The organism is Streptomyces sp. CA189 (assembly GCF_056428985.1).
This window is the reverse complement of sequence record NZ_JBWJVM010000007.1, coordinates 169,206-216,718: the sequence shown is the minus strand read 5'-3', so window position 1 is coordinate 216,718 and position 47,513 is coordinate 169,206. Positions and strand designations below refer to the sequence as shown.

General features: G+C 72.2%; 45 protein-coding genes and 1 pseudogene (1 of these 46 only partly in view). 26 read left to right on the top strand and 20 right to left on the bottom strand.

Annotation, left to right across the window (positions count from 1 at the left end; genetic code table 11):
* From AC061S_RS08865 to pdhA (AC061S_RS08840), 6 genes and pseudogenes are all read right to left on the bottom strand, one after another.
* Positions 1-188: pseudogene (locus AC061S_RS08865) on the bottom strand (hypothetical protein); the annotation flags it as partial.
* On the bottom strand, positions 188-589 hold the full coding sequence (locus AC061S_RS08860; protein WP_478685277.1) for an SseB family protein: 402 nt from the start codon (positions 587-589) through the stop codon (positions 188-190). The pseudogene AC061S_RS08865 and the gene AC061S_RS08860, both read right to left, overlap by 1 nt.
* Positions 590-660: 71 nt before the next feature.
* On the bottom strand, positions 661-1,602 hold the full coding sequence (locus AC061S_RS08855) for a GNAT family N-acetyltransferase (RefSeq protein ID WP_478685276.1): 942 nt from the start codon (positions 1,600-1,602) through the stop codon (positions 661-663).
* Between the two features lie 117 nt (positions 1,603-1,719).
* Positions 1,720-3,144 (bottom strand): dihydrolipoamide acetyltransferase family protein, encoded by a 1,425-nt coding sequence (locus tag AC061S_RS08850; RefSeq protein ID WP_478685275.1) that lies wholly within the window; start codon positions 3,142-3,144, stop codon positions 1,720-1,722.
* Between the two features lie 13 nt (positions 3,145-3,157).
* Positions 3,158-4,138: an alpha-ketoacid dehydrogenase subunit beta gene (locus AC061S_RS08845; protein ID WP_385367012.1), complete on the bottom strand. Its 981-nt coding sequence runs from the start codon at positions 4,136-4,138 to the stop codon at positions 3,158-3,160.
* Between the two features lie 5 nt (positions 4,139-4,143).
* Positions 4,144-5,349, bottom strand: coding sequence for a pyruvate dehydrogenase (acetyl-transferring) E1 component subunit alpha (gene pdhA / locus AC061S_RS08840; RefSeq protein ID WP_478685274.1), 1,206 nt, complete (start codon positions 5,347-5,349; stop codon positions 4,144-4,146).
* A gap of 325 nt (positions 5,350-5,674) precedes the next feature.
* Between pdhA (AC061S_RS08840) and AC061S_RS08835 the strand changes: the two genes are divergently transcribed.
* On the top strand, positions 5,675-6,337 hold the full coding sequence (locus AC061S_RS08835; protein ID WP_243330988.1) for a response regulator: 663 nt from the start codon (positions 5,675-5,677) through the stop codon (positions 6,335-6,337).
* A gap of 143 nt (positions 6,338-6,480) precedes the next feature.
* Positions 6,481-6,897, top strand: coding sequence for a pyridoxamine 5'-phosphate oxidase family protein (locus tag AC061S_RS08830; protein ID WP_243330989.1), 417 nt, complete (start codon positions 6,481-6,483; stop codon positions 6,895-6,897).
* 90 nt (positions 6,898-6,987) lie between these two features.
* On the opposite strand, the gene AC061S_RS08825 is transcribed toward AC061S_RS08830, so the two are convergent.
* The gene (locus tag AC061S_RS08825; RefSeq protein WP_478685273.1) at positions 6,988-8,571 is read right to left on the bottom strand and encodes a protein kinase domain-containing protein; all 1,584 of its coding nucleotides are present in this window, start codon (positions 8,569-8,571) and stop codon (positions 6,988-6,990) included.
* Positions 8,572-8,823: 252 nt separating this feature from the next.
* On the opposite strand from AC061S_RS08825, the gene AC061S_RS08820 reads away from it, so the two are divergent.
* From AC061S_RS08820 to AC061S_RS08770, 11 genes are all read left to right on the top strand, one after another.
* A complete protein-coding gene (locus tag AC061S_RS08820) occupies positions 8,824-10,512 on the top strand; it encodes a protein kinase domain-containing protein (protein WP_478685272.1) in 1,689 nt (562 codons plus the stop codon).
* A 126-nt stretch (positions 10,513-10,638) separates the two neighbouring features.
* A complete protein-coding gene (locus AC061S_RS08815) occupies positions 10,639-11,121 on the top strand; it encodes a hypothetical protein (protein WP_478685271.1) in 483 nt (160 codons plus the stop codon).
* 67 nt (positions 11,122-11,188) lie between these two features.
* The gene (locus AC061S_RS08810; RefSeq protein WP_478685270.1) at positions 11,189-11,656 is read left to right on the top strand and encodes a hypothetical protein; all 468 of its coding nucleotides are present in this window, start codon (positions 11,189-11,191) and stop codon (positions 11,654-11,656) included.
* Positions 11,657-11,799: 143 nt separating this feature from the next.
* Positions 11,800-12,483 (top strand): PadR family transcriptional regulator, encoded by a 684-nt coding sequence (locus AC061S_RS08805; RefSeq protein WP_478685269.1) that lies wholly within the window; start codon positions 11,800-11,802, stop codon positions 12,481-12,483.
* A gap of 33 nt (positions 12,484-12,516) precedes the next feature.
* A complete protein-coding gene (locus tag AC061S_RS08800; protein WP_478685268.1) occupies positions 12,517-13,248 on the top strand; it encodes an ABC transporter ATP-binding protein in 732 nt (243 codons plus the stop codon).
* Positions 13,245-16,094, top strand: coding sequence for an FtsX-like permease family protein (locus AC061S_RS08795; RefSeq protein WP_478685267.1), 2,850 nt, complete (start codon positions 13,245-13,247; stop codon positions 16,092-16,094). The genes AC061S_RS08800 and AC061S_RS08795 overlap by 4 nt, the downstream gene beginning before the upstream one ends.
* A gap of 107 nt (positions 16,095-16,201) precedes the next feature.
* Positions 16,202-16,741 carry a bacterial proteasome activator family protein gene (locus AC061S_RS08790; protein WP_243330999.1) on the top strand — a complete coding sequence of 180 codons (540 nt, stop codon included), beginning with the start codon at positions 16,202-16,204 and terminating at the stop codon, positions 16,739-16,741.
* 500 nt (positions 16,742-17,241) lie between these two features.
* Positions 17,242-18,168, top strand: a complete 927-nt coding sequence (locus tag AC061S_RS08785; protein WP_478685266.1) for an NTP transferase domain-containing protein — start codon at positions 17,242-17,244, stop codon at positions 18,166-18,168.
* Positions 18,165-19,478: a molybdopterin molybdotransferase MoeA gene (locus AC061S_RS08780; RefSeq protein ID WP_478685265.1), complete on the top strand. Its 1,314-nt coding sequence runs from the start codon at positions 18,165-18,167 to the stop codon at positions 19,476-19,478. Before AC061S_RS08785 ends, AC061S_RS08780 begins: the two co-directional genes overlap by 4 nt.
* Positions 19,466-20,566, top strand: coding sequence for a potassium channel family protein (locus AC061S_RS08775; RefSeq protein ID WP_478685264.1), 1,101 nt, complete (start codon positions 19,466-19,468; stop codon positions 20,564-20,566). The genes AC061S_RS08780 and AC061S_RS08775 overlap by 13 nt, the downstream gene beginning before the upstream one ends.
* Before the next feature lie 65 nt (positions 20,567-20,631).
* Positions 20,632-21,609 carry an NAD(P)H-quinone oxidoreductase gene (locus AC061S_RS08770; protein ID WP_478685263.1) on the top strand — a complete coding sequence of 326 codons (978 nt, stop codon included), beginning with the start codon at positions 20,632-20,634 and terminating at the stop codon, positions 21,607-21,609.
* A 219-nt stretch (positions 21,610-21,828) separates the two neighbouring features.
* Here AC061S_RS08770 and AC061S_RS08765 read toward each other — a convergent pair whose 3' ends face one another.
* From AC061S_RS08765 to pdhA (AC061S_RS08755), 3 genes are read right to left on the bottom strand one after another with little or no spacing between them, the layout of a single operon-like run.
* Positions 21,829-23,232, bottom strand: coding sequence for a dihydrolipoamide acetyltransferase family protein (locus tag AC061S_RS08765; protein WP_478685262.1), 1,404 nt, complete (start codon positions 23,230-23,232; stop codon positions 21,829-21,831).
* Complete coding sequence (locus tag AC061S_RS08760) at positions 23,232-24,245, bottom strand: alpha-ketoacid dehydrogenase subunit beta (RefSeq protein WP_478685261.1); 1,014 nt, start codon at positions 24,243-24,245, stop codon at positions 23,232-23,234. The genes AC061S_RS08765 and AC061S_RS08760 overlap by 1 nt, the downstream gene beginning before the upstream one ends.
* On the bottom strand, positions 24,242-25,393 hold the full coding sequence (pdhA, locus tag AC061S_RS08755) for a pyruvate dehydrogenase (acetyl-transferring) E1 component subunit alpha (RefSeq protein WP_478685289.1): 1,152 nt from the start codon (positions 25,391-25,393) through the stop codon (positions 24,242-24,244). The genes AC061S_RS08760 and pdhA (AC061S_RS08755) overlap by 4 nt, the downstream gene beginning before the upstream one ends.
* 177 nt (positions 25,394-25,570) lie before the next feature.
* Here pdhA (AC061S_RS08755) and AC061S_RS08750 point away from each other — a divergent pair, with 177 nt between their 5' ends.
* Together AC061S_RS08750 and AC061S_RS08745 are read left to right on the top strand one after the other, a co-directional pair.
* The gene (locus AC061S_RS08750; protein ID WP_478685260.1) at positions 25,571-26,155 is read left to right on the top strand and encodes an Lrp/AsnC family transcriptional regulator; all 585 of its coding nucleotides are present in this window, start codon (positions 25,571-25,573) and stop codon (positions 26,153-26,155) included.
* A gap of 93 nt (positions 26,156-26,248) precedes the next feature.
* A complete protein-coding gene (locus AC061S_RS08745) occupies positions 26,249-26,683 on the top strand; it encodes a hypothetical protein (protein ID WP_478685259.1) in 435 nt (144 codons plus the stop codon).
* 4 nt (positions 26,684-26,687) lie between these two features.
* On the opposite strand, the gene AC061S_RS08740 is transcribed toward AC061S_RS08745, so the two are convergent.
* Positions 26,688-27,275 (bottom strand): TetR/AcrR family transcriptional regulator, encoded by a 588-nt coding sequence (locus tag AC061S_RS08740; protein ID WP_478685258.1) that lies wholly within the window; start codon positions 27,273-27,275, stop codon positions 26,688-26,690.
* Positions 27,272-28,834: a 3-hydroxyacyl-CoA dehydrogenase gene (locus AC061S_RS08735; protein WP_478685257.1), complete on the bottom strand. Its 1,563-nt coding sequence runs from the start codon at positions 28,832-28,834 to the stop codon at positions 27,272-27,274. Before AC061S_RS08735 ends, AC061S_RS08740 begins: the two co-directional genes overlap by 4 nt.
* Before the next feature lie 157 nt (positions 28,835-28,991).
* Here AC061S_RS08735 and paaN point away from each other — a divergent pair, with 157 nt between their 5' ends.
* On the top strand, positions 28,992-30,674 hold the full coding sequence (paaN, locus tag AC061S_RS08730; protein ID WP_478685256.1) for a phenylacetic acid degradation protein PaaN: 1,683 nt from the start codon (positions 28,992-28,994) through the stop codon (positions 30,672-30,674).
* Here the strand turns inward: paaN and AC061S_RS08725 are convergent.
* From AC061S_RS08725 to AC061S_RS08715, 3 genes are all read right to left on the bottom strand, one after another.
* Positions 30,671-31,444, bottom strand: coding sequence for a TrmH family RNA methyltransferase (locus AC061S_RS08725; protein WP_478685255.1), 774 nt, complete (start codon positions 31,442-31,444; stop codon positions 30,671-30,673). The two genes, paaN and AC061S_RS08725, sit on opposite strands and share 4 nt — an antisense overlap.
* A gap of 190 nt (positions 31,445-31,634) precedes the next feature.
* Positions 31,635-32,810, bottom strand: a complete 1,176-nt coding sequence (locus tag AC061S_RS08720; RefSeq protein ID WP_478685288.1) for an HTTM domain-containing protein — start codon at positions 32,808-32,810, stop codon at positions 31,635-31,637.
* A complete protein-coding gene (locus tag AC061S_RS08715; protein ID WP_478685254.1) occupies positions 32,807-33,586 on the bottom strand; it encodes a DUF5819 family protein in 780 nt (259 codons plus the stop codon). The genes AC061S_RS08720 and AC061S_RS08715 overlap by 4 nt, the downstream gene beginning before the upstream one ends.
* 73 nt (positions 33,587-33,659) lie before the next feature.
* Here AC061S_RS08715 and paaA point away from each other — a divergent pair, with 73 nt between their 5' ends.
* The 6 genes from paaA to AC061S_RS08685 all read left to right on the top strand — a co-directional run bounded on the left by paaA (position 33,660) and on the right by AC061S_RS08685 (position 38,657).
* Positions 33,660-34,709 (top strand): 1,2-phenylacetyl-CoA epoxidase subunit PaaA, encoded by a 1,050-nt coding sequence (gene paaA, locus AC061S_RS08710; protein ID WP_478685253.1) that lies wholly within the window; start codon positions 33,660-33,662, stop codon positions 34,707-34,709.
* The gene (gene paaB, locus AC061S_RS08705) at positions 34,706-34,990 is read left to right on the top strand and encodes a 1,2-phenylacetyl-CoA epoxidase subunit PaaB (protein ID WP_243331024.1); all 285 of its coding nucleotides are present in this window, start codon (positions 34,706-34,708) and stop codon (positions 34,988-34,990) included. Before paaA ends, paaB begins: the two co-directional genes overlap by 4 nt.
* Entirely contained in the window at positions 34,987-35,733 is a 747-nt protein-coding gene (gene paaC, locus AC061S_RS08700) for a 1,2-phenylacetyl-CoA epoxidase subunit PaaC (RefSeq protein WP_478685252.1), read from the top strand. The genes paaB and paaC overlap by 4 nt, the downstream gene beginning before the upstream one ends.
* Entirely contained in the window at positions 35,730-36,248 is a 519-nt protein-coding gene (paaD, locus tag AC061S_RS08695; protein WP_478685287.1) for a 1,2-phenylacetyl-CoA epoxidase subunit PaaD, read from the top strand. The genes paaC and paaD overlap by 4 nt, the downstream gene beginning before the upstream one ends.
* Complete coding sequence (locus AC061S_RS08690) at positions 36,249-37,421, top strand: 2Fe-2S iron-sulfur cluster-binding protein (RefSeq protein WP_478685251.1); 1,173 nt, start codon at positions 36,249-36,251, stop codon at positions 37,419-37,421.
* Between the two features lie 93 nt (positions 37,422-37,514).
* Positions 37,515-38,657, top strand: a complete 1,143-nt coding sequence (locus tag AC061S_RS08685; RefSeq protein ID WP_478685250.1) for an acyl-CoA dehydrogenase family protein — start codon at positions 37,515-37,517, stop codon at positions 38,655-38,657.
* 40 nt (positions 38,658-38,697) lie between these two features.
* Here the strand turns inward: AC061S_RS08685 and AC061S_RS08680 are convergent, their stop codons facing one another.
* The 5 genes from AC061S_RS08680 to AC061S_RS08660 form a co-directional block, all read right to left on the bottom strand.
* The gene (locus tag AC061S_RS08680; protein ID WP_478685249.1) at positions 38,698-39,042 is read right to left on the bottom strand and encodes a rhodanese-like domain-containing protein; all 345 of its coding nucleotides are present in this window, start codon (positions 39,040-39,042) and stop codon (positions 38,698-38,700) included.
* 61 nt (positions 39,043-39,103) lie between these two features.
* The gene (locus tag AC061S_RS08675) at positions 39,104-39,943 is read right to left on the bottom strand and encodes a J domain-containing protein (RefSeq protein WP_478685248.1); all 840 of its coding nucleotides are present in this window, start codon (positions 39,941-39,943) and stop codon (positions 39,104-39,106) included.
* 123 nt (positions 39,944-40,066) lie between these two features.
* Positions 40,067-41,548: a DUF2252 domain-containing protein gene (locus AC061S_RS08670; protein WP_478685247.1), complete on the bottom strand. Its 1,482-nt coding sequence runs from the start codon at positions 41,546-41,548 to the stop codon at positions 40,067-40,069.
* 44 nt (positions 41,549-41,592) lie between these two features.
* On the bottom strand, positions 41,593-42,240 hold the full coding sequence (locus AC061S_RS08665) for a response regulator (RefSeq protein WP_478685286.1): 648 nt from the start codon (positions 42,238-42,240) through the stop codon (positions 41,593-41,595).
* A 20-nt stretch (positions 42,241-42,260) separates the two neighbouring features.
* On the bottom strand, positions 42,261-43,970 hold the full coding sequence (locus tag AC061S_RS08660) for a sensor histidine kinase (RefSeq protein ID WP_478685246.1): 1,710 nt from the start codon (positions 43,968-43,970) through the stop codon (positions 42,261-42,263).
* Positions 43,971-44,288: 318 nt separating this feature from the next.
* Between AC061S_RS08660 and AC061S_RS08655 the strand changes: the two genes are divergently transcribed.
* From AC061S_RS08655 to AC061S_RS08640, 4 genes are all read left to right on the top strand, one after another.
* Positions 44,289-44,900 (top strand): MerR family transcriptional regulator, encoded by a 612-nt coding sequence (locus tag AC061S_RS08655; protein WP_478685245.1) that lies wholly within the window; start codon positions 44,289-44,291, stop codon positions 44,898-44,900.
* Between the two features lie 363 nt (positions 44,901-45,263).
* Complete coding sequence (locus AC061S_RS08650; protein ID WP_478685244.1) at positions 45,264-46,169, top strand: sensor histidine kinase; 906 nt, start codon at positions 45,264-45,266, stop codon at positions 46,167-46,169.
* On the top strand, positions 46,153-46,851 hold the full coding sequence (locus tag AC061S_RS08645; protein WP_478685243.1) for a response regulator: 699 nt from the start codon (positions 46,153-46,155) through the stop codon (positions 46,849-46,851). Before AC061S_RS08650 ends, AC061S_RS08645 begins: the two co-directional genes overlap by 17 nt.
* Positions 46,852-47,050: 199 nt before the next feature.
* A protein-coding gene (locus AC061S_RS08640; protein ID WP_478685242.1) for a UbiA family prenyltransferase crosses the window boundary here: on the top strand, positions 47,051-47,513 show its 5' portion. Its footprint extends 413 nt past the window's final position; only the first 463 of its 876 coding nucleotides appear in the window; its start codon is at positions 47,051-47,053; the stop codon falls past the right edge of the window.

Sequence of the window (47,513 nt, the reverse complement as noted above, 5' to 3'; positions counted from 1 at the left end):
TCGAAGTCGGTGGCGAGCCCGGCGTGCCCGGCCTCCATGCCCGTCATCGCCAGGTTCTCGAAGCCCGCACCCATCGACGCACCGGCCGCGTCCCCCGACTCCCGCAACTCCCCGATCGCCGCCCGCAGACCGTCCTGAATGTTCTTGACCGCCGCCGGCGAAACCTCAAGATCTCCGCCACCCGCCATCAGGCAGCCTCCCCGGCCACCAGGTCCACGGCATTCGCATCCGGGACGATCCCCGCCACCGGCGGGAAGAACATCGACCCGTCCCCGTCCGCCACGTTCACGACCACACCCGCCGGACCATCGGCCATCGGAATCAAAGCGTCCGCCAGCCGCGCACCCAGCACCGAGAGGAACTCCCACTCCCGGCCGGACTCCCCGCGCGCCGCGGCGAACCGGGCCAGCGCCTCCTCGTCCGTGAACGCGTAGATCCACCGGATGCCACCCGAAACCGCCGACATCAGACCGCCGTCGGGACCATCAGCGAGCGGAACCAGCAGGGCAGCCCGGCGGAACTCCCCCACCAGACGGTCCGGATCGCCCAGCCCGCCCCGTATCGCGGCGATTTCTTCGGTCAGTTGCATGGGCCGTATCCCCTCCAGCGCCGGTCGGCGTTTGCAGGAGACAACGCTACCGGGGGGCCCGGCGGTTCCGTTCAGGCCCCCTGGGCCGCCTCCAGGACCAGGCGGATCTCCGTGACCTCGTACCCGGCGCGGGTGAAGGCGGCGGCCATCGGGGCGTTCACGGTGTCCGTGGTGGCGGTGATGCGGTCGGCTCCCTCGGAGGCGTGGAAGCGGGTGATCTCGGCGAGGATCTCGTCGATCAGGCCCTGTCCGCGCTGTTCGGGGACCACGCCGAGGTAGCCGACGTTGCGGTGGTACGGGGTCGCGGAGGGGATCGCCATTCCGGCGAGCGTGCCGTCCGGCAGGTGGGCCAGGCGCCACCAGGAGCGCTCGCCCGGGCAGTCGGTGTAGAACTCGATGTCGTCGCGCGCCAGTTCCTCGGCGTCGATCGTGCGGAGCTCGTTCTGGGTGTGCAGGTCCAGGCTGCCGGACGAGAGGCGGACGAAGGCATCGAGGAACTCCTCGTCGGTGCCTTCGCGGAAGACCAGCCGGCCGGTGGGCCCGGCGGTGCCGGCGGCCGGGGTCCATTCGAAGCGGAGCCGCTCGATCTCGCGGACCAGGCCGGAGGAGGCGGCCGCCTTCTGGCGCCAGGCGACCGCGTCGGCCAGGCCGTCGGGGGAGGTGCGCCAGTCGCGCGGGAGCGAGATGTTGTAGTCGGGGAGCTTGCCGAAGGCCTCGTGCCCGGCGGCGAGCAGCCCGGCGGCGACGGCGGCCGGGTCCGGCACGGAGCTCCGTACCTGGAGGCAGTCGAGCGCGATCGGCCGCTCGCTGTCGGCGCGGCCCCACCACAGGGCGCGGGCCAGGACCTCACCGCTCTCGTCCTCGGCGAGCCAGGTCCACTCGGGGCGCATCTGGCCCGCGGCGAGCTCTTCTCGGATCTTCTCGGGGGTGAGGGCGGGGACGGGGCCGTCGGCCGGGTAGGCGAGGGCGCGGTCCAGGTCGGTGGGGTCTGCGGTGGCAGCGCGGAAGTGCATGGGCCGATGATCACACCGGACGGAGACGTTCTCCAAGGAGTTTCTGCACGTCAGAGGCAGTTTGGTACGGAATTCCGGCCTCCGGGTGGAATACCCGGAGGCCGGTCCGCAGGGCCGTCAGGACCAGGTGATCAGACGGCGGGGGTGCTCCAGGACGGCGGCGATGTCCGCGAGGAAGCGGGAGCCGAGTTCGCCGTCGATGAGGCGGTGGTCGAAGGACAGCGCCAGCGTGGTGACCTGGCGGGCCTTGACCTTGCCCTTGTGGACCCACGGCTGGAGCTTGATCGCGCCGACCGCGAGGATCGCGGACTCGCCGGGGTTCAGGATGGGCGTACCGGTGTCGACGCCGAAGACGCCCACGTTGGTGATGGTGATGGTGCCGTTCTGCATGTCGGCCGGGGAGGTCTTGCCCTCGCGGGCCGTGGCGACCAGCCCGGACAGGGCCTGCGACAGCTCGCCGAGCGTCTTGGCGTGGGCGTCCTTGATGTTCGGGACGATCAGCCCGCGGGGGGTGGCCGCCGCGATGCCCAGGTTGACGTAGTGCTTGAGCACGATCTCCTGGGCCGCCTCGTCCCAGGACGCGTTGACGTCCGGGTTGCGGCGGATCGCCACGAGGACGGCCTTGGCGATCAGGAGCAGCGGGTTGATCCGCAGACCGGCGAGGTCCGGGTCCTCCTTGAGCTCCTGGACCAGCTTCATCGTGCGGGTCACGTCGAAGGTGATGAACTCGGTGACGTGCGGCGCGGTGAAGGCGGAGCCGACCATGGCCTGGGCGGTGACCTTGCGGACGCCCTTGACCGGGATACGGGTCTCCCGGGCGGTCGCGGACCCGGCCACGGGCACCTCGGCCGGGGCCTGTACGGGAGCCTGCGCCGGAGCCGGAGCCGTGACGGCGGCCGGAGCCGGAGCCACGGTCTGCGGGGTGATCGCCGCCGCGGCCGCCGCGTGCACGTCCTCGCGGGTCACGACCCCGCCGTCGCCGGTGGGGACCACCGCCGCCAGGTCGATGCCGAGGTCCTTGGCGAGCTTGCGCACCGGCGGCTTCGCCAGCGCCTTGCCCGCGCCGCCCTGGGCGGGGACCGCCACGGGGGCGGCCGGAGCCGCCGCGGCGTGGGCGACGCCCGTGCCGCTCTGCGCGGCGACCGCGGGCTGCGGCGCAGCCTTGCGCGGGCGGCGCTTCGTAGAGGCGGTGGAGACTCCGTAGCCGACCAGGACGGGCTGGCGGGCCGCCGGGGCCTCGGGCTCCGCCGCCGCGGCGGGTGCCTCGACGGCCGGAGCCGCTGCCGGAGCCTCGTCGGCCGGGCCCGTCTGCACCGAGATGATGACCTGGCCGACGTCGACCGTGACGCCCTCCTCGAAGAGGAGCGCGTGCACGACCCCGTCGAAGGGGATCGGCAGCTCGACGGCCGCCTTCGCCGTCTCCACCTCACAGACGACCTGGCCGTCGGTGACGGTGTCACCGGGCTGGACGTACCACTTGAGGATCTCGGCCTCGGTGAGGCCCTCGCCCACATCGGGCATCTTGAATTCGCGGATCGTCATCGCAGGGCTCTCCTCAGTACGCCAGCGAGCGGTCGACTGCGTCGAGCACCCTGTCCAGGCCCGGCAGGTACTCGTCCTCCAGGCGGGCCGGCGGGTACGGGGCGTGGTAGCCGCCCACGCGCAGCACGGGCGCCTCCAGGTGGTAGAAGCACCGCTCCGTGATGCGAGCGGCGATCTCCGAACCCACACCGAGGAAGACCGGCGCCTCGTGGACCACCACGAGCCGGCGGGTCTTCTCCACCGACGCCTGGATCCCGTCGAAGTCGACCGGGGACATCGAGCGCAGGTCCACGACCTCCACCGACTTGCCCTCCTCGGCGGCGGCCGCGGCGGCCTCCAGGCAGACCTTCACCATGGGCCCGTAGGCCGCCAGGGTGATGTCGGTGCCCGTACGGGCCACCCGCGAGCCGTGCAGCGCGTCGGGGATGGCCTCGACGTCGACCTCGCCCTTGTCCCAGTAGCGGCGCTTCGGCTCGAAGAAAATCACCGGGTCGTCGCTGAGGATGGCCTGCTGGAGCATCCAGTAGGCGTCGCTCGCGTTGGACGGGGAGACCACCTTCAGGCCGGGGACGTGCGCGAACAGCGTCTCCGGGGACTCCGAGTGGTGCTCGACCGCGCCGATGCCGCCCGCGTACGGGATGCGGATGACGACGGGCATCTTGATCGTGCCGAGCGAGCGCGCGTGCATCTTGGCGAGCTGCGTGACGATCTGGTCGTACGCCGGGAAGACGAACCCGTCGAACTGGATCTCCACGACCGGCCGGTACCCGCGCAGGGCCAGGCCGATCGCGGTGCCGACGATGCCGGACTCGGCGAGCGGGGTGTCGATGACCCGCTCCTCGCCGAAGTCCTTCTGGAGTCCGTCGGTGATGCGGAAGACGCCGCCGAGCTTGCCGACGTCCTCACCCATGATCAGGACCTTGGGGTCCTCTTCCAGGGCCTTGCGCAGGGAGTCGTTGAGCGCCTTGGCGATGGTGAGCTTCTGTACGGCCATGACGGTCACTCCCCGCCTTCGAAGGACGCGAGGTAGGCGGCGAACTGCGCGCGCTCCTCGTCGACGAGCGCGTGCCCGTCCGCGTAGACGTTCTCGAAGATCGCCATCGTGTCGGGGTCGGGCATCGAGCGCACGACCTCGCGCACCCGCTTGCCGAGTGCCTCGCTCTCCACCTCCAGCTGCTCGAAGTACGCCTCGTCGGCGCCTCCGGTGGCCAGCAGGTGGGCCTTCAGGCGCAGGATCGGGTCCTTGGCCTCCCAGGCCGCCGTCTCCTCGTCGCGCCGGTACTTCGTCGGGTCGTCGGAGGTGGTGTGCGCACCCATCCGGTACGTGAAGGCCTCCACCAGGGTGGGCCCCTCTCCCCGGCGGGCCCGCTCCAGCGCCCAGCGGGTCACCGCGAGGCAGGCCAGTACGTCGTTGCCGTCCACCCGGACGCCCGGGAAGCCGAAGCCCTGCGCGCGCTGGTAGAGCGGCACGCGCATCTGGCGCTCGGTGGGCTCGGAGATGGCCCACTGGTTGTTCTGGCAGAAGAACACCACGGGCGAGTTGTAGACCGCCGCGAAGGTGAAGGCCTCCGCCACGTCGCCCTGGCTGGACGCGCCGTCGCCGAAGTAGGCGATGACGGCCGAGTCGGCGCCGTCCTTGGCCACGCCCATCGCGTACCCGGTCGCGTGCAGCGTCTGGGAGCCGATGACGATCGTGTACAGGTGGAAGTTGTTCGTGGTCGGGTCCCAGCCACCGTGGTTCACCCCGCGGAACATGCCGAGGAGGTTGGTCGGGTCGACCCCGCGGCACCAGGCCACACCGTGTTCGCGGTAGGTCGGGAAGACGTAGTCGTCGTCGCGCAGGGCCCGGCCGGAGCCGATCTGAGCGGCCTCCTGGCCGAGCAGCGAGGCCCACAGGCCCAGCTCTCCCTGGCGCTGGAGGGCGGTCGCCTCGCCGTCGAAGCGGCGGGTCATGACCATGTCGCGGTAGAGACCGCGCAGGTCATCGGTGGTGATGTCGGCGACGAAGGGCGCGAATTCCGCGACGTCGGGATTTTCCGCGACGTCGACGCGCACCCCCTCGGGCGTCAGCAGCTGTACGAGCTGGGGCTCGGCGTCATGCGTCTTCGCGGTGGCAGCGGCGGGCTTGGCGGCGCTTGCCGCGCCGGCCGGCCGCTTGGTGCCGCTGCGGCGCGGCTTGCGCGCGGCAGTGCTCTCCACGGTCACGATTGCTCCTCCGTCGGTCCGGCACCCGGGTTCTCCGGGGACCAGTGCGGCTCACCTGGATCTCTGCCCGCGCACGGGGTGGGTGCGCTTCGGGTCTGGGATTCAGGCGTGACAGGTGCCCCGGCGCGTGCCCTGCGCAATGCACGTTACCCAGTGCGTCGCATAACTGCGAAACCCCGTTTGACCTGCGATTTTGCTTGGATTTCCAAGTAAATCGGCGGAACCGGGAACAACCACTGGTCACAGCCTTGCAGGGGGCCGGAACAACGGCACGTTATCCCGCGCGACTCCGGCAGGGAAGGGGTGAGTGTGTGAAACTGAGTTCGTGCGCGAAAACGGAAAAATCAAGGTATTCCTCCTGGACGACCACGAAGTGGTGCGTAGGGGTGTTCACGAGCTGTTGTCGATGGAATCGGACATCGAGGTCGTGGGTGAGGCCGGTACGGCCGCCGACGCGCTGGTCCGGATCCCCGCCACCCGCCCCGACGTGGCCGTTCTGGACGTCCGGCTGCCCGACGGCAGCGGGGTGGAGGTGTGCCGCGAGGTGCGCTCCCAGAACGAGGACATCAAGTGCCTGATGCTCACCTCGTTCGCCGACGACGAAGCGCTGTTCGACGCGATCATGGCCGGCGCCTCGGGCTACGTGCTCAAGGCGATCCGCGGAAACGAGCTGCTCAACGCGGTGCGTGACGTGGCGGCCGGCAAGTCCCTGCTGGACCCCGTCGCCACGGCCCGGGTGCTGGAGCGGCTGCGCGACGGCAAGAACGGCAAGGGCGACGACCGGCTCTCCAACCTCACCGACCAGGAGCGCAAGATCCTCGACCTGATCGGCGAGGGCCTGACGAACCGCGTGATCGGCGAGCGGCTGCACCTGGCCGAGAAGACGATCAAGAACTACGTCTCCAGCCTCCTGTCCAAGCTGGGCATGGAGCGCCGCTCCCAGGCCGCCGCTTACGTGGCCCGCCTGCAGGCCGAGAAGGGGCGCTAGCCGCCCCGCCTTCGCTACACAGCGTTATGCCCCGTGGTCGCACAATTCCACGGGGCGCACTGTTTAATTCGGGACCAACGTCCCCGATGTGCGGGGCGGGCTCCTCTTTTCCGGCAGGGTGTCGGTACCGGACAGTGGACGACATGTCCCCAGAGGAACTCCACGCCATCGAACTGCTGCGCCGCGTGCCGTACGGCCGAGCCGCCACCAGCATGCGCGCGCTGCCCTTCCTCGCCGTCGCGCGCCACATCGTGGTGAACGGCAAGGTCGTCCTGAGAATGCACGCCGGTTTCGGCTACCACCAAGCCTGCAACGGCAGCGTGGTCTCGTACGGAGCCGACAACTTCAACTCCGGCGAGTCCCAGCTGTGGTCGGTGCAGTTCACCGGCACCGCGAACCTCGTCGAACCCACCACCGCCGAACTCGAGCTGTTCGGACCCGGTCCGCACTTCGTGGACGGCGCGGTCTTCGACCCCGTCTACATGCGGATCGAGCCGCACCTGGTCACCGTCCACACCCTCGCCGGCAATCTGGACCGGCAGTACCAGCACGCGCTCTGAGCGACCCGCGCGGGACTTTGGTCCCACGGAGAACGGCCCGGCGGCCCCTCGCATAGAGAGGGGCCGCCGGGCCGTTCCGATGACGCAGGGCTACTGTCCCTCGTCCCCGATCCCGTTGTCCTCGGGCGACTTCGACGGGCTCGGCGAGGGCGACTTCGACGTGCTCGGCGAGGGTGACTTCGACGTGCTCGGCGAGGTCGACGGCGACGGCGACGGCGAGTAGCTCGGCGACGGGGAGTAACTCTGCGACGGGGACTTGCTGCGGGTCGGGGGCGCCGAGTAGGAGTACGAGCTCTCCGGCGCCGAGTGGGAGACCGAGGTCTCCGGCACCGAACTCTCCGGCGTCGTACCGGCCGAGGAGGACGCGGAACTCGCCGGCGGGGTCACGCCCGTGCCGGGCTCCTTCGTGCCGCCGAAGCCGTTGACCGCGTACGCCACGCCGCCCGCGACCGCGAGGACGGCAAGGACCGCGAACAGCCACAGCTTCCAGTTGCCGCCGGAAGGGCGGTCGCCGTACCCGTCGTAACCGTCGTACCCGCCGGTCCCGCCGTGGCCGTTGCCGCCCCCGCCGGGGTAGGCGGAGCCGTCGTCCGGGTTCAGCGGCGGCACCATCGGCTGCTGGAACTGCGAGGTCGAGGAGTGCGAGCCGTACGGCGGCTGGCCCTGGCCGGGCGTCGCCATCGCCGTGGTCTGCGCCGGGCCGCGGCCGTGCGGCAGCGCCATGGTGACCGGGCCGGTGTTCCAGGTGCCGCTGTTGGGCCCCTGGTCGTGCAGCATCTGCAGGGCGTACTGGACCAGCCCGCGCATCTCCTCGGCGCTCTGGAACCGGTCGTCCGGGTCCTTCGCGAGGGAGCGCATGACGAGCCCGTCGAGCTCCTGCGGGATCTGGCCGCCCTCCGGCAGCTGCGAGGGCGGGATCGGCGCGTCCTGCACGTGCTGGTAGACCACCGAGAGCGGGGTCTCCCCGGTGAACGGGGGACGCAGCGAGAGGAGTTCGTAGAGCAGGCAGCCCGTCGCGTACAGGTCGGAGCGGTGGTCCACGGCCTTGCCGAGGGCCTGTTCGGGCGAGAGGTACTGCGGCGTGCCCATGACCATGCCGGTCTGGGTCATCGTCGACTGCGCGCCGTGCAGGGCGCGCGCGATGCCGAAGTCCATCACCTTGACCGCGCCGGTGTCCGTGATGATCACGTTGGCGGGCTTGATGTCACGGTGCACGATGCCGTGCTGGTGCGAGTACGCGAGCGCTTCGAGCACGCCGGAGGTGATGATCAGCGCCTGGTCGGGGCCCGGGGCCTCGGCGCTGATCAGCAGGTCGCGGATGGTGCGGCCCTCGACCAGTTCCATGACGATGTAGGGGACGACGTTCGGTCCGACCCGGTCCTCGCCCGAGTCGTACACGGCGACCACGGCATGGTGGTTGAGGCCGGCGACCGACTGAGCCTCGCGCGTGAAGCGGGCCTTGGACACCGGGTCCTCGGCGAGGTCGGGGCGCAGCAGTTTGACGGCGACGGTCCGGCCCAGCCGGACGTCCTCCGCGGCGAAGACCTCGGCCATGCCGCCCCGGCCCAGACGGTGGGTCAGCCGGTAACGGCCGTCACCCACCAGGCCGCCCGCGCCCCAGTGCTCAGGACCCTCTGCCATCCCGGCGCCGCTTCCCTCGGGTTCGGGTGCCATCAGTCCTCACCGTCGTCTGTCTCGGCCGCCGCTCAGCGGATGGGTCCTCATCGTGTGCTCCGACGAACGCTACAGCCTCAGAACCGGTCACCGTTCGGACGAGGACCCGCCGTGGGCCGCCTGTGGACCCCCTGTGGCCTTGTGGTCACGGAACGGGAACCTGGCTTGACGTGTGCTTGCCCTCCGGCAGACTGAGGCCGACATGCGCTCAGCCAGAGGCGTAGGGACACATCCCGAGGGGAAGCAACAGTCATGAGCCAGGACGGCACCCAGGGCCAGTACGCGGGCGGCTCTTTGGCCGGTGGCCGTTACCAGCTAAGGGACTTGCTCGGCGAGGGAGGCATGGCCTCCGTATACCTCGCATACGACTCGGCGCTCGACCGCCAGGTCGCCATCAAGACGCTGCACAGCGAGCTCGGGCGCGAACAGTCCTTCCGCGAACGCTTCCGCCGCGAAGCGCAGGCTGTAGCGAAACTGTCGCACACCAACATCGTCTCGGTCTTCGACACCGGTGAGGGAGTCGTCTCCTTCGCGAACCCCTCGACGGCCGACGGCGCGGTCATGCCGTACATCGTCATGGAGTACGTCGAGGGCCAGCCGCTCGGCTCCGTCCTGGACGGCGACATCAGGCAGTACGGGGCCATGCCGGCCGACAAGGCGCTGAAGGTGACGGCCGACGTCCTGGCGGCTCTGGAGAGCAGCCACGAGATGGGGCTGGTCCACCGCGACATCAAGCCGGGCAACGTCATGGTGACGCGGCGCGGAGTGGTCAAGGTCATGGACTTCGGCATCGCGCGGGCCATGCAGTCGGGGGTCACCTCGATGACGCAGACCGGCATGGTCGTCGGCACCCCGCAGTACCTCTCCCCCGAGCAGGCGCTCGGGCGGGCCGTGGACGCCCGCTCCGACCTGTACTCGGTGGGCATCATGCTCTTCGAGCTGCTGACCGGGCGGGTCCCCTTCGTCGCCGACTCGGCCCTGGGCATGGCGTACGCGCACGTGCAGGAGGAGCCGGTCGCGCCCTCCTCCATCAACCGCTCCGTCACCCCGGCGATGGACGCGCTGGTGGCGCGGGCCCTGAAGAAGAACCCGAACGAGCGTTTCCCCACCGCCGCCGCCATGCTCGACGAGGTCGCGCGGGTGGCGGGCTCCGGGCACACCGGGGCCCCGGTCATCGTCCCGGGCGCGCACCCGACGAACAGCGGCGCCGGGCTCGGCTCGGCCGTGTTCCCGCCGGTGGACTCCGGTCTGCAGGCGCCGCCGCACTCGGTGCAGCAGCCGTACCAGGCGCCGCACACCCCAGTGCCGTCCGCGTACGCGCCGACGCCGCCGCCGCAGTCCGGGGCGTACGGGTACCCGCAGCAGCACCAGCAGCAGCACCAGCAGCACCAGCAGGCGCCGACCCCGGCGCCGTACGGGGTCGCGACCCCGCCGCCGTACACGATGTCGCCGCAGGGCGGGCAGACCGGTCAGGCTGCGGCCGCGGGCGGGCGGAAGAAGAACGTCCCGGTCCTGGTGGGGGCCGTCGTGGTGGCGCTGGCGGCCGTCGGCGGGCTGATCGCCGCGCTGGACCTGGGCGGCGACGACAAGGACAAGGCCGGGCCGACGCCCCCGGGCTCCTCCACCTCGGCGTCCGGCCCGGCGAAGGCCGGGCACAAGGGGCCGGACCTCTCGCGGACGATCGAGGAGTCCAAGTGCAAGGAGCCCCAGAAGGCCCGCACCCAGGTCGGCAAGGTGGAGGCGCCGGACTTCCGGTACATGAACCAGGTCTCGGTGAAGGCGTGCATCCGGGCCGGCGGCTGGAAGTACGAGGAGAAGCCCCGGGACGAGGCGGTCTACGGCGAGGGGACCATCGTGCAGCAGACCCCCGAGGGGGGCGACGCGATCGACCCGGCCAACACCACCTTCACCCTGTGGATCTCCACCGGCGACCCGGAGTGATCCGCGCGGTCGTGCCCGAGGGATGCGAAGGGGTGCGACCCGCAGGGGTGAAGCGGAGTTCGCCCGCCGTGCGCCGGTTCTGATACATACGCGCAGGTCACGCCCGCCGCACCTCCGGGAGTCCTGATGCACCGCCCTGCACGCAACCTCGTACCCGACTCCGCACGCGACTCCGCACGCAACCGCGCACGCGGCCTCGTACGCGTCCTCACCGCCGGCGCCGCGGCGCTGGCGGTGGGCGCGCTCGCCGCCGGGCCCGCCTCGGCCGCCGGCGCCTCCTCCAGCTGCGATTCCGTCGGCGCCTACGGCAGCGCCGACTGGACGTGGCTGAACGGCTCCACGATCGTCCGCGTCAAGCTCACTTCCGTGGACACCGCGGACGACGCCCGCGTCGCGGGCGTCCAGCTCTACACGCTGGACCACTCGGGGCGCTCGCACGAGTGGCCCTGGCGCTTCAACAAGGGCGGCGCCGGCAAGAGCCGCACCTGGGAAACCAGCCTGCAGGACAAGCGCGGGATCGACCGGGTCGGCGTACAGGCCGCGGCGTTCGACGACGCCGGCTACCGGACGCTGTGCGGGTCCGGATCCGTGAAGAACCCGACCTTGTAGGTGGGGCCGGCATCCCGAACGGCCTGTACGGAATGCCGGTTTTGTCCGGTTATGCGAATCTGAGTCCGTGACCTACGCCCGCGCGCTGTGCTGGACCGCCGGGGCAGCGATGGCAACCGCCACGCTGCTGATCACGGCGCCCGCGCACGCCGCGGCCGCCGTCTCCGCGCCGGCTTCCGTCTCCGCCGCGGCGGCAGCGGGAGCGGACGCAGCGGACCGGGCCTTCGAGGATCTCGCCGGAAGCTCCGCCGGGGCCGGGCGGGAGCGGCCCGGGCGGCCGGTGGGCGAGCCCGCCAATCCCGAGACCGTGCTCGCCGCGCGCCCCGTCCCGAAGTACCCGCGCACCGAACCGGTACCGCCGGTTCCCGCGGCCCCCTCCGAACCCCCGGTGATCCCGGTGATCGGCGCGCTCGGCACCGAGCCGAACGAGCGGGCCGCCGACCTGGCCGCGCACATACTGCCGCTCGGAACGGGATTCGCCCTGATGGGGCTGGGTCTCGGATTCATGGGAATGCGGCTGCGCCGGGGCATGTAGCCCCCGGCCCCACACCCGCCCCACCCCGGTCCCGCACCCGGTCCCGCACCCGGTCCCGCACCCGGCCCGGTCGCCGGGTCCCCCTTGGGGCGTAGGCCCTAGGATGGTTGCGGAGAGGTGCATACTCGGTATACATACTGAGTATGTCGATCCGCCACGGCCTTCTCGCCCTGCTGGAACGGGGCCCCCGGTACGGCTCCCAGCTGCGCACCGAATTCGAGTCCCGCACCGGTTCCACCTGGCCGCTCAACGTCGGGCAGGTGTACACCACGCTCGCCCGGCTGGAGCGCGACGGCCTCGTCGCCCCCGGCGGCGAGGACCCGGCCGGGCACACCCTGTACGCCATCACCGAGATCGGGCGCCACGAACTGCGCGAGTGGTACGAGCGTCCCGTCGACCGGGCCAACCCGCCCCGGGACGAGCTCGCCATCAAGCTCGCCATGGCCGTCGGCGCGCCCGGCGTGGACATCCGCGCCGTCATCCAGGCACAGCGGCACGCCACTGTCCAGGCCATGCAGGACTACACCCGGCTCAAGGCACAGGCTCTCGCCGCCATCGAGAGCGGGCGCTCCGGCGAACGCGACGACATCGCCTGGCTGCTCGTCCTGGAACAGCTGATCTTCCAGACCGAGGCCGAGGCCCGCTGGCTCGACCACTGCGAGTCCCGGCTCGTACGGCTGGCCGCGCGCGGGGAGCGCGCACCGGCCGAGGCCGAGCCGCCCGAGGGCCCCGGGGCCCCCGCGGGCTCCGAGGCCACCACCGTCCCGACCACACCCACGACCACCGACCGGTCTCTTTCCCGTACCGCCCGCACGCGGCGGGTCTGAACCACCGCTCCACGTCCCAGGGGGGAACCCTTCATGCCCGACCAGCCCGTATTGCAGCTGGACCAGCTCGTCCGCATCCACGGCAGCGGCGCCACCGAGGTGCACGCCCTGCGCGGGATCGACCTCTCCGTGTACCCCGGCGAACTCGTCGCCGTCATGGGCCCCTCCGGGTCCGGCAAGTCCACGCTGCTGACCCTCGCCGGCGGACTCGACACCCCGAGCAGCGGCAAGGTGATCGTCGAGGGCACCGACATCACCACCGCGAGCCGCAAGCAGCTGGCCGCCCTGCGCCGCCGCAGCATCGGGTACGTCTTCCAGGACTACAACCTGATCCCGGCCCTCACCGCGGCCGAGAACGTCTCCCTGCCGCTCGAACTCGACGGGGTCTCCGCCCGCAAGGCCCGCGTCTCGGCGCTCTCGGCCCTGGAGGAGATGAACCTCGGCCAGCTCGCCGACCGCTTCCCCGACGAGATGTCCGGCGGCCAGCAGCAGCGCGTGGCCATCGCCCGCGCGCTGGTCGGCGACCGCCGCCTCGTCCTCGCCGACGAGCCGACCGGCGCCCTGGACTCCGAGACCGGGGAGTCCGTACTCGCCCTGCTGCGCTCGCGCTGCGACGCCGGTGCGGCCGGGATCCTGGTCACCCACGAGCCGCGCTTCGCCGCATGGGCCGACCGCGTGGTCTTCCTGCGCGACGGCAGCGTCGTCGACGAGACCCTGCGCAGCCAGGCCGACTCCCTGCTCTCCGGGCAGGCGGCCGCTCAGTGATCTCCTCGTACCACTCCTGGATCGCGGCGATCCGGATAGCCCGCCGCGACGCCTGGCGCTCCAAGGGCCGCAGCGCCCTCGTCCTGGCCATGATCGCCCTGCCGATCGTCGGCGTGAGCGCCGTCGACCTCACCGTGCGCAGCTCGGAGCTCTCCCCCGAACAGCGCGTCGGACGGGTACTCGGCGCCGCCGACGCCAAGGTGACCGACCCCCACATGGGCGCTCCCCTCTACCAGAGCCCCGACGCGCAGAGTTACGCCCCGGTCGGCGGATACGAAAAGCTCGAAGGGAGCCCCGGCGGCCGGGACGAACCCGCCGCCGCACCCCAGCTCCCGGCCGGGGCCCAGTCCGTCAAGGACAGCAAGTCCTACGCCAAGGTCCGCACCCGGTACGGGATCCTGGAGACCGAGCTCCGCGAGGTGGACCCCGCGAGCCCGCTGGTCAAGGGCCTGTGGACGCTGGAGCGCGGCCGGCTGCCGCAGGCTCCCGGCGAGATCCTCGCCACCGGCGCCTTCCTGGAGGAGTCCGGGTACTTCCTCGGCTCCAGCGTGACCCCGCGCGAGTCGACCGCCTCGTACAAGATCGTCGGCGTCTACGAGATGCCCGACAACCTGCACAGCGCACAGCTCCTGGCCCGGCCCGGCACCCTGCTGGCCCCGCTCGACCGGGACCTGAAGGCCGCCGGCGGCTCGGGAATGAACCCCCAGGACGCGTACCTGGTGAAGGTCGGCGGCGAAGGTTTCACGTGGAACATGGTCAAGGAGACCAACGCCAAGCAGCACCTCATCGTCGAATCGCGCGCCGTGCTGCTCGACCCTCCGGCCGACTCCGACGTGCCGCTCTACCAGCAGGAGCCCGGGAACATGTGGCGGCCCGGAGCCGTCATCGGGGCCACCGAACTCGCCATCGTCTCCACCGTCGTCGGCCTCGCCATGCTGGAGATCTGCCTGCTGGCCGGACCCGCCTTCGCGGTCGGCGCCCGGCGCTCGCGCCGCCAGCTCGGCCTGGTCGGCGCCAACGGCGGTGACCGGCGGCACATCCGGGCCATCGTGCTCTCCGGCGGCCTCGTCATCGGCGCCGCGGCGGCCGTCACCGGCACCGCCCTCGGCATCGCCCTCACCGTGGGGCTGCGCCCGGTGCTGGAGGACACGATCGGCAGGCGGTTCGGCAGCTTCGACGTCCGCCCGCTGGAGCTCCTCGCCATCGGCCTGCTCGCCGTCCTGACCGGGCTGCTGGCCGCCATCGTCCCCGCCGTCAACGCCTCCCGGCAGACCGTGCTGGCCTCCCTCACCGGCCGCCGCGGCGTGCGCCGGGCCAACCGGGTGCTGCCCGTCCTCGGCCTGATCGCCATCGCGGCCGGTGCCGCCATCGCCCTGTTCGGCTCCGTCTCCGAGATGGGCGTCACCGTCGTCGCGGGCGGCAGCGCCATCGCCGAGCTCGGCGTCGTCGCCCTCACCCCCACCCTGGTCGGCCTGTTCGGCCGGGCCGGCCGGTGGCTGCCGCTGTCGCCCCGCCTCGCGCTGCGCGACGCCGTCCGCAACCGGGGGCGCACCGCGCCGGCCGTGGCCGCCGTACTGGCCGCCGTCGCCGGCACCGTCGCCGTGGCCACGTACCAGCACAGCAAGGAGATCCAGGCGCGGCACGAGTACGTCGCCCAGCTCCCCTACGGCGCCGGGCTGATCGAGAGCTACGAGTACACCGCGTACCGGGACGTGCCCGCGATGCGCGAGACCCTGTCGCAGCAACTCCCGGTGGACGTACGGGCCGACGTGGACCGGATCACCGTCGGCAAGCCCGGGTGTGCCCCGTACGGGAAGGACGCGGAATGCGGACGGGCCGAGATCATCATCCCGAAGGAGCAGCGCTGCCCCCTCTACTCGGCCGAGAACGGACCGAGTTCGTTCACCCTGGCCCAGCAGAAGGAGCTGCGCAACGACTGGCGCTGCCAGAACGACCGCTTCGGCATCCAGCACTCCGTGGTCGTCGCCGACGAGAAGCTGCTGTCCGTCCTGGCCGTCGAGGACCCGGGCGCCGCGGCCGCGCTGAAGGCGGGCAAGGCCCTCTCCTTCAAGAAGCAGAACGTGCGCGAGGACAAGGTCACCGTCCGGCTGATCACGGGCCGGGGCGAGCCCGCCCCCGGCTCCGCGCCCGATGAGCCGGCGCCCGGCCAGGACAAGGTCTTCGCCGCGTACCAGGCACCCGAGTCGGTGAACGGCTACGGCCTGGCCCTGGTGCTGCCGCCCTCGGCCGCGAAGAGCGCCGGCATCGCCACCGTCCCCTTCGGCTCGTACTTCACCCTCGACGGGGGCGCGAGCTCCGAGCAGCGCCAGCGGCTCGACGGGGCCCTGGACAAGCTGGGCCTGGACACGAACGTGCGGATCGAGAAGGGCTACGAGGGCAGCGACAGCCTGGTCATGCTCGTCCTGACCGTCTTCGCGGGCCTGGTCACCATCGGCGCGGCCGGCATCGCCACCGGCCTGGCCCAGGCGGACGCCGAGGGCGACCTGAAGACCCTGGCGGCGGTCGGCGCACCGCCGCGGGTGCGGCGCACGCTCAGCGGCTTCCAGTGCGGGGTGGTCGCCCTGATGGGCGTGCTCCTCGGCTCGGCGGCCGGGATCCTGCCGGCGGTCGGGCTCCGGCTCACCGAGCGGCGGGCCGCGGCCGATCTGGTCCGGTCGGGCATCGAGAACGGCTACGCGGCGGCCTCCGAGGCCATCCCCTACGTCCCGATCGCGGTGCCGTGGACCACGCTGGCCGGTCTGCTGATCGTCGTCCCGGTGGGCGCGGCGCTGCTGGCGGCCCTGGTCACCCGTTCGAGCGGAGCACTGGCCCGCCGCGAGGTCTGACGCGTCCGGCGCCGACGAGCGTCCCAGTTGGTGCCCCCGCACAGGGTGGATCACGCCCGTGCGGGGGCACACCGTGTGAATACGAAGGTGTGCGAGAGAATGACGGCATGGAGATGCCGAGGAGTGAACGGTCGCAGGACAGCCCCCCGCACGGCCTGATCGTGGGGCAGGACGGGATGCCGGTCGGCGGCGCCGATGACGAGTCGCGCGAGGTCCCGGTGACGGAGATGGTCGAACAGCCCGCCAAGGTCATGCGGATCGGCAGCATGATCAAGCAACTCCTGGAAGAGGTACGCGCCGCACCTCTGGACGAGGCCAGCCGGGTCCGTCTCAAGGACATTCACGCAGCGTCGGTGAAGGAGCTGGAAGACGGCCTGGCTCCCGAGCTGGTCGAGGAACTGGAGCGGCTCTCCCTTCCCTTCACGGAGGAGGCGATCCCGTCCGAGGCGGAACTGCGGATCGCCCAGGCGCAGTTGGTGGGCTGGCTGGAAGGCCTGTTCCACGGCATCCAGACGGCCCTGTTCGCGCAGCAGATGGCGGCGCGGGCCCAGCTCGAACAGATGCGCCGAGCCCTCCCGCCGGGCTCCTCCCACGAGGACGACGAAGACGGCCCCCACGGCGCCATCCGCTCGGGCCCGTACCTCTAACCCACCCCGCCCACACCCTCCGGGGCCGCCTCCGGGCGGCCCCGGAGCCATGTACCCCACCAAACCAATCCACCCCGCCGCCGTTTGCGGCACGGCGTCCGGGGCGGAGCCCCAGGATCTTCCAACCGTCCGGCGCTCGAGCCCCGGTGTCCGGGGCGGAGCCCCCAGGATCTTCCAGCCGTCCTGCGCTTGAGCACCGGTGTCCGGGGCGGAGCCCCAGGATCTGTCAGCCGTCCGGCGCTTGAGGACCGGTGTCCGGGGCGGAGCCCCAGGGGGTCCGGGCGCAGCCCGGTACCCCCTCCAGCCCGTCCGGCGTTTGAGGACCGGGTCAGGGCCGAGCCCTGGGAACGGAGGAACCGGGGGTCCCCCCGGACGAAGTCTGGGGGAGGGTAGGGGACTCCGCCCCGCGCAGCGGCCCCGCAGCCCACGCCCGGGCGACCGGGTAAGAACCCGGTAACCCCCTCAGCCCATCCGCCCCAACCCCCCCTCATACTGAGGGAATGACCTACGACGCCATCGTCCTGGCAGGCGGCGCCGCAAGCCGACTGGGCGGAGCCGACAAACCCGGCCTCCAGGTCGGCGGCCGCCCCCTCCTCGACCGCGTCCTGGACGCCTGCACGGACGCCCGCACCACCGTCGTCGTAGCCGGCCGCAGGCCAACGGCCCGGCCCGTGCACTGGACCCGGGAGGACCCCCCCGGCGGCGGCCCTCTCGCCGCGCTGGACGCCGGGCTGCGGCACACCACCGCCCCGCTGGTCCTCGTACTCTCCGCCGATCTGCCGTTCCTGGACCGGGAGACGGTCCGCGCCCTGCTCGGGACCCTCGACGCGCCCGAACACCACGCCCGGGACGGAGCCCTGCTCCGGGACCCGGGCGGCCGAGACCAGCCCCTGGTCGCCGCGTACCGCGCGGAGCCCCTGCGCAGGGAAATCGCCCTGCTGGCCACCGAACACGGCTCGGTGAACGGCCTTCCCCTGCGCGCCCTCACCGCCGAACTCGACCTCACCCCGGTCACTGCGGCTGCGCCACTCGCCTCCTTCGACTGCGACACCTGGGACGATCTCGCCGCCGCCCGCGCCCGAATCAGAGAGCATGGAACCGTGCTGGAGCAATGGATCACCGCCGTCAAGAACGAGCTGGGCATCGACGTCGCCGTCGACACCAAGACCCTGCTCGACCTCGCCCGTGACGCCGCCCACGGCGTCGCCCGGCCCGCCGCCCCGCTGACGACCTTCCTCGTCGGCTACGCGGCGGCCCATGCCGAAGCCACCGGCGCCGACCCGGCGCAGGCCGTGGCCGAGGCCTCCCGCAAGGCCGCCGAGCTGGCCCTGCGCTGGGCCGCGGAGGGCGAGGCCGCGGAAGCCGCCGGGGCCCCGGAAGCCACCGGCCGCGAAGCCGCCAGCCCCGAAGCGACCGGTTCCGGATGACCGCCGACCCCGGCACCGACGCCGACCGCGCCCTCGACCAGGCCCTCGCGCTGGTCAGCCGCGACCCCCGTTCCGAAGCCGCCGGCGGTGGCGGCAGTGGCCACCGCGCCGCGACCTGGCTCCGGGCCCGGGAGACCGCCACCCGCGCCGGTGCGGCCGTCCGCGGCCGCACCCACCGGGTCCCGCTGGCCGCCGCCCTCGGCGAGGTGCTGGCCGCGCCCCTCGACGCCCTGAGCGACCTGCCGTCCTTCGACACCTCCGCGATGGACGGCTGGGCCGTCGCCGGGCCCGGCCCCTGGACCATCCGCCCCGGCGAGAGCGCACTGGCCGGGAGCGAACTCCCCGCGCCCCTCGCGGACGGCGAGGCCGTACGGATCGCCACCGGCGCCCGGATCCCCGCGGACACCACCGCCGTGATCCGCAGCGAGCACTCCCGCGAGGCCGGCACCCTGCTGTACGCCGAACGGCCCGTCGCCACCGGCCAGGACATCCGCCCGCGCGGCCAGGAGTGCCGCTCCGGCGACCTGTTGCTGCCGGCCGGCTCCCTGGTGACCCCGGCCGTCCTCGGCCTCGCCGCAGCCGCCGGGTACGACGAGCTCACCACCCGGCCCCGGCCGCGCGTGGAGATCCTGGTGCTCGGCGACGAACTGCTCACCGAGGGCCCCCCGCACGACGGCCTCATCCGCGACGCCCTGAGCCCCATGCTGGGCCCCTGGCTGGGCCGCCTCGGCGCCGAGGTCATCGCCGTCCGGCGGATCGGCGACGACCCGGCGGGCGCCGAAGCACTGCTGGCCGCCGTCACCGGCTCCACCGCCGACGTGGTCATCACCACCGGCGGCACCGCCTCCGGCCCCGTCGACCACGTCCACCCCGTGCTCGCCAAGGCCGGCGCCGAACTGCTCGTCGACGGGGTCGCCGTACGCCCCGGACACCCGATGCTGCTGGCCCGCCTCGGCGACGGCGCCGACAGCCGCTACCTGGTGGGCCTGCCCGGCAACCCGCTGGCCGCCGTCTCCGGACTGCTCACCCTCGCCGAGCCGCTGCTGCGCGCCCTCGCCGGGCGGCGTCCGCGCCCGCGGTACGTGGTGCCCGTGGAGGGCGACGTACCGGGCCCCCCGCACGACACCCGGCTCGTACCGGTCCTGCTGACCGAGGACCACGCCGTACCGCTGCGCTACAACGGACCGGCGATGCTGCGCGGGGTGGCCGCCGCGGACGCGCTGGCCGTCGTACCCCCGAACGGGGCTCGATCCGGACAGGAGTTGGAGATCCTCGATCTCCCGTGGGCCTCCGGGGGATGTTTCACGTGAAACTTCACGGATCCGACGCGATGGCACGCGGCGCCGACGAGAAGCTCGTCTCGCGCCGCATCAAACTGCCCAAGCGCATCGTCGAGAAACCGCTCCGCCAGGTCTCCCGGCGCCTGCTGATGGCGCTGTTCGTGATGTTCCTGACGGTCCTGATCGTGTGGATCGACCGCGAGGGCTACCACGACAACGCCAACGACCAGGTCGACTTCCTCGACTGCGTCTACTACGCGACCGTCACCCTGTCGACGACCGGCTACGGCGACATCGTCCCGTACAGCGACAGCGCGCGGCTGGTCAACATCCTGCTGATCACCCCGCTGCGCGTGCTGTTCCTGATCATCCTGGTCGGCACCACCCTGGAAGTCCTCACCGAGCGCACCAGGGAAGAGTGGCGGCTGAGCCGCTGGAGGAAGAACTTGCGTGAGCACACGGTCGTCGTCGGCTTCGGCACGAAGGGCCGCTCCGCCCTCCAGACCCTGCTGTCCACCGGCCTCAGCAAGGAGCAGGTCGTCATCGTCGACCCCAGCGCCAAGGTGATCGACATCGCCAACGCGGAGGGGTTCACGGGGGTCGTCGGCGATGCCACGCGCTCCGAAGTCCTGCTGCGCGCAGAGATCCAGAAGGCCCGTCAGATCGTCATCGCCACCCAGCGCGACGATACGGCGGTCCTGGTCACCCTGACGGCCCGCCAGCTCAACCGCGGCGCGAAGATCGTGGCGGCCGTCCGGGAAGAGGAGAACGCGCCACTGCTGCGCCAGTCGGGCGCGGACGCGGTCATCACGAGCGCCAGCGCGGCCGGACGGCTGCTCGGGCTCTCGGTGCTCAGCCCGAGCGCGGGCACGGTGATGGAAGACCTCATCCAGCAGGGCAGCGGGCTCGATCTGATCGAGCGTCCGGTGAACCGCGCGGAGGTCGGCAAATCGGTCCGGGACACCGACGACCTGGTCGTCAGCGTCCTGCGCGGCCACCGCCTGCTCCCGTACGACGATCCGCACGCGAGCCCCCTCCAGCTCACGGACCGCGTGATCACCATCGTCCGCGCGGCCCCGTCGGCCACCCCGCCGGTGGTGCTGGGTTCGGCGGACTAGGCCGTCTCTTTCGGATCTTGCGGGTCCGGCACCGGAGGCTACCGCCCGAGCGGTAGCCTCCGGCCATGCATGCGATCACCATCGAACAGCCCGGCGGCCCCGACGCCCTGGTGTGGGCCGACGCACCCGACCCGGTGGCCGGTGACGGCGAGGTCCTCGTCGAGGTGGCGGCGAGCGCCGTAAACCGCGCCGACGTCCTGCAGCGGCAGGGTTTCTACAACCCTCCGCCCGGCGCCTCGCCCCATCCCGGCCTGGAGTGCTCCGGACGGATCTCCGCGATCGGGCCCGGGGTGTCCGGCTGGTCGGTCGGCGACGAGGTGTGCGCGCTGCTCTCCGGCGGCGGGTACGCGCAGCGGGTGGCCGTCCCGGCGGGCCAACTGCTGCCGGTACCGGCGGGCGTGGACCTGGTGACGGCGGCGGCCCTGCCGGAAGTCGTCTCCACGGTCTGGTCGAACGTGTTCATGGTGGCCGGCCTGCGCCCGGGCGAGACCCTGCTGGTGCACGGCGGATCGAGCGGCATCGGGACGATGGCGATCCAGCTCGCGAAGGCCGTGGGCGCGCGCGTCGCGGTCACGGCGGGCGGCAAGGAGAAGCTGGCGCGCTGCGCCGAGCTGGGCGCCGACATCCTGATCGACTACCGCGAGCAGGACTTCGTGGAGGAGCTCCGGGCGGCCACGGACGGTGCCGGGGCGGACGTGATCCTGGACATCATGGGCGCGAAGTACCTGACCCGGAACGTGGACGCACTGGCCGTGAACGGCCGCCTCGCCATCATCGGGCTCCAGGGCGGGGTCAAGGCGGAGCTCAACCTGGCCGCCCTGCTGGCGAAGCGGGCGGCGATCACCGCCACCACGCTCCGGGCGCGGCCCCTGGAGGAGAAGGCCGCGATCGTCGCGGCCGTACGGGAACACGTGTGGCCCCTGGTAGCGGGGGGCCGGATCCACCCGGTGGTCCACGCGACGTACCCGATGAGCGAGGCAGCCGAGGCCCACCGCGTCCTGGAGTCGAGCACCCACGTGGGCAAACTGCTCCTGACCACCTGAGCTGCATCCCACCCGGCGCCGCATCCAGCCCCGCCGGCGTTTGAGGCGCGGGGTCTGGGGCGGAGCCCCAGGGGGTCCGGGCGCAGCCCGGTACCCCTCCTCAGCCCGTCCGGCGCTTGAGGACCGGGGTCCGGGCAGAGCCCGGGGAACGGTGGAAGGGAGGGTAGGGGACTCCGCCCCGCAGGGCAGACCACCCGCACCCGCCCCACACCGGCGGAGCTACAGGCTGCGCAGCAGCATCGAGGGCGACTCGACGCAGTCGGCGACGTACCGCAGGAACCCACCCGCGGTCCCCCCATCGCACACCCGGTGATCGAAGGTCAGCGACAGCTGCACGACCTGACGGACCGCCAACTCCCCCCGGTGCACCCACGGCTTCGGAATAATGCGCCCCACACCGAGCATCGCCGCCTCGGGGTGGTTGATGATCGGCGTGGAGCCGTCAACCCCGAACACCCCGTAGTTGTTCAGGGTGAAGGTGCCGCCCGTGAGATCGGCCGGGGCCAGCTTCCCCGCCCGGGCCAGCTCCGTGAGCCGGGCGAACTCGGCCGACAGCGACTCCGTGCTGCGCGTGTGCGCGTCCCGGACCACCGGGACCATCAGACCCCGCTCCGTCTGCGCGGCGAAGCCCAGGTGCACGGCCGGCAGCCGGACGATCTCGTTCGCCGCCAGGTCCACCGTGGAGTTGAGCTCCGGGTGGCGGGCCAGGGCCGCCGTGCAGATCCGGGCGAGCAGCGCGAGCACCGAGATCTTGGGGCCGCCCGCGGCGTTCATCGCCGCCCGGGCCGCCATCAGCTCGGTGGCGTCCGCGTCGACCCAGCAGGTGGCGTCCGGGATCTCACGCCGGCTGCGCGACAGCTTGTCCGCGACCGCCCCGCGCACCCCCTTGAGGGGGATCCGCGTGGCGCCCTCCGGCACGGTGGAGGCGGCAACGGGGACGGCGGCGGCGGGGGCCGCCGCGGCCGGCGCCTGTGCCGGTGCGCGCAGCGCCGTCTCGACGTCCGCGCGCAGGATCAGGCCCTCGGGGCCCGATCCGCGCAGGGCGCGCAGGTCCACCCCGTGGTCCCGGGCCAGCTTGCGCACCAGCGGGGAGATGACCGGCACCGGCCCGGCGACGACGGCCGGTGCGGCGGCCGCCGGTGCCGTGACCGCCTGTGCCGCGGCACGTGCCATGACGGCAGGTGCCGTGACCGCCGGGACCGCGGCCGGAGCCGGACCTGCGGGAGCGGCCCCCGGCGCTGCGGAGCCGGGTCGCACCCGCCTCCGACGCGCCGGACGTGAGTGGTCCGTGCCGTAGCCGACCAGCACGTTCCCCGAGCCGGAGGAGGACTCCGCGGGCTCGTCCGCGCCATCGGCGAGGTCGGCGAGATCGGCGGCCGTGCCCACGGCCACGGTGATCAACGGGGCGCCGACGGGCAGTTCGGTCCCCTCCTCGCCGAAGCGGGCGGTGACCACGCCCCCGTACGGGCAGGGCACCTCCACCATCGCCTTGGCCGTCTCGACCTCGACGACGGGCTGGTCGATGGCGACGACGTCGCCGACCGCGACCAGCCAGCGGACGATCTCCGCCTCGGTCAGCCCTTCCCCCAGATCCGGCAGCTTGAACTCCATGACCTGCGGCATCAGTTCTCCCACTGCAGACGGGCCACGGTGTCCAGGATCCGGTCCACGCCGGGCAGGTGGTGCTTCTCCAGCATCGGCGGCGGATACGGGATGTCGAAGCCGGTGACGCGCAGCACGGGCGCCTCCAGGTGGTGGAAGCACCGCTCCGTGACCCGGGCGGCGATCTCCGCGCCCGGTCCGCCGAAGCCGCCGGACTCGTGGACCACCACCGCGCGCCCCGTCCGGCGTACGGAGGCCACGACGGTCTCCTCGTCGAAGGGGACCAGCGAGCGCAGGTCCACGACCTCCAGGTCCCAGCCCTCCTCGCGGGCCGCCTCGGCCGCCTCCATGCACACCGGCAGGGAGGGCCCGTAGGTGATCAGCGTCGCGCTCGTGCCGGTCCGCCGGACGAGCGCCTCGCCGATGCCGGGGACCGCCGCGGGGGCGTCGGGCGACCAGTCGGCCTTGGACCAGTACAGCCGCTTCGGCTCCAGGAAGATCACCGGGTCGTCGCTGGCTATCGAGGCGCGCAGCAGTCCGTACGCGTCCTCGACCGTCGCCGGCGTCACGACGGTGAGCCCGGGCGTGGCCACGTAGTACGCCTCGGAGGAGTCGCTGTGGTGCTCCACCCCGCCGATCCCGCCGCCGTACGGCACCCGGATCGTGATCGGGAGCGGCATCGCGCCCCGCGTGCGGTTGCGCATCTTCGCCACGTGCGAGATCAGCTGCTCGAAGGCCGGGTACGCGAACGCGTCGAACTGCATCTCCACGACCGGCCGCAGCCCGTACATGGCCATGCCGACGGCCGCGCCGAGTATGCCGGCCTCGGCAAGCGGAGTGTCCGTGCAGCGGTCCTCGCCGAACTCCTTCGCGAGGCCGTCCGTGATGCGGAAGACCCCGCCGAGCGCCCCGACGTCCTCGCCCATGACGTGGACCGTCGGGTCCTCGGCCATCGCGTCGCGCATGGCCCGGTTCAGGGCCTGGGCCATGGTCGCCGGCTTCGTGGCCGCCGGCTTCACCGCCACCGTGGTCATGATCCGTCCCCCTCTTCCTGCTCGGCCGCGTCCAGCTCGGCACGGAGCATGGCCGCCTGTTCGCGCAGCCGGCCGGTCTGCTCCGCGTAGACGTTTTCGAAGAGGTCCATCGGGTCGAGCACGGGCTCCGCGTTCATCCCGTCGCGGAGCGCCGCCGCCATCTCCTCGGCCGCGTCCTTGGCGGCCTTGATGCCCGCCTCGTCCAGCAGGCCGCGGGAGGTCAGCTCGCGCTCCAGCAGCTCGATCGGGTCGTGCGCCTTCCAGGCCTCGACCTCGGCGTCGCCCCGGTAGCGGGTGGCGTCGTCGGCGTTGGTGTGGGCCTCTATGCGGTACGTGACGGCCTCGATCATGGTCGGTCCGCCGCCGGCCCGGGCCCGCCGGACCGCTTCGGACAGCACCTCGTGCATGGCGGCGATGTCGTTGCCGTCGACGAGGCGGCCCGGCATCCCGTACCCCACGGCCTTGTGGGCCAGGGTCGGGGCGGCGGACTGCTTGGCGAGCGGGACGGAGATCGCGAAGCCGTTGTTCTGGACGAGGAAGACGACCGGCGCCTGCCAGACGGCGGCGAAGTTCATGGCCTCGTGGAAATCGCCCTCGCTGGTGCCGCCGTCGCCGACCATGGCGAGGGCGACCACGTCGTCCCCGCGCAGCCGGGCGGCGTGCGCCAGGCCGACCGCGTGCGGCAGCTGGGTGGCGAGCGGGGTCGAGAGCGGGGCTATCCGGCGCTCGCGCGGGTCGTACCCGGTGTGCCAGTCGCCGCGCAGCAGTGTTAGCGCCTGTACGGGATCCAGTCCGCGCGCGACGGCCGCGAGGGTGTCGCGGTAGCTCGGGAAGAGCCAGTCCCGCTCCTCCAGGACCATCGCGGCGGCGATCTCGCACGCCTCCTGGCCGACGGTGGAGGGATATACGGCCAGACGGCCCTGCCGGGTGAGGGCGGTGGCCTGGGCGTTGTAGCGGCGGCCGCGCACCAGCTCGGCGTAGCACCGGCGCATCAGCTCGGGGTCGAGCCGGTCGGCGGCCGGGGTGCCCAGCACCCGGTACGGCTCGGGGTCCGGGAGCAGCGGGGCGGCATCCGTACGGGGCCTCCAGGCGGGCGGCGGGGTGGAGCGGTGGGACGCACCGGCACCGGGCAGCTCTTGGACCGTCATGGCGGCGTACACCTCCTCGTGGGAAGCGGGCAGGGAGGCCACGGGTGTGAGGCCCCTCACCTACCGATTGTTCGGTTGTCCGGGCAATTTGGCTACAGGCGGCTCCAGGCTGTGGACAAAGTGGCGCCGACGCCCTGGTATGGGTGCAGGACGTCCAGGAGAGGCAGGCATCGGACGATGACGGATGAACAAATGGCCGGACCGGGTTCCGGAGCGGGTTCCGGACCGGGGGGCGCACTCGGGGGCGCGCCCGTACCGCCGGTAGCCCCCGGGCCGGCGGCACCGCCCCGCCCGCTGGACCCGATAGACCGGTCGATCGTGCGTCTGCTCCAGGCGGACGGCCGGGCCTCCATACGTTCTGTCGCCGAGCAGGTCCACGTGTCCCGGGCCAATGCCTATGCCCGGATCAACCGGCTCATCGACGACGGGGTGATCCGGGGGTTCACCGCCCGGGTCAACCACGAACGGGCAGGTCAGGGCGCCTCCGCCTATATCACCCTGAAGATCGTCCAGAACTCCTGGCGCACGGTCCGCGAACAGCTCCGCGAGCTCCCCGGCGCCGCCCACATCGCCCTGGTCAGCGGCGATTTCGACGTCCTGCTCCTGGTCCACACCCCGGATAACCGCACCCTGCGCGAACTGGTCCTGACCCGCCTCCAGGCCATCCCGGAGGTCCTCTCCACGCGCACCCTGCTGGTCTTCGAGGAAACGGATCTCCTGGCCCGCGACCAGACCGCCGGCCCCACGATCACGGAGGACTGAGGTCCGCCCCCGAGGGGCCGTCCAGCCCTTCCGGCCGGGACCCTCCTCCTCGCGTATGACAACCGGAGGTCCCGGGGACGCGTCTGCCCGGACATGAACACGAGCCCCACCTCCGACACCGGTCCCTCACCCTCGCCCGCGCAGCGCCTGCCCGAGCCGCTGCGCTCCCTGTGCTGGGCCTCGTCCATGACCGCCCTCGTCGTGGTCCTGGGCTACGCGGCCCACCGCTGGGCGGGCGCCGGAGCGGGCACGCCCCTGGAACCCCTGCCGGGCTCGCCGTGGCCGTACCTCACCGCCTGGGCCGTGCTCGGCTTCTGGGCGTTCCTGCTCGTGCGCTGGGTGGCGCACCATCTGCAGTGGGACGCCGTGTACGTCGCGGGACCCCTCTTCCTGGGCCTCCGCGTGGGCCTGGCCCACCGCCCGGACCTGACGCTCCTCTACGGGTACGGCGCGCTGACCCTGGCCGTCGCGGCCGGCGCCGTCCTCCTCTGGCGACTGCGGAGCCGCCCCGCGCGCACCCCGGACTGAGGGGTCAGCGGACCGTGCGCAGGCCGTCCAGGGCCATGCTGACCACCGCGTCCGCGAGCTGGTCGGGGGTGGTGCCCGGGTGCGGGCGGTACCACTCGACCAGGGAGTTGACCATGCCGAAGAGCAGCCGGGTGGCGAGCCGGATGTCCACGTCCGCCCGCAGGTCGCCCTCGGCGGCGGCGGCCTTCAGCAGCTCCGCGACCTGGTGGTCGAACTCGCGGCGGCGCTCCAGGGCCCAGCGCTCGGTGCGGGTGTTGCCCCGGACCCGCAGCAGCAGGGTCACGTAGGGGAGCTCCGCGACGAGGACCTCGACCGTGCGGCGCGTGACGTACTCGACGCGTTCGACCGCGCGTCCCCGTATCGCCCCCGGCTCGGCCAGGACCGCGAAGAGCTCGTCCAGGGCCCGGCTGACGGCGCGGTGGAGCAGCTCCTCCTTGCCGGCGACGTGGTGGTAGATCGAGGACTTCGAGATGCCGGCGGCCTTGGAGAGGTGCTCCATCGAGGTGCCGTCGTAGCCGCGCTCGTTGAAGACCTGGACGGCGACGGACAGGAGGGTCTCGGGCGTGTACGTGTCCCGCTTGGCCGTGGTCATTCGGTCTCCCCCGCCTCGTCGCCGGCGCCCTCTTCGTCCGCGCTGCCCTCGTCCGCGCCCTCGTCTTCGCCCGCCGCGTAGCCCAGCTTGTACAGCGCCAGCGACGGCGCGTACCGGCCTCCGGGACAGCGCTCGTCGAGGTGGTGCAGCAGGTCGTACGCCCAGTCGCGGCCGAGCCGGTCGTGCCATTCGGCCGGACCCGCCGGGTAGTTGACCCCGAGCCGCATCGCCGTGTCGATGTCCTCGGCGCCCGCCACCCCGCGCGCGACGGCGTCGGCGGTGAGGTCGATCAGCATCGCGACCGTCCGGGCGACGATCATGCCGGGGACGTCGCCGATGACGGAGACCTTCTTGCCCAGCTTCTGGAACAGCCCGACGGCCTCGGAGAGGGTCCGCTCGCTCGTGTCCTCGCTGGCGGAGAGCGCGATCCGGGTGGCGCCCCGGTAGTCGAAGGCGAGGTCGAAGTAGACGACGTCGGCGAACTCGATCGCCGTCTTGCCGTCGGCGAGCACGAGCTGCCCCTCGCCCGGGAGCTGGATGTACGGACCCCCGTGCTCGACGGCGGTGACCGCGATCCCGGCCTCCTCCAGGAGGTCGAGGAGTCCGGCCGCCGGTCCGAGGTCACCGACGACGGTCACCTTGGCGGGCGCGTCCTCGGGGCCTGCGGTGTGCGGGGCCGGGACCTTCGCGTCCGGGCCGTACGGGTACCAGCCGTGGCCCGACTTGCGGCCGAGGCGGCCCGACTGGACCAGCCGGCGCTGCGCGAGGGAGGGGGTGAACTTGGGGCTGCGGAAGAAGGACTCCCACACCGAGCGGGTGACGGCCTCGTTCACGTCCTGGCCGATCAGGTCGGTCAGCGCGAAGGGACCCATCTTGAAGCCGCCGCTCTCGCGGAGCACGGCGTCGATGGTGGCCGGGTCGGCGCCCTGCTCCTCGTACACCGCGAAGGCCTCGGCATAGAAGGGCCGGGCGATCCGGTTGACGATGAAGCCCGGGGTGTCGGCGCAGCGCACCGGCGTCTTCCCCCAGCCCAGGACGGTGGCGTACGCGCGGTTCGCGGCGGCCGGGTCCGTCGCGAACCCGGAGACCACCTCGACCAGCGGGAGCAGCGGGGCCGGGTTGAAGAAGTGCAGGCCCAGGAAGCGGCCGGGGTGCGCGAGGCCGGCGGCGAGCTCGGTGACCGAGAGGGAGGAGGTGTTGGTGGCGAGCAGCGCCTCCGGTGAGACCACCTCTTCGAGGGCCGCGAACAGGGCCCGCTTGACGGTGGCGTCCTCGACGACCGCCTCCACCACGAGGGCGGCTCCGGCCAGCTCCGGCAGCTCGGCCGCCGATGCGATCCGGCCGATCGCGTCCTCGGCCTCGGCGCGGTCCAGCCAGCCCTTGGCGGCCATCCGCTCGACGCGGTCCTGGACGAATCCGACCGCGTCGGCGGCCAGCACGGCGTCGATGTCGTAGATCAGCACGCGGTGACCTGCGAGAAGGGCGACTTGGGCGATGCCCTGCCCCATGGTGCCGGCGCCGACGACCGCCACTGTGCGGGACCGCTCGATTGCTGTCATGCCCAGATCCTCCCGCACCGACTTGTCCACAGGTCTGCCGGGCCCTCTTGTCCCGACCGATCGTTCGGTTACTCTAACTCCAGTCTGCTCTTGTTCATCCCTTCTTGCCTGCCCCGATCGCCTGATCCCGCCCGGCTCAAAGAGGAGTTGGTCCCTGATGGCCGCCGAGCTCACCGTCCCCCAGCTGTCCGCCAAGCACCGGCCCACCCTGGACCAGGCGCTGGCCACGATCCGCAGCCGCGCCTACTGGTCCCCGCACCCCGAGCACCCCAAGGCGTACGGGGAGACCGCGCCGGCCGACGGCCTCGCCGCCTTCGAGGCGCTGCGCGGCACCCGGCTCGACCTCGGGCAGCCCGGAACCGACGGCTGGACGGGCGCGGAGACCTCCCCGTACGGCGTGGAGCTCGGCGTCGAGTACCCGCACGTGGACCCGGAGGTGCTGCTGCCCGCGATGCGGGCCGGCATGGGCGCCTGGCGTGACGCCGGGCCCGAGGCGCGCGCCCTGGTCTGCATCGAGATCCTGGCCCGGATCTCGGCGCGGACGCACGAGTTCGCGCACGCGGTCATGCACACCAGCGGCCAGGCCTTCATGATGGCGTTCCAGGCCGGCGGCCCGCACGCACAGGACCGCGGCCTGGAGGCGATCGCCTACGCCTACGAGGAGCAGACCCGCGTCCCGGGGCAGGCCGACTGGTCGAAGCCGCAGGGCAAGAAGGACCCGCTGGAGCTCGGCAAGACCTTCACGGCCGTCCCGCGCGGCATCTCCCTGATGATCGGCTGCAACACCTTCCCCACCTGGAACGGCTACCCGGGCATCTTCGCCTCCCTCGCCACGGGCAACCCGGTGCTGGTCAAGCCGCACCCGCGCGCCGTGCTCCCGCTCGCGCTGACCGTCCAGGTGGCCCGCGAGGTCCTCGGCGACGCCGGCTTCGACCCGAACCTGGTCGCCCTGGCCGTGGAGCGTCCCGGCGAGGGCATCGCCAAGGAGCTCGCCGTCCGTCCCGAGATCAAGGTCATCGACTACACCGGGTCCACCGAGTTCGGCGAGTGGCTGGAGGCCAACGCCCGCCAGGCGCAGGTCTACACGGAGAAGGCCGGCGTCAACACCGTCGTCCTGGACTCCACCGACAACTACAAGGGGATGCTCTCCAACCTGGCGTTCTCTCTGTCCCTGTACAGCGGCCAGATGTGCACCACCCCGCAGAACCTGCTGATCCCGCGCGACGGCATCGAGACGGACGCCGGGCACAAGACGTACGACGAGGTCGTCGCGGACCTCGCGGGCGCGGTCGGCGGCCTGCTCGGCGACGACGCGCGGGCCAACGCCCTGCTCGGCGCGCTGGTCAACCCGGACGTCAAGGCCCGCCTGGAGGCCGCAGCCGGGCTCGGCGAGGTCGCGCTGGCCTCGCGCGAGGTGACGCACCCCGACTTCCCGGGCGCGGTCGTGCGCACGCCGGTGATGGTCAAGCTGGACTCGTCCAAGCCGGACGACTCCGCCCCCTACCTCTCGGAGTGCTTCGGCCCGGTCTCCTTCGCGGTGGCGGTCGACTCCACGGCGGACGCCCTCGAACTGCTGCGGCGCACCGTCCGCGAGCAGGGCGCCATGACGGTCGGGGCGTACACCACGTCCGCGGACACCGAGCGGGCCATCGAGGAGGTCTGCCTGGAGGAGTCGGCGCAGCTCTCGCTGAACCTGACGGGCGGGGTCTATGTGAACCAGACCGCGGCCTTCTCCGACTTCCACGGCTCCGGCGGAAACCCGGCGGCGAACGCCGCGCTGTGCGACGGGGCGTTCGTGTCGAACCGCTTCCGCGTGGTGGAGGTCCGCCGCCAGGGCTAGAAGGTCTCCTTCGGCCCGCCCCAGTGGAAGAGGGTCATGGCCACGCTGGTGGCCAGGTTGTAGCTGGAGACCTGCGGCCGCATCGGCAGGGACACCAGGTGATCGGCGCGGGCGCGCAGCTCGGGCGAGATGCCGTGGCGTTCGGAGCCGAAGGCGAGCAGGGCCTCGTCCGGGAGGGTGAGGGCGCGGATGTCCTCGCCCTCCGGGTCGAGGGCGTACAGCGGGCCGGGCGGCAGCGTGCCGAGCTCCACCCGGTCCACGGTGGTGGCGTAGTGCAGCCCCGCGCCGGCCCGGACCACGTTGGGGTGCCAGGGGTCGAGGTCGCCGCGGGTGACCACGCCGGTGGCGCCGAAGCCGGCGGCGAGCCGGACGACGGCGCCGACGTTGCCCAGGTTGCGGGGGTTGTCGAGGAGCACGATCGGGGCCGTCCTGGGCCGTGCGTCGAGCCGGGCCCGTCCCTCCGCCCGGCCGGGCCGGACCGCCAGGGCCGCCACCCCGGTGGGGTGCACCCGCGCCAGCAGGCCCTTGAGCGGGGCCCGCCGCACCAGCCGGGCCACCTGCGCCTCCACGTCCGGAGCCAGCTCGCGCGCGAGGCCCCGTACGGCGTCCGGCTCCTCGGCGACGACCAGCCGGACGTCCGCCCCGAAGCGCAGGGCGTGCTTCAGCGCGTGGAACCCGTCGAGGAGGACGAGATCCTCCCGCTCGGCGGCCTCCCGCCACTGCCGTTCGGTGTCGTCGGGGGTCCCGCTGTTCCCGTGCTGCTCACTCATACCGCGACCCTACGGTCCCGGCCCGATCCCTCCTCGCCGGCCCGATCCAGCCCCGCCGGCGTTTGAGGCGCGGGGTCTGGGGCGGAGCCCCAGGGTCTTTCAGCCCGTCCGGCGCTTGAGGACCGGGGTCCGGGCAGAGCCCGGGGAACGGTGGAAGGGAGGGTAGGGGACGGCCCCGCAGGGTCGGGCCTCAGCGCGGGACGGGGCTGGGGAGCGCGGGCTCGGGGTCCGCGTAGGGCTCCGGCCCCGGCAGGGGCCGCCTCCCACGAACCCGCCGCGCAGCGACCCGCGCGCCGAGCCAGACCAGAAAGCCGGTCGGCAGGAACACCGCGTCGGCGGCGATCATCGCCAGCGAGAAGAACGGCAGGCCCAGCAGCACCGCGATCCCGGCGTGCTCCAGCATCATCAGCGCCAGCAGCACGTTCTTGATCCGCCGGTTGAACAGCGTGAACGGGAAGGCCACCTGGACCGCGACCGTCCCGTAGGACAGCAGCATGACCAGCGTGCCGCTGCTCGCGAGGAAGGCCGAGACCCCGGGCCACGGGGTGAAGTAGTCCAGGTTCAGCGGGTAGTACAGCGCCGTGCCGTCCTGCCACCGCGAACCCTGGATCTTGTACCAGCCGGCCGTCGCGTAGATCAGGCAGACCTCCACCATGATCACCAGCATCCCGGCGTTGTGCAGCAGGTTGGCCAGGACGTCGAGGACCGCCCGCCCCTCCCCCTCCGGGTCGTAGCGGTCGACCATCCACCACAGCGCCGCGAGCACCCACAGGGCCGCGAACACCACCAGCCAGCCGGTGCTGAACCGCCCGGTCGCGGCCCCGTACGCGAACACCGCGCCGAGCACGCCCCACAGCACCGGCCCCGCCCGCCCGGCCGAGGCCGAGCCGAGGCGGCGGGCGCGGCGGGCGTCCAGCGACCACACCTGCGCGCACCGGGTCAGCACGAGGTAGATCGCCATCAGGTGGATGACGTTGTCCCCGCCGTCGCCCATGAAGACGCTGCGGTTCTGCAGGGACAGCACGCCGACCATGAACAGCACGGAGGTCGCCCGGGTGCGCCAGCCCAGCATCAGCAGGGCGGACGACAGCACGGCCACGGCGTAGACGATCTCGAACCAGAGCGCCGAATCCGACCACATCAGCACCGTGAAGGCGCGGTTCGTGTCGATCAGCCGCCGCGCCAGCTCCCAGCTCCACGGCCCGTCCGGCCCGTAGAGCTCGTGGCGGTGGGGGAACTCCCGCAGCAGGAAGAACAGCCAGGTACCGGCGAAGCCGATCCGGACCACGGCGCTCTGGTACGGACCCAGCGCCTGCCCGCTGACCCGGGCCAGCGCCCGGCCGGCGGAGGCCTTGAGCCCCGTCACACCGTCCACCACGGCAGCTCCCGGTAGTACGTCTGGGTGTCGGCCTCCTCGTCGGACCACGCGGGCGCGGGGACCTCCGTCGTCGCCGCGCGCAGCTGGATCCGTACGATCCGGCCCTCTGTGACGCGGCCGGGCCGGCCGCCCTCGCCCACCGGCGTGTCGGCCGGGGTGCGCGGGTCCAGCCGGTCCAGGGCGATCCGGCGCAGGTACTGCTCGGAGAGTTCGCCGCGCTCGCCGGTGGACTTGTTGTCCTCGTCGTGCGAGGTGGTGAAGAAGTCCCAGGCCCGGCGGAGCTCGTTCTGCTCGGTGTGGCTCGGCAGGAGGCTGTGGCGGATGGCCGCGCCGTCCTCGGCGGAGAGCCCGCGCCAGTCGCCCGTCACCAGCAGGCCGTCGTCCGTCCGCACTTCCGCGCGCACCTCCACGGCGATGTTCTGCTGGAGCGGGTTGGGGGCGAAGAGCTTCCAGTTCTGTTCGAACTCGGGGTAGATCCAGCCGTCGATCACGCGCGCGTGCCGCTTGCTGACCGTGTTGGACGGGGCCACGTGCAGGAAGACGAGAGCCAGGTGCCAGCAGGCGGCCACCGCCACCGCACCGAGCGCGAGGGCCGTGACGACCCGGTACGGGGTGGACAGGCCGGCGATTCCGGGCGCCCTGGGAAGGGGCGGAGCCTCTCCTTCCAGGGGCTCGCGCTCGTTCGAATCCATCCCGCCCCGATCATCCGGTGTCCACAGGGTTGACCACAGAGGTTGACACCCTACGGGCCCTCGTCCCACCATTGAAGAGCATGAACCGAACGATCGGTCGGTCGGGCGGGACGAGGCGGGAAAAGACCTCTGACAGGGGGCCGTGATGGTGGCAGTGACCCCGGCAGTGACATCGGGGACCGGGGGGCGGGACGCGGGACGCGACGCGGGGATCAGCGTGACCGCCGACCTCGGCGCGCAGCTCGCGGCGGCGTTCGACGCGGCCGTGGCGGCCGACGAGCGGGTGGAGCCGCGCGACTGGATGCCCGACGAGTACCGCGCCTCACTGGTCCGCCAGATGGCCCAGCACGCCCATTCCGAGATCATCGGCATGCAGCCCGAGGCGAACTGGATCACCCGCGCGCCCTCACTGCGCCGCAAGGCGATCCTGATGGCCAAGGTCCAGGACGAGGCCGGTCACGGGCTGTACCTGTACAGCGCCGCCGAGACGCTGGGCACCAGCCGCGACGAGCTCCTCGACAAGCTCCACGCCGGGAAGCAGAAGTACTCCTCGATCTTCAACTACCCGACGCTGACCTGGGCCGACGTCGGCGCGATCGGCTGGCTCGTGGACGGCGCGGCGATCACCAACCAGGTCCCGATCTGCCGCTGCTCCTACGGGCCGTACGCCCGGGCCATGGTCCGGATCTGCAAGGAGGAGTCCTTCCATCAGCGCCAGGGGTACGAGCTGCTCCTCGCCCTCTCCCGGGGCACCGAGGCCCAGCACGCGATGGCGCAGGACGCCGTCGACCGGTGGTGGTGGCCCTCGCTGATGATGTTCGGCCCGCCCGACGCCGAGTCGGGACACTCGGCGCAGTCGATGGCCTGGCGCATCAAGCGCCACACCAATGACGACCTGCGCCAGCGCTTCGTGGACATCGCCGTCCCGCAGGCCGAGTCGCTGGGGCTGACGCTGCCCGACCCGGACCTGAAGTGGAACGAGGAGCGCGGACACCACGACTTCGGAGCCATCGACTGGGCGGAGTTCTGGGAAGTGCTCAAGGGCAACGGCCCGTGCAACGAAGAGCGGATCGGACAGCGCCGCGCGGCGCACGAGGAAGGCGCCTGGGTGCGCGACGCGGCCGCGGCGTATGCGGAGAAGCAGGCGGCGGCCACGGCGGCCGCGGCGGCAAACGGAAGCGAGGCTCGGGTATGACGCAGAACTGGCCCCTGTGGGAGGTGTTCGTCCGCTCGCGGCGCGGCCTCTCGCACACGCACGCGGGCAGCCTGCACGCCCCCGACGCGGAGATGGCCCTGCGCAACGCCCGCGATCTCTACACCCGGCGCGGCGAGGGCATCTCCATCTGGGTGGTGCCCTCCACGGAGATCACCGCCTCCTCCCCGGACGAGCGGGACCCGTTCTTCGCCCCGTCCGCCGACAAGCCGTACCGGCACCCCACCTTCTACGAGATCCCCGAGGGGGTGCAGCACCTGTGACGAGCACCGAGACGAGCACCGGAGCGGGTACGGCGGCCGTGGCGGCCGCGCTGGCCCTCGGCGACGACGCACTGATCCTTTCGCACCGCCTCGCCGAGTGGGCGGGCCACGCGCCCGTCCTGGAGGAGGAGGTCGCCCTCGCCAACATCGCCCTCGACCTGCTCGGCCAGGCCCGCGTCCTGCTGTCGACGGCCGGCGACGAGGACGAGCTGGCCTACCTCCGCGAGGAGCGGTCCTTCCGCAACCTCCAGCTGGTCGAGCAGCCGAACGGCGACTTCGCCCACACGATCGCGCGCCAGCTCTACTTCTCGCTCTACCAGCACGAGCTCTACGGGGAACTCGCCCTCGGCGACGGCCCGTTCGCGCCGCTCGCCGCCAAGGCGGTCAAGGAGACCGCCTACCACCGCGACCACGCCGAGCAGTGGACCCTGCGGCTCGGCGACGGCACGGAGGAGAGCCGGCGCCGGATGCGGGCCGGCCTGGACGGGCTGTGGAAGTTCACCGGGGAGCTGTTCCGGCCGGTGGACGGGCTCGAAGAGATCGACTGGGCCGCCCTGGAAGGCCGTTGGCTGGCCGCGCTGGGCGGCGTACTGGAGCGGGCCGGGCTGGAGCCGCCCCAGGGGCCGCGGCACGGCGCCTGGGCCGCCGGAGCCGGCCGGCAGGGACTGCACACCGAGTCGTTCGGCCGCCTGCTCGCGGAGATGCAGCACCTGCACCGCAGCCACCCGGGGGCATCGTGGTGACCACCGCCGGCGCGGGCACCGGCACCGACAGGACCCGGCTGGAGGTGGAGCTGGCCGCGCTGGCCGGCTCCGTCCCCGACCCCGAACTGCCCGTGATCACCCTCGCCGAGCTCGGCGTGATGCGCGGGGTGCGGATGCACGAGGACGGCCACGTGGAGGTCACCCTGACCCCCACCTACACCGGCTGCCCGGCCATCGAGGCCATGTCCGCCGACATCAAGCGGGTCCTGACCGACCACGGCATACCGGAGGTCCGGGTGCGGACCGTGCTGGCCCCCGCCTGGTCCACCGACGACATCAGCGCCGAAGGCCGCCGCAAGCTGGCGGAGTTCGGCATCGCCCCGCCGCGGCCGCACGCCGCCGGCGGCCCGGTTCCGCTCGCCCTGTCCGTCCGCTGCCCGAACTGCGGATCGACCGACACCGAGCTGCTCAGCCGGTTCTCCTCCACCGCGTGCAAGGCGCTGCGCCGCTGCATCGCCTGCCGCGAACCGTTCGACCACTTCAAGGAGCTGTAGATGGCCGTGTCACCGCCGTCGCCCACGCCGGTGGCGCCCGAAGGCCCGGCGGCCGCCGCCTCGGCGCGCCCCGCGCGCCACGGCGCGTTCCACACCTTGACGGTGACGGCGGTCGACCGGCTCACCGAGGACTCCGTCGCCCTGACCCTGGCCGTCCCGCCGGAGCTGCGCGCCGACTACCGGCACGCCCCCGGCCAGCACCTCACCCTGCGCCGCGGCGGTTCCGGCGCCCCGGCCGGCACCGCGGAGGGGCGGCGTACGTACTCGATCTGCTCCCCCGCCCAGGCCGCGGACGGGCCCGGTCCCGCCTCGCTGCAGGTCGGGGTGCGGCTGGTGGAGGGCGGGGAGTTCTCCTCCTTCGCCCACAAGGAGATCGCCGCCGGGGACGTCCTGGACGTGATGGTCCCGGCCGGCCGGTTCATCCTGGACCCCGCGGCGGCTCCGGCCGCCGCGCACTACGCCGCGATCGTCGGCGGCAGCGGCATCACCCCGGTGCTGTCGATCGCCGCCACCCTCCTCGCCGCCCGCCCCGACGCACGGTTCTGCCTGGTGCGCAGCGACCGCAGCGCGGCCTCGACGATGTTCCTGGAGGAGGTCGCCGACCTCAAGGACCGCTACCCCGACCGGTTCCAGCTCGTCACCGTGCTGTCCCGCGAGGAGCAGGAGGCCGGGCTGCCCTCGGGCCGGCTCGGCGAGGAGCGGCTGACGGAGCTGCTGCCCGCCCTGCTGCCGGTCGCGGAGGTGACGGGCTGGTTCCTGTGCGGGCCGTACGGCCTGGTGACGGGAGCGGAGAAGGCGCTGGGCGCGCTCGGCGTGCTCCGCACCCGGGTCCACGAGGAGGTCTTCCACGTCGAGGACACCGCCCCGCCCGCGCGCACCGCCGCGGCCGACGCCACCCGCGGCCGGGTCACGGCCCGGCTCGACGGCCGCTCGGGCACCTGGCCCGTGCGCGACGGCGAGTCCCTGCTCGACGCGGTGCTGCGGGCCCGCGCGGACGCCCCGTACGCCTGCAAGGGCGGGGTGTGCGGCACCTGCCGGGCGTTCGTCGTATCGGGCGAGGTGCGGATGGACCGCAATTTCGCGCTGGAGGAGCGGGAGACGGAGGCCGGGTTCGTGCTGGCCTGCCAGTCGCACCCGGTGTCGGAGGACGTGGAGATCGACTTCGACCGCTGAGCCCCTGCCGTCCCCCTGTCAAATTTTAAGAACGTGTTCTATCTTGACGCACCGTCAGGCAGAGCGCGATCCGGGTACGCGGGAGGACAGGCAGTGGACTTCACCTTCACCGAGGAGCAGCAGGCCGCCGTCGAGGCGGCCAAGGCCGTGTTCGCGGATGTGGCCCCCGACGGCGTGCCCAGCCCCGCCCTCACCCCGCGGGCGGTGGCCGAGGAGTTCGACCGCGAGCTGTGGGCGAAGCTCGCGGACTCCGACCTGCTGAGCCTGGTCCTCACCGAGGAGCACGGCGGCTCCGGACTCGACGCCATCGCCCTGTGCCTGGTCCTGCGCGAGGCGGCGAGGGTACTGGCCCGGGTGCCGCTGCTGGAGCACTGCGCCACCGCCATGGCCGTCCAGACCCACGGCAGCCCCGAGCTGGCCGGCGCTCTGCTGCCCGGCGCCGGGCAGGGCAGCCTCGTCCTCACCGTCGCCGCGCACGGCCGCAGCGGCCACGACCCGGCCGAGCTGGCCGTCACCGCACGGCGGGACGGGGACACCTGGGTCCTGGAGGGGCTCCAGACGGCCGTCGCCTGGGGGCACAGCGCCGACTGGATCGCCGTACCGGCCCACACCGGGGAGGGCGAGGGGGTCCTCGCGTTCGTCCCCCGGGGCGCCGAGGGCCTGTCCCTCGCGGAGCAGTACTCCACCAGCGGGGAGCGGCTGGCCGAGCTCACCCTCGACGGCGTACGGGTCCCGGCCGCGCACCTGATCGACGCGCCCGGCGCCTGGGACCACCTGCGCCAGCTCCTGGCCACCGGGACCTGCGCGCTCGCGCTCGGCCTCGGCGAGAACGTGCTCACCATGACCAGCCAGTACACGAGCAAGCGCGAGCAGTTCGGCTTCCCGGTGGCCAGCTTCCAGGCCGTCGCCGTCCAGGCCGCCGACCGCTACATCGACCTGCGCGCCATGGAGGTCACCCTCTGGCAGGCCGCCTGGCGGCTCGACGCCTCCACGGGCGGAGCGGGCGGGCCGCTGCCGAGCGCCGGAGACGTGGCCGTGGCCAAGATCTGGGCCTCCGAGGGCGTACGCCGCGTCGTGCAGACCGCACAGCACCTGCACGGCGGCTTCGGCGCCGACACCGACTACCCGCTGCACCGCTACCACGCCTGGGCCAAGCAGCTGGAACTCCAGCTCGGCCCGGCAGCGGCCCACGAGGAGGCGCTGGGCGACCTGCTGGCCGCCCACCCCCTCGGCTAGTGCTGCGGTCACAGCACTAGCCGCGGACGGGGCCGCCGTCTCAGACGACGAAGCCCGGGGCGCCCGCGTCGGTGACGACCGGGCGGCCCGCGGCCTCCCAGTCCTGCATGCCGCCGGACACGTTCACGGCGTCGATGTCCTGGCCCCGCAGATACTGGGCCACCTGGGCGGAGCGTCCGCCGACCCGGCACATCACGTAGACCGGGCGGTCGTCCTCGATCTTCTCGGTCAGCTCACCGATGCGCGCCACGAACTCGCTCATCGGGATGTGCAGCGCACCCTCGGCATGGCCGGCCGCCCATTCGTCGTTCTCGCGAACGTCGAGGACAAAGGCTTCGGAGGGCAGCGCGGCGGCGTCCACCGAGGGAAGCGGTCCGGAGTTCATAGCTGTCGCCTTCTCTCGTCACGGATAGGTGAGCCAACCTATCCGACGGGCCTTCCGCGGCTCACGGAGTGATCAGTGCCGCCAGTTCCGCCTCGCGCTTCGCGACATCGGCGAGGAGCTGCTCCGCGATCTCCTCCAGCAGCCGGTCCGGGTCCTCCGGGGCCATCCGCAGCATCGACCCGATCGCGCTGTCCTCCAGCTCCCGGGCCACCACCGACAGCAGCTCCTTGCGGCGCGAGAGCCACTCCAGGCGCTCGTACAGCTCCTCGCTCTCGCTCAGCCGCACGGCGGCCGGCGCCGGGCCCTCCGCCCACTCCTGGGCCAGCTCGCGCAGGAGCTGCTCCTCGCCGCGCCCGTACGCCGCGTTGACCCGCGCGATGAACTCGTCGCGCCGCTCGCGCTCGGCCTCGTCCTGGGCGAGGTCGGGGTGCGCCTGGCGGACCAGCTCGCGGTAGAGGCGGCGCACCTCCTCCGGCGGCCGCACCCGCTCCGGCGGCCGCACCGCGCGGTCGGTGAGCATCGCGGAGGCGTCGTCGGACATCCCGTCCGAGTCCATCCAGTCGTGGAACAGCTCGTCCACCCCGGGCATGGGCATCACCAGCGAGCGGGCCTCGCGTGCACGGCGCAGGTCCTCCGGATCCCCGGTGCTCGCGGCCTTCGCCTCGGCGATCAGGGCGTCCAGCTCGTCGAGGCGCGAGTACATCGGCCCGAGCTTCTGGTGGTGCAGGCGGGAGAAGTTCTCCACCTCCACCCGGAAGGTCTCCACCGCGATCTCGAACTCGATCAGTGCCTGCTCGGCCGCCCGCACGGCGCGCTCCAGGCGCGCCTCGGGCCGCTCGTCGGCAGCGGGGCCGGGGCCGGAGCCGGGCTCGGACGCTTCGGGAACAGTCTGCTCGCTCACCCGGCCAGCCTAAGGCCCTGACGCCCGGGTGTTTCACGTGAAACATCCACCGGTTTCACGTGAAACATCCCGCCCCCGGCTCGGATGCCGGCGCTCGGACGCCGGCGCTCGGACCCCAGCCGCTCAGACCCCGGTCGTCGCCGCGATCCGCCCCGCCCGCACGGCCGCCACCAGCACCGCGTGGTCGGCCTCGCTCCGGTCGGCGTAGGCCACGGCGAAGCCGGCAATGGCCTCGTCCAGCTCGTCGCTCTTGCCGCAGTACCCGGCCAGCAGCCGGGGATCAGCGCTGTGCGCGTGGGCCCGCGCCAGCAGGGCTCCGGTCATCCGCCCGTAGTCGTCGAACTGGTCGGCGGCCAGCGCCGCCGGGTCCACGCTGCCCTTGCGGTTGCGGAACTGGCGGACCTGGAATGGCCGCCCCTCCACCGTCGTCCAGCCCAGCAGGATGTCGGAGACCACCTGCATCCGCTTCTGCCCGGCCACCACCCGGCGGCCCTCGTGCTCCTCCGGCGGGGAGACGAAGCCGAGCCCGGGCAGGTGCGGCAGCAGCGCGGAGGGCCGGGCCTCCTTCACCTGGAGGACCAGCGCCTCACCCCGGTGGTCCAGCAGCAGCACCACGTAGGAGCGGGTACCGACGCTGCCCGTGCCCACCACCCGGAAGGCCACGTCGTGGATCGCGTACCGGGCCAGCAGCGGCAGCCGGTCGCCCTGCAGCGTCTCCAGGTACGGGCCCAGCGCGGCCGCCACGGCCGCCGCCTCCCCGTCCCCGACCCGGCGCAGCACGGGCAGCGCGTCCACGAAGGCCCGGCCACCGTCGGGCGTGGGCTCCGTGGACTTGGCCGCGAACCGGGCGGAGGTGTTGTTGCGGGCCTTCTCCGAGACCCGTTCCAGCGTGCCCAGCAGGTCACGGGCGTCGGTGTGCGAGACCAGCTCCTCGTCCGCGATGGCGTTCCACGCGTCGAGGGCGGGCAGTTTGGCCAGCAGGCGCATCGTGCGCCGGTAGGCGCCCGCCGCGTCGTGCGCGGCCGCCCGGCAGGTGTCCTCGTCGGCTCCGGCCACCCGGCCGGCCAGGACCAGCGAGGTGGCCAGCCGCTTGAGGTCCCACTCCCACGGGCCGAAGACGGTCTCGTCGAAGTCATTGAGGTCGATGACCAGCCGGCCGCGCGCGTCCCCGTACAGCCCGAAGTTGGCCGCGTGGGCGTCCCCGCAGATCTGCGCGCCGATCCCGGTGACAGGACCGCCGGAGAGGTCGTGCGCCATCAGCCCGGCCGCACCGCGCAGGAACGTGAAGGGGTTGGCGGCCATCCGGCCGACCCGTATCGGCGTCAGCTCGGGGACCCGCCCGACGTTGGACTCCTCCACCGCCCGTACCGCGTCCGGCCGGTCGGCCGGTGCCTCGAACCGCGCGTGCGCAGCCCGGGGCACCCGCGTGCGCAGCGCCTTGCCCGCCTCCCGGGGAGACCCGGCGGGTGAACCGGCGAAACCGGCCGGCGAACCCGCGGCCCGCGCCGCCGACCCCGCGGAGTACCGCGGAGCGAACCCCTCGACCACCGGGATCCGTACCTTCGGCTCCGGTTCCACGCCCCGCTGCTGCGCTACCACCGTCATGCGCCCCGCCCCCTGATCGCCATCGGATTTCGGCCCGACCGTACCTAGAGCCCGGCGTCCCTGGCCAGCAGGGCCGCCTGCACCCGGTTCTCGCATTCCAGTTTCGCCAGGATCCGGCTCACGTACGTCTTCACCGTGGCCTCGCTCATGTGCAGCCGCCGCCCCGCGTCCGCGTTCGACAGCCCCTCCCCCAGCAGCGCCAGTACCCCGCGCTCGCGCTCGCTCAGTTCGGCCACCAGACGCCGCGCTTCCTCGTCACGGCCGGCCGTCCGGCCGGACGCCAGCTGGTCCACCACGTGCCGGGTCGCCGCCGGGGACAGGTACGCGTCCCCCGCCGCGGCCGCCCGTACGGCGCCGATGAGTTCGCCGGGCGCCGAGTCCTTCAGCAGGAACCCCGCTCCGCCTCCGCTCAGCGCCCGCAGCACGTTCTCCTTCTCCCCGAAGGTGGTCAGGATCAGCGCCCGCACCTCGGGCGCCGCCCGCCCGAGCTCGGCCAGCGCCGTCAGCCCGTCCATCACCGGCATCTGGATGTCCAGCAGCACCACGTCCGGGCCGTGCGCCCGGGCCAGTTCCACCGCCTCCCGGCCGTTCGCCGCCTCGGCGACGACCTCGATGTCCGCCGCCGAGGTCAGGATCATCCTGATCCCGGCCCGGATCAGCGGCTCGTCATCAGCGATCACCACGCGGATCACCTTGGCTGTCACCCGTGCTCCTACTGCTTGGCCTGGTACGCCTGCTTGTCGACGAGCTTGCCGTCCTTGAAGCAGAACCGGAAAACGCTGTCGCTGCCCAGGTCGGAATCGTCGTCCGCCAGAAAGACCACACAGGCCGCGCCCTGCGGACGCGGCGGCCCCTTCCGGTCGAGCCCCTCGGTCAGGATGCTGTCCCCGCTGGGCAGCTGCGAACGTACCGCTTCCTCCGATTCGCCCACGTGGACGGCGTCGTACTCGGCCTTGCCGAGCATCGCGTCGCCCACCGATCCCACCAGCAGCGCCACCGCGGCCCCGATCACGATCAGCAGCACCACGACGGCCGCGACCGCGATCCCGCAGCCCAGCGTCACGCCCCCGACGCGGCCGTTCCCGCTCAGCAGCTTCCGGTCGACCGCGTCCCAGTCCACCGGCCCGGCGCTTCCGCTCAGTGTCCTGGCCTGCATCTGCTGTCCGAAGTCGTCGGCGACCCCGCCCGCCCCGGCCTCCTCGGCCCCCGCCTCCTCGGCCCCGGCCGGCTCGGTCCCGTACGGGAGCACCCCGGCCACCCGGAACCCTCCGCCCTCCACGGCCCCCGCGTAGACCATGCCTCCGACCAGCCGGGCCCGTTCGCGCAGCCCGGTCAGCCCCTGGCCGCCGGACACCACCTCACCGGCGCCCGGGCCGGCCGCCGGACCGTTGGCGATCTCCACCACCAGGGAGTCGTCCTCGTACCGCAGTTCCACCGTGATGGGCGCGCCCGGCGCGTGCTTGTAGGCGTTGGTCAGCGCCTCCTGCGCGATCCGGTACGCCGCGTGGTCGCACGCCGCGACCAGCGGCCTGGGCTGCCCCGCCGTGGTGAGCCGTACGTCCGTCCCCGCGCTCCGCGCCGACTCCACGATCCCGGCGATGCCCGCCACCCCGCGCGCGGCCGGCTGCGCCTCTTCGACCGGCAGCGGCGCCTCCACCCCGTCCCGCAGGATGCCGACGACCTCGCGCAGCTCGTGCATGGCCGCGACCGAGGCCTGGCGCAGGACGCCCACCGCCTCGCGCTGCCGGTCGGTCAGGACCGGATCGACCTCCAGCGCACCGGTGTGCACCGAGATCAGCGCGAGCTGGTGGCCGAGGCTGTCGTGCATGTCCTGGGCGATGCGCTGGCGTTCGCGCAGCCGGGCCTGCCCCGCGACCATCGCCCGCTCCCGCAGCAGCTGGGCGTTGCGCTCCTGGAGGGCGCGCAGCAGCGTGTGGCGCTGGGACCAGTAGCGGCTGGCCAGACCGGGCATGACCACCATGGCCAGGAACATCAGCGCGCTGAAGACGACGATCAGCACCGCGCGGCCCTGCGGAAACTCCTTGACCACGCTGAGGCCGATGGCCAGGGCGAAGGCCGCGCTGAAGGCACCGAGCGCCCGTCCGACGCCGACGATGCGCCGCCCCGCCGACCAGCCGAGGGGGATCGCCACGAGGAAGGCCCCGGGCAGGTAGACACCCACCGCCGAGCCCGCCACCAGGGTGAACACCGGCAGCCGCCGCCGCAGCAGGGTCAGCACCACGACGACCACGGAACTGGCCAGCATCCGCGCCCCGGAGCCCTTGTCGAGATCCTCGACCCCCAGCCCGAGCAGCACCAGCACCCCGGCCAGGGCCAGATCCCCCGCCAGCATCCGCCGGGTCCAGGGCTCGGGCCCCTTCACCCAGTCCCGTCCCGCACGCACCCTCGCCGTCACATTCACCCGCCCGACCCTAGACACCGCGCCACCACCGGGCTGCCCTCTTTAGTCGCGCCCCCGGCAACGAAAGTCTCCCGGCGCAGTCCGGACCCGGGTCCGGGGCCGTTCCATACCGCCGAGGGTGAGGCCTCCGGCTTCTCCGCTACAGGCGACCTGCCTCCGAAGGGGAGCACCCCCCTACATCTTTCGAGGCAGCACCGTCGCCGTCGGGCCGCTCCGCCTTGTGAGCCTCGTCTCTCCTACCTAAGGTCCTGCCATGACCAAAGGGAATGGATCACGCGGGGAAACCGGCGCCAAAGAAGATCGGCGGGTGGAAGAGGCGTGCAGCTACCCGAACTGAGCGCCGAGATCCGCATACCCCTCCGTGTCCTTCAGCTTTACGTACGCATGGGACTGCTCCCCGCTCTTCCCGCGTACGACGAGTCCCATGTCCGCAGAGCCGTATTGGTCAGAACCCTGCTGGACGTCGGCGGCCTTTCGTATTCCTCCGCCCGCCGCGTCGTGCGGAGGATAGACATGTCACCGCCGCCGATCGGCGAACTGTGCGGCACCATCCAGTACGCCCTGCCCTCGCCCGGCTCAGAGGCGCAGGACCAGAATTGGGATCGGGCCAGGGAGCGTGTTCAGGCACTGGCCCTGGCGCGGAACTGGCGGGTGAGTCCGGAGAATCCGGCGTGGCACACCTTGACGCAGACTCTCGTCGCGGTGGAGTGGCTCGGACAGGACGACCTGCTGCGCCTCCTGGACACTTATGCGGACGCCTTGGAACCGGTTGTGGCCGCCGAGGTGCGTCTCCTGCGCGAACAGCCTGACCCGGAGAGTGCGGCCGCGCACATGGTGACGGGAACCGTCCTCGGGGACGTCGCATTCTCCGCACTACGCCGCCTTATTCACGAGCACGCTTCCTCCCAAGAACCATCCGAATGTCCGTAACAGTAGCGACCGTCCAGTAAGTACCTTAAGGTTGACGCCCCTTCGGTTGACGTGCATCCTGTTTGGTGATCACTGGAGCCCACTCCTTCCGAACAGATCGACCGTAAGGGGATAGGCGACTTCGGGCTACAGCAAGGGCGGGGGATCTTGCGGTACAACCCAGACGGATACGGGATCGATAAAACAAACAACAGAAGAGAAGAGGAGGGATTAGCAAAGAAATTAAAGGACCAGCAGCCAGAACTTCTCGAAGACTATCGAAACACCCTGGTCGAGCATCACAATCCATTAGGCTCGAACCCGGAAGCATGGGCCACCTGCAAAGAACAGGCCCAGCACATTCTCGCCGAATGTCTCCGCGCGATGGAAGACGGAGCCGAGGAACCACTCGACACCCATCTCATCGCGAAGACGCGAAGGCTCAGCGGCGCCCGCATCTCGCAGGGAATCGCACCCATCCATTCGGTGCGCGCCGGGGCCCTGCTCTTCCAGGTAGCCACGAGCCACCTCATCCGGATCGCTTCGGGCCAACCCGAAGACCAGCGCTGCCTGATGAAGATCCTGCCCGTGCTGCAGTCATCGATCACCCAGCGGCTGGAAGCCGGCTCCACCGGGCACGACCTCTTCCTGCTCGACGTCGTACGCGACGCCACCCGGCACGGCCGCGACGGCATGGCCCGCGAGATCCACGACCGCATCGGCAGCTCCGCCAGCCTCGCCCTGCGCCAGCTGGAGCTCTACGAGCTCACCGGGCAGCACTCGGGAACGGACACCAGGCTCAAGGCCGTGAAGCAGGCCATCCTGGAGACGCTGTACACCACGCGGGACATCGTGACGGACCTGCGGACCCGGGCGGAAGCCACCCAGTCCCTCTACGTCTCGCTCTCCGCCTTCGTCAACGCCATGGCCATGGAAGACCTAGAGGTCGACATCCACGTGACCGATCCGGGCGACCTCCTGCCGGACGAACTCACCGAAGACCTCTACCTGATGCTCCGAGAATGCCTGCGCAACGCCTTCACCCACTCCCGTTCCTCGCGGATCGACATGGAGGTCCGCGTCGAGGCGGGCCGGGTCGACGCATCGGTGCGGGACGACGGCAAGGGCTTCGACCCACACGCCCACCGACGGGGAAACGGGCTGTCCTCCCTGACCGAGCGCACCAAACTGCTGGGCGGCCGGCTCACCATCGACAGCGCTCCGAGGCAGGGAACGGCGATCTCGCTGTCCATCCCCTTCGACACGGAGAACCATGCACACGCCAACTGAGCCACGCCCGGCCGCCGAACCCCTCCGCATCATCGCCGTCGACGATCACTCACTGCTCCGCCGGGCCCTGTGCGAGCTGATCGAATCGGAGGACGACCTCACCGTCGTCGCCGATACGGACACCTCCGAGGGACTGGCCGACCTCGTGGAACGCACCAGACCCCACGTGGTCCTCCTCGACGTGGAAATGCCGGGTCACCACGCGCCCACCGTCGTGCGCGCCCTCACCACCCGCTTCCCCCAACTGCACGTACTGATCCTGACCATGCACGGCGACGCCCAGCTGGTACAGGAACTGCTCGCCCACGGAGCCCGCGGCTACCTGCACAAGAGCGTCCCGCACGAATCGCTGCTCGCGGCGTTGCGGAACACCGCCGCCCGCGATCCGCACGTCACGATCGCCCTGCCGAGCAGCGGCGTTCCCACCGTCGGATTCAGCACCTCGCACCAGACCCTCTCACCGCGGGAGCGGGAGGTGCTCACGTTCGTCGCCGCCGCCCTGAGCAACCGGCAGATCGCCGTCCGGCTGCGCATCACCGAGGGCACCGTGAAGCGGCACCTGCGCAACGTATTCGAGAAACTCGGCGCGATATCACGTATCGACGCGGCGAACAAGGCAATAGATGCGCGGCTCATCAGGAGGCCAGGGCCGGAAGACCGGCCCGGAACCGGAAGGGGATAGGACTAAAAGCTGCACAACTGGCCCGCCCAGTACACAACCGGCCCGCCCGCATACCTCTTTGAGAGTATCGGGGTTACTCCCAGCGGGTCTGCCCCGGGTTGGGGCACTCGAATATATTCGAGCCATGTCGATAAAGACGCCCATAATTTCCGATGGAATTGAGCGTTCCACAAGACCGATATCGCCATCGTCCGCACCCGTGAAATGGGTCCGGGTCCTGCTGCTCTGCTTCCAGGAATCCCGGGCAGCGGTGCAGGCAATTTTCCTGATGCGATTCCTGCTGGCCGCCACGGCCGGCGCCACGTCGTATCTGACGCTGCCCCCGGCCCTGTTCGGCGGGGCCGCCGTCTGGCTGCTTGCGGCGACGTCCGTCTACCTCTTCAACGGGGTGACGGACGTCGACGAGGACCGGGCCAACGGCTCCACCCGCCCCATCGGACGCGGCGCCCTGTCGCCCGCCGACGCCCGTCGTACCGCCCAGGTGATGGCCGCGCTGGCACTGACCGGCGGCGCGTGGATCGGCCCGGCGATGCTCACGGCAACCGGGTGCATGCTCCTCCTCGGCTTCGTGTACTCCGCTCCCGGCATCGCCCTCAAGACCAGCACCCCCGGCACCATGGCCACCGTGATCGGGAGCGGCGCCCTCACCTACACCGCCGGGG

Excerpts from the sequence above, each read along its gene's own strand:
- AC061S_RS08860 (WP_478685277.1), bottom strand. The coding sequence starts at position 589 with ATGCAACTGACCGAAGAAATCGCCGCGATACGGGGCGGGCTGGGCGAT.
- AC061S_RS08855 (WP_478685276.1), bottom strand. The coding sequence starts at position 1,602 with ATGCACTTCCGCGCTGCCACCGCAGACCCCACCGACCTGGACCGCGCC.
- AC061S_RS08850 (WP_478685275.1), bottom strand. The coding sequence starts at position 3,144 with ATGACGATCCGCGAATTCAAGATGCCCGATGTGGGCGAGGGCCTCACC.
- AC061S_RS08845 (WP_385367012.1), bottom strand. The coding sequence starts at position 4,138 with ATGGCCGTACAGAAGCTCACCATCGCCAAGGCGCTCAACGACTCCCTG.
- AC061S_RS08830 (WP_243330989.1), top strand. The coding sequence starts at position 6,481 with ATGTCCCCAGAGGAACTCCACGCCATCGAACTGCTGCGCCGCGTGCCG.
- AC061S_RS08825 (WP_478685273.1), bottom strand. The coding sequence starts at position 8,571 with ATGGCACCCGAACCCGAGGGAAGCGGCGCCGGGATGGCAGAGGGTCCT.
- AC061S_RS08820 (WP_478685272.1), top strand. The coding sequence starts at position 8,824 with ATGAGCCAGGACGGCACCCAGGGCCAGTACGCGGGCGGCTCTTTGGCC.
- AC061S_RS08815 (WP_478685271.1), top strand. The coding sequence starts at position 10,639 with ATGCACCGCCCTGCACGCAACCTCGTACCCGACTCCGCACGCGACTCC.
- AC061S_RS08805 (WP_478685269.1), top strand. The coding sequence starts at position 11,800 with ATGTCGATCCGCCACGGCCTTCTCGCCCTGCTGGAACGGGGCCCCCGG.
- AC061S_RS08800 (WP_478685268.1), top strand. The coding sequence starts at position 12,517 with ATGCCCGACCAGCCCGTATTGCAGCTGGACCAGCTCGTCCGCATCCAC.
- AC061S_RS08790 (WP_243330999.1), top strand. The coding sequence starts at position 16,202 with ATGGAGATGCCGAGGAGTGAACGGTCGCAGGACAGCCCCCCGCACGGC.
- AC061S_RS08785 (WP_478685266.1), top strand. The coding sequence starts at position 17,242 with ATGACCTACGACGCCATCGTCCTGGCAGGCGGCGCCGCAAGCCGACTG.
- AC061S_RS08780 (WP_478685265.1), top strand. The coding sequence starts at position 18,165 with ATGACCGCCGACCCCGGCACCGACGCCGACCGCGCCCTCGACCAGGCC.
- AC061S_RS08775 (WP_478685264.1), top strand. The coding sequence starts at position 19,466 with ATGTTTCACGTGAAACTTCACGGATCCGACGCGATGGCACGCGGCGCC.
- AC061S_RS08770 (WP_478685263.1), top strand. The coding sequence starts at position 20,632 with ATGCATGCGATCACCATCGAACAGCCCGGCGGCCCCGACGCCCTGGTG.
- AC061S_RS08765 (WP_478685262.1), bottom strand. The coding sequence starts at position 23,232 with ATGCCGCAGGTCATGGAGTTCAAGCTGCCGGATCTGGGGGAAGGGCTG.
- AC061S_RS08760 (WP_478685261.1), bottom strand. The coding sequence starts at position 24,245 with ATGACCACGGTGGCGGTGAAGCCGGCGGCCACGAAGCCGGCGACCATG.
- pdhA (WP_478685289.1), bottom strand. The coding sequence starts at position 25,393 with ATGACGGTCCAAGAGCTGCCCGGTGCCGGTGCGTCCCACCGCTCCACC.
- AC061S_RS08750 (WP_478685260.1), top strand. The coding sequence starts at position 25,571 with ATGACGGATGAACAAATGGCCGGACCGGGTTCCGGAGCGGGTTCCGGA.
- AC061S_RS08745 (WP_478685259.1), top strand. The coding sequence starts at position 26,249 with ATGAACACGAGCCCCACCTCCGACACCGGTCCCTCACCCTCGCCCGCG.
- AC061S_RS08740 (WP_478685258.1), bottom strand. The coding sequence starts at position 27,275 with ATGACCACGGCCAAGCGGGACACGTACACGCCCGAGACCCTCCTGTCC.
- AC061S_RS08735 (WP_478685257.1), bottom strand. The coding sequence starts at position 28,834 with ATGACAGCAATCGAGCGGTCCCGCACAGTGGCGGTCGTCGGCGCCGGC.
- paaN (WP_478685256.1), top strand. The coding sequence starts at position 28,992 with ATGGCCGCCGAGCTCACCGTCCCCCAGCTGTCCGCCAAGCACCGGCCC.
- AC061S_RS08725 (WP_478685255.1), bottom strand. The coding sequence starts at position 31,444 with ATGAGTGAGCAGCACGGGAACAGCGGGACCCCCGACGACACCGAACGG.
- AC061S_RS08715 (WP_478685254.1), bottom strand. The coding sequence starts at position 33,586 with ATGGTGGGACGAGGGCCCGTAGGGTGTCAACCTCTGTGGTCAACCCTG.
- paaA (WP_478685253.1), top strand. The coding sequence starts at position 33,660 with ATGGTGGCAGTGACCCCGGCAGTGACATCGGGGACCGGGGGGCGGGAC.
- paaB (WP_243331024.1), top strand. The coding sequence starts at position 34,706 with ATGACGCAGAACTGGCCCCTGTGGGAGGTGTTCGTCCGCTCGCGGCGC.
- AC061S_RS08690 (WP_478685251.1), top strand. The coding sequence starts at position 36,249 with ATGGCCGTGTCACCGCCGTCGCCCACGCCGGTGGCGCCCGAAGGCCCG.
- AC061S_RS08680 (WP_478685249.1), bottom strand. The coding sequence starts at position 39,042 with ATGAACTCCGGACCGCTTCCCTCGGTGGACGCCGCCGCGCTGCCCTCC.
- AC061S_RS08670 (WP_478685247.1), bottom strand. The coding sequence starts at position 41,548 with ATGACGGTGGTAGCGCAGCAGCGGGGCGTGGAACCGGAGCCGAAGGTA.
- AC061S_RS08650 (WP_478685244.1), top strand. The coding sequence starts at position 45,264 with ATGGAAGACGGAGCCGAGGAACCACTCGACACCCATCTCATCGCGAAG.
- AC061S_RS08645 (WP_478685243.1), top strand. The coding sequence starts at position 46,153 with ATGCACACGCCAACTGAGCCACGCCCGGCCGCCGAACCCCTCCGCATC.